The organism is Acinetobacter nectaris CIP 110549 (genome assembly GCF_000488215.1).
Taxonomy (GTDB): Bacteria; Pseudomonadota; Gammaproteobacteria; order Pseudomonadales; family Moraxellaceae; genus Acinetobacter; species Acinetobacter nectaris.
Genome location: NZ_KI530737.1, coordinates 1 through 57671 on the forward strand (window position 1 = coordinate 1; position 57671 = coordinate 57671).

Annotated in this window: 53 protein-coding genes and 1 tRNA gene (1 of these 54 running past the window's edge); 26 read left to right on the forward strand and 28 right to left on the reverse strand. The window is 37.0% G+C overall.

Annotation, left to right across the window (positions count from 1 at the left end; genetic code table 11):
* Nucleotides 1–224: 224 nt before the first annotated feature.
* Both P256_RS12165 and def read right to left on the reverse strand, forming a co-directional pair.
* Nucleotides 225–3275, reverse strand: a complete 3051-nt coding sequence (locus P256_RS12165) for an autotransporter domain-containing protein (RefSeq protein ID WP_023273994.1) — start codon at nt 3273–3275, stop codon at nt 225–227.
* 134 nt (nt 3276–3409) lie between these two features.
* A complete protein-coding gene (def, locus tag P256_RS12170) occupies nt 3410–3934 on the reverse strand; it encodes a peptide deformylase (RefSeq protein WP_023273995.1) in 525 nt (174 codons plus the stop codon).
* Between the two features lie 113 nt (nt 3935–4047).
* Between def and P256_RS12175 the strand changes: the two genes are divergently transcribed.
* Genes P256_RS12175 through P256_RS12185 form a run of 3 tightly spaced genes read left to right on the forward strand, consistent with a single transcriptional unit; the run spans nt 4048 to nt 6935 of the window.
* On the forward strand, nt 4048–5214 hold the full coding sequence (locus tag P256_RS12175; RefSeq protein WP_023273996.1) for a LysM peptidoglycan-binding domain-containing protein: 1167 nt from the start codon (nt 4048–4050) through the stop codon (nt 5212–5214).
* Nucleotides 5215–5226: 12 nt separating this feature from the next.
* A complete protein-coding gene (dprA, locus tag P256_RS12180; protein WP_023273997.1) occupies nt 5227–6342 on the forward strand; it encodes a DNA-processing protein DprA in 1116 nt (371 codons plus the stop codon).
* Nucleotides 6343–6365: 23 nt separating this feature from the next.
* On the forward strand, nt 6366–6935 hold the full coding sequence (locus tag P256_RS12185) for an L-threonylcarbamoyladenylate synthase type 1 TsaC (protein WP_023273998.1): 570 nt from the start codon (nt 6366–6368) through the stop codon (nt 6933–6935).
* Between the two features lie 313 nt (nt 6936–7248).
* Here P256_RS12185 and P256_RS12190 read toward each other — a convergent pair whose 3' ends face one another.
* A complete protein-coding gene (locus P256_RS12190; RefSeq protein ID WP_023273999.1) occupies nt 7249–8163 on the reverse strand; it encodes a DMT family transporter in 915 nt (304 codons plus the stop codon).
* A 120-nt stretch (nt 8164–8283) separates the two neighbouring features.
* On the opposite strand from P256_RS12190, the gene P256_RS12195 reads away from it, so the two are divergent.
* Together P256_RS12195 and P256_RS12200 are read left to right on the forward strand one after the other, a co-directional pair.
* Nucleotides 8284–9036, forward strand: coding sequence for an AraC family transcriptional regulator (locus tag P256_RS12195; protein ID WP_023274000.1), 753 nt, complete (start codon nt 8284–8286; stop codon nt 9034–9036).
* Between the two features lie 56 nt (nt 9037–9092).
* Entirely contained in the window at nt 9093–9638 is a 546-nt protein-coding gene (locus P256_RS12200) for a glutathione peroxidase (protein ID WP_023274001.1), read from the forward strand.
* A 34-nt stretch (nt 9639–9672) separates the two neighbouring features.
* On the opposite strand, the gene P256_RS12205 is transcribed toward P256_RS12200, so the two are convergent.
* The 11 genes from P256_RS12205 to P256_RS12255 form a co-directional block, all read right to left on the reverse strand.
* Nucleotides 9673–10524 (reverse strand): D-hexose-6-phosphate mutarotase, encoded by an 852-nt coding sequence (locus P256_RS12205; protein WP_023274002.1) that lies wholly within the window; start codon nt 10522–10524, stop codon nt 9673–9675.
* 89 nt (nt 10525–10613) lie between these two features.
* Nucleotides 10614–11033 carry a F0F1 ATP synthase subunit epsilon gene (locus tag P256_RS12210; RefSeq protein WP_023274003.1) on the reverse strand — a complete coding sequence of 140 codons (420 nt, stop codon included), beginning with the start codon at nt 11031–11033 and terminating at the stop codon, nt 10614–10616.
* Nucleotides 11034–11050: 17 nt separating this feature from the next.
* A complete protein-coding gene (atpD, locus tag P256_RS12215; RefSeq protein ID WP_023274004.1) occupies nt 11051–12445 on the reverse strand; it encodes a F0F1 ATP synthase subunit beta in 1395 nt (464 codons plus the stop codon).
* Nucleotides 12446–12476: 31 nt separating this feature from the next.
* Nucleotides 12477–13346, reverse strand: a complete 870-nt coding sequence (atpG, locus tag P256_RS12220) for a F0F1 ATP synthase subunit gamma (RefSeq protein ID WP_023274005.1) — start codon at nt 13344–13346, stop codon at nt 12477–12479.
* A gap of 87 nt (nt 13347–13433) precedes the next feature.
* Nucleotides 13434–14978 carry a F0F1 ATP synthase subunit alpha gene (atpA, locus tag P256_RS12225; RefSeq protein ID WP_023274006.1) on the reverse strand — a complete coding sequence of 515 codons (1545 nt, stop codon included), beginning with the start codon at nt 14976–14978 and terminating at the stop codon, nt 13434–13436.
* 42 nt (nt 14979–15020) lie between these two features.
* Nucleotides 15021–15557 carry a F0F1 ATP synthase subunit delta gene (locus tag P256_RS12230; RefSeq protein WP_023274007.1) on the reverse strand — a complete coding sequence of 179 codons (537 nt, stop codon included), beginning with the start codon at nt 15555–15557 and terminating at the stop codon, nt 15021–15023.
* Nucleotides 15558–15569: 12 nt separating this feature from the next.
* Nucleotides 15570–16040 (reverse strand): F0F1 ATP synthase subunit B, encoded by a 471-nt coding sequence (locus tag P256_RS12235; protein ID WP_023274008.1) that lies wholly within the window; start codon nt 16038–16040, stop codon nt 15570–15572.
* A gap of 38 nt (nt 16041–16078) precedes the next feature.
* Complete coding sequence (gene atpE / locus P256_RS12240; protein ID WP_023274009.1) at nt 16079–16333, reverse strand: F0F1 ATP synthase subunit C; 255 nt, start codon at nt 16331–16333, stop codon at nt 16079–16081.
* 81 nt (nt 16334–16414) lie between these two features.
* Nucleotides 16415–17290, reverse strand: a complete 876-nt coding sequence (gene atpB / locus P256_RS12245; RefSeq protein WP_023274010.1) for a F0F1 ATP synthase subunit A — start codon at nt 17288–17290, stop codon at nt 16415–16417.
* Between the two features lie 99 nt (nt 17291–17389).
* Nucleotides 17390–17791, reverse strand: coding sequence for an ATP synthase subunit I (locus P256_RS12250; RefSeq protein WP_023274011.1), 402 nt, complete (start codon nt 17789–17791; stop codon nt 17390–17392).
* A gap of 172 nt (nt 17792–17963) precedes the next feature.
* On the reverse strand, nt 17964–18803 hold the full coding sequence (locus P256_RS12255; RefSeq protein WP_040332332.1) for a metal ABC transporter solute-binding protein, Zn/Mn family: 840 nt from the start codon (nt 18801–18803) through the stop codon (nt 17964–17966).
* A gap of 135 nt (nt 18804–18938) precedes the next feature.
* Between P256_RS12255 and P256_RS12260 the strand changes: the two genes are divergently transcribed.
* The 3 genes from P256_RS12260 to znuB are packed head-to-tail and all read left to right on the forward strand — an operon-like array spanning nt 18939 to nt 21004.
* A complete protein-coding gene (locus tag P256_RS12260) occupies nt 18939–19430 on the forward strand; it encodes a transcriptional repressor (protein WP_023274013.1) in 492 nt (163 codons plus the stop codon).
* Complete coding sequence (gene znuC / locus P256_RS12265; RefSeq protein WP_040332325.1) at nt 19409–20197, forward strand: zinc ABC transporter ATP-binding protein ZnuC; 789 nt, start codon at nt 19409–19411, stop codon at nt 20195–20197. Before P256_RS12260 ends, znuC begins: the two co-directional genes overlap by 22 nt.
* Before the next feature lie 3 nt (nt 20198–20200).
* Nucleotides 20201–21004: a zinc ABC transporter permease subunit ZnuB gene (gene znuB / locus P256_RS12270; protein WP_023274015.1), complete on the forward strand. Its 804-nt coding sequence runs from the start codon at nt 20201–20203 to the stop codon at nt 21002–21004.
* Nucleotides 21005–21022: 18 nt separating this feature from the next.
* On the opposite strand, the gene P256_RS12275 is transcribed toward znuB, so the two are convergent.
* Nucleotides 21023–21265, reverse strand: coding sequence for a hypothetical protein (locus P256_RS12275; protein WP_023274016.1), 243 nt, complete (start codon nt 21263–21265; stop codon nt 21023–21025).
* A gap of 39 nt (nt 21266–21304) precedes the next feature.
* Nucleotides 21305–22354, reverse strand: a complete 1050-nt coding sequence (locus tag P256_RS12280) for a DNA/RNA non-specific endonuclease (RefSeq protein WP_023274017.1) — start codon at nt 22352–22354, stop codon at nt 21305–21307.
* 253 nt (nt 22355–22607) lie between these two features.
* On the opposite strand from P256_RS12280, the gene P256_RS12285 reads away from it, so the two are divergent.
* The gene (locus P256_RS12285) at nt 22608–22874 is read left to right on the forward strand and encodes a hypothetical protein (protein ID WP_023274018.1); all 267 of its coding nucleotides are present in this window, start codon (nt 22608–22610) and stop codon (nt 22872–22874) included.
* A 42-nt stretch (nt 22875–22916) separates the two neighbouring features.
* On the opposite strand, the gene P256_RS12290 is transcribed toward P256_RS12285, so the two are convergent.
* Nucleotides 22917–24797 carry a potassium transporter Kup gene (locus tag P256_RS12290; protein WP_023274019.1) on the reverse strand — a complete coding sequence of 627 codons (1881 nt, stop codon included), beginning with the start codon at nt 24795–24797 and terminating at the stop codon, nt 22917–22919.
* A gap of 120 nt (nt 24798–24917) precedes the next feature.
* Between P256_RS12290 and P256_RS12295 the strand changes: the two genes are divergently transcribed.
* Together P256_RS12295 and P256_RS12300 are read left to right on the forward strand one after the other, a co-directional pair.
* Nucleotides 24918–25007 (forward strand) — tRNA-Ser (locus P256_RS12295).
* A 240-nt stretch (nt 25008–25247) separates the two neighbouring features.
* A complete protein-coding gene (locus P256_RS12300) occupies nt 25248–26873 on the forward strand; it encodes an inorganic phosphate transporter (RefSeq protein ID WP_023274020.1) in 1626 nt (541 codons plus the stop codon).
* Nucleotides 26874–26922: 49 nt separating this feature from the next.
* Here P256_RS12300 and P256_RS12305 read toward each other — a convergent pair whose 3' ends face one another.
* The 4 genes from P256_RS12305 to P256_RS13455 are packed head-to-tail and all read right to left on the reverse strand — an operon-like array spanning nt 26923 to nt 30041.
* Nucleotides 26923–27747 carry an SDR family oxidoreductase gene (locus P256_RS12305; RefSeq protein ID WP_023274021.1) on the reverse strand — a complete coding sequence of 275 codons (825 nt, stop codon included), beginning with the start codon at nt 27745–27747 and terminating at the stop codon, nt 26923–26925.
* Between the two features lie 11 nt (nt 27748–27758).
* Nucleotides 27759–28814 (reverse strand): NAD(P)-dependent alcohol dehydrogenase, encoded by a 1056-nt coding sequence (locus tag P256_RS12310; RefSeq protein WP_023274022.1) that lies wholly within the window; start codon nt 28812–28814, stop codon nt 27759–27761.
* A gap of 19 nt (nt 28815–28833) precedes the next feature.
* Nucleotides 28834–29634, reverse strand: a complete 801-nt coding sequence (locus P256_RS12315) for an MFS transporter (protein ID WP_023274023.1) — start codon at nt 29632–29634, stop codon at nt 28834–28836.
* Entirely contained in the window at nt 29589–30041 is a 453-nt protein-coding gene (locus P256_RS13455) for an MFS transporter (RefSeq protein WP_023274024.1), read from the reverse strand. The genes P256_RS12315 and P256_RS13455 overlap by 46 nt, the downstream gene beginning before the upstream one ends.
* A gap of 106 nt (nt 30042–30147) precedes the next feature.
* Between P256_RS13455 and P256_RS12320 the strand changes: the two genes are divergently transcribed.
* Entirely contained in the window at nt 30148–31068 is a 921-nt protein-coding gene (locus P256_RS12320; RefSeq protein ID WP_023274025.1) for an AraC family transcriptional regulator, read from the forward strand.
* A 25-nt stretch (nt 31069–31093) separates the two neighbouring features.
* Here the strand turns inward: P256_RS12320 and ybaK are convergent, their stop codons facing one another.
* Entirely contained in the window at nt 31094–31561 is a 468-nt protein-coding gene (gene ybaK, locus P256_RS12325; protein WP_023274026.1) for a Cys-tRNA(Pro) deacylase, read from the reverse strand.
* Nucleotides 31562–31855: 294 nt separating this feature from the next.
* Between ybaK and ptsP the strand changes: the two genes are divergently transcribed.
* The 7 genes from ptsP (at nt 31856) to P256_RS12360 (ending at nt 42136) form a co-directional block, all read left to right on the forward strand.
* Nucleotides 31856–34699, forward strand: coding sequence for a phosphoenolpyruvate--protein phosphotransferase (gene ptsP, locus P256_RS12330; RefSeq protein ID WP_023274028.1), 2844 nt, complete (start codon nt 31856–31858; stop codon nt 34697–34699).
* 2 nt (nt 34700–34701) lie between these two features.
* Nucleotides 34702–35634: a 1-phosphofructokinase gene (pfkB, locus tag P256_RS12335; RefSeq protein WP_023274029.1), complete on the forward strand. Its 933-nt coding sequence runs from the start codon at nt 34702–34704 to the stop codon at nt 35632–35634.
* A 9-nt stretch (nt 35635–35643) separates the two neighbouring features.
* Nucleotides 35644–37374 carry a fructose-specific PTS transporter subunit EIIC gene (locus P256_RS12340; RefSeq protein WP_023274030.1) on the forward strand — a complete coding sequence of 577 codons (1731 nt, stop codon included), beginning with the start codon at nt 35644–35646 and terminating at the stop codon, nt 37372–37374.
* A 264-nt stretch (nt 37375–37638) separates the two neighbouring features.
* Nucleotides 37639–39267: a malate dehydrogenase (quinone) gene (gene mqo / locus P256_RS12345; protein WP_023274031.1), complete on the forward strand. Its 1629-nt coding sequence runs from the start codon at nt 37639–37641 to the stop codon at nt 39265–39267.
* Between the two features lie 79 nt (nt 39268–39346).
* Entirely contained in the window at nt 39347–39799 is a 453-nt protein-coding gene (locus tag P256_RS13035; protein ID WP_023274032.1) for a hypothetical protein, read from the forward strand.
* A gap of 129 nt (nt 39800–39928) precedes the next feature.
* Nucleotides 39929–40810, forward strand: a complete 882-nt coding sequence (locus P256_RS12355) for a homocysteine S-methyltransferase family protein (RefSeq protein WP_023274033.1) — start codon at nt 39929–39931, stop codon at nt 40808–40810.
* Entirely contained in the window at nt 40811–42136 is a 1326-nt protein-coding gene (locus P256_RS12360; protein WP_023274034.1) for a basic amino acid/polyamine antiporter, read from the forward strand. It abuts the gene before it with no gap.
* Nucleotides 42137–42187: 51 nt separating this feature from the next.
* Here P256_RS12360 and gltP read toward each other — a convergent pair whose 3' ends face one another.
* On the reverse strand, nt 42188–43474 hold the full coding sequence (gltP, locus tag P256_RS12365) for a glutamate/aspartate:proton symporter GltP (RefSeq protein ID WP_023274035.1): 1287 nt from the start codon (nt 43472–43474) through the stop codon (nt 42188–42190).
* Between the two features lie 486 nt (nt 43475–43960).
* Between gltP and P256_RS12370 the strand changes: the two genes are divergently transcribed.
* Nucleotides 43961–45331: a phosphohexomutase domain-containing protein gene (locus tag P256_RS12370; RefSeq protein ID WP_023274036.1), complete on the forward strand. Its 1371-nt coding sequence runs from the start codon at nt 43961–43963 to the stop codon at nt 45329–45331.
* Nucleotides 45332–45468: 137 nt separating this feature from the next.
* Entirely contained in the window at nt 45469–46311 is an 843-nt protein-coding gene (locus tag P256_RS12375; RefSeq protein ID WP_023274037.1) for a DnaJ domain-containing protein, read from the forward strand.
* Nucleotides 46312–46374: 63 nt separating this feature from the next.
* On the opposite strand, the gene galE is transcribed toward P256_RS12375, so the two are convergent.
* From galE to galU, 4 genes are read right to left on the reverse strand one after another with little or no spacing between them, the layout of a single operon-like run.
* On the reverse strand, nt 46375–47391 hold the full coding sequence (galE, locus tag P256_RS12380; protein WP_023274038.1) for a UDP-glucose 4-epimerase GalE: 1017 nt from the start codon (nt 47389–47391) through the stop codon (nt 46375–46377).
* The gene (gene pgi / locus P256_RS12385) at nt 47384–49021 is read right to left on the reverse strand and encodes a glucose-6-phosphate isomerase (RefSeq protein WP_228130244.1); all 1638 of its coding nucleotides are present in this window, start codon (nt 49019–49021) and stop codon (nt 47384–47386) included. The genes galE and pgi overlap by 8 nt, the downstream gene beginning before the upstream one ends.
* Before the next feature lie 35 nt (nt 49022–49056).
* Entirely contained in the window at nt 49057–50316 is a 1260-nt protein-coding gene (locus P256_RS12390; protein WP_023274040.1) for a nucleotide sugar dehydrogenase, read from the reverse strand.
* A gap of 13 nt (nt 50317–50329) precedes the next feature.
* Complete coding sequence (gene galU / locus P256_RS12395) at nt 50330–51205, reverse strand: UTP--glucose-1-phosphate uridylyltransferase GalU (protein WP_023274041.1); 876 nt, start codon at nt 51203–51205, stop codon at nt 50330–50332.
* A 415-nt stretch (nt 51206–51620) separates the two neighbouring features.
* On the opposite strand from galU, the gene P256_RS12400 reads away from it, so the two are divergent.
* From P256_RS12400 to P256_RS12420, 5 genes are all read left to right on the forward strand, one after another.
* Nucleotides 51621–52334 (forward strand): FKBP-type peptidyl-prolyl cis-trans isomerase, encoded by a 714-nt coding sequence (locus P256_RS12400; protein WP_023274042.1) that lies wholly within the window; start codon nt 51621–51623, stop codon nt 52332–52334.
* Between the two features lie 295 nt (nt 52335–52629).
* The gene (locus P256_RS13040; protein ID WP_023274043.1) at nt 52630–53355 is read left to right on the forward strand and encodes an FKBP-type peptidyl-prolyl cis-trans isomerase; all 726 of its coding nucleotides are present in this window, start codon (nt 52630–52632) and stop codon (nt 53353–53355) included.
* 107 nt (nt 53356–53462) lie between these two features.
* On the forward strand, nt 53463–54164 hold the full coding sequence (locus P256_RS12410; RefSeq protein WP_023274044.1) for an FKBP-type peptidyl-prolyl cis-trans isomerase: 702 nt from the start codon (nt 53463–53465) through the stop codon (nt 54162–54164).
* A gap of 198 nt (nt 54165–54362) precedes the next feature.
* Nucleotides 54363–55889, forward strand: coding sequence for a catalase (locus P256_RS12415; RefSeq protein WP_023274045.1), 1527 nt, complete (start codon nt 54363–54365; stop codon nt 55887–55889).
* A 75-nt stretch (nt 55890–55964) separates the two neighbouring features.
* Nucleotides 55965–56528: an ankyrin repeat domain-containing protein gene (locus P256_RS12420; protein WP_023274046.1), complete on the forward strand. Its 564-nt coding sequence runs from the start codon at nt 55965–55967 to the stop codon at nt 56526–56528.
* Here P256_RS12420 and P256_RS12425 read toward each other — a convergent pair.
* Nucleotides 56525–57671, reverse strand: partial view of a hypothetical protein gene (locus P256_RS12425; protein ID WP_023274047.1) — the 3' portion only. It continues 134 nt past the right edge of the window; only the last 1147 of its 1281 coding nucleotides appear in the window; the start codon falls outside the window, past its right edge; it ends in the stop codon at nt 56525–56527. The two genes, P256_RS12420 and P256_RS12425, sit on opposite strands and share 4 nt — an antisense overlap.

The following is a 57671-nucleotide window of genomic DNA, read 5'->3' on the forward strand; positions in this document are numbered from 1 at the left end:
TCTAAGAACTAAATCCTAAACCAATCAACTAAGTTACTGTTTACTAAGAAGTTTCTTTCAACATCACCGCCGATGGATACGCATTATAGACCAATACACTCCAAACACAACCCCCTAATCCAATTTATTTCTATTTTATTTGCCAATAGAATAAAAGATAGACGAAATATACTTAAAAAATAAAAAAACCACCAAATTTGGTGGTTTTTTATTTGGAATTTGAATTAAAACTTATATTTTAAACTCAAGGTACCAGAATTATCGTTCATATCTTTTGAAAATTGGCCATTATAGTTCACTCCCATTTCAAGACTTTGGGTTAAATTGGTTTTAATACCTAAATCAATAAGTCCTGTATCTTCAGCTAAAGAAGTTCCTACAACTTTATATGAACTTTGAGATCCATTTAAGCTTAGGTTTGCTTTAGAGTTTAGATCACCAAATGCATGTCTCCACCCTAAACCTGCTTGAATCGCTAAATTTTGTGACTCTAATGGTAATTTATATTCTGAACGCACTCCTAGTGTAGAGAATGTCGTATTAATTGTAGACTTGTTACCACTTAGACCTGCTATGCCTGCATTCTGCTCTTTAAAAGAATTTATCTGTGTCATTACATGAGATAAACGAATGTAAGGTGTTAAAGGAACTTGGGTATTTAAGTTTTTCCAATACTCTCCAAAGGCTTGAACACTTTGTGTATCTAAGTCTGCCGTTGCATGTTTTGTCATATTGGTAAAGTTAATATTACGATCTACAGAAACATCTCCCCAACGACCCACTAAGCCAATTGTTGAGCCTGAGTAGTCTCCAACATAACGCCCGTAAAAACCAACTTCAGTATTATTATCTTTTGCAGTGAAATCTCGTGCAGATACTTTGCTTGTACCACGACCTTGTCCTAAGGTTGCCCCAAAGTTGACTTTATCACTTAATGGAATTTCTACACCAGCCAAGGCACCATAGTTACTGTATTTAGAGTCAGCAACCACTTTACCACTATTTTGTATACTCTTCGCATAGCTATTCATCCATACCAATGGTTGCTTTTGGTACTCATGAGAAATAAGTGACTCGCCACTTGTAAGTAAGTCTTGTGTTGCATTAATACCAAGTGAAGCATAACCCTCGCCAGAAAGTGCTTGAAATGACTGACGTGCTTGGTCTGTTGTTTGCTTAGCAACAAGGTTGTAAAGCGCATTACCTAGACCTAAACGATCTAAGCTGCTTGCAACTTGGTATTGGTTATTATTTTCTGCAACGCTATTAAAACTTTGATCGTTTCTTAAAAGCTGCAATGTTACAGCATTGTTGTTGTAATTAATTTTTGGTGTAAGAAAAGCATAAGCACTCGATACTTTATCAAATTTCCCCGTTATGCCTTGCTGCACTGTAAGGATTGTATATTCAGATAGTAGGTTGTAATTACTATTTACACCAACTTGTAAAACATTTCCACCATTTAGCTTTGTTACTCCCTTAACATCAATACCACTCGCATTGCTACTGCCTGAATTTGCCATAACTTTAAGGGTTGAGCCTTGATTCATGACAAGATCGTTCATTACATTTAAACGGTTTGTATTTTGGCTTAAATCTACAGTACCACCTTGTAACACTTGTAGACTTTGGAGCTGACCATTACCTGATAATGTACCGTTATTTTCAACAACTGTTGTGCCATTTAAGTTACTTTGTACATTCAGCACACCATTTTGAATATGTGTTGTTCCTTTAAAGTTAGAACCATCGCCATTATAGGTTAGGTTTCCACTACCCTTTTTATAAAAATGACTATTCGTATCTGAAATGAGCGTATTCGTTAACGTGTCATTATTTGCTGTATTCATTTCAAGACTTGCATTTGTTAGTGTAACACCACCCTGACCAAATGATTGTCCATTACTACCCACCAATTTACCTGCAAGAACACTTGTACCTCCTGTCCAGCTATTATGACCTGCAAGTGTAAGCGTACCTGTACCTGATTTTTCTAAAGAGCCTGTACCATTAATATCGTTTAGCCAAATATCTGAAGCTGAGTAACCACCTTGTTGTGCATCCATATTAATTGTTGTTTTTTGATTAAATGCACCATAACCATTACCTGCTTTATATAAGTTAAGCGTGTCATAGCCCATACCATTGTCGAGCACACCGCCCGTTTTATTTGAAGTTGTGAGTAGAATTTCTCTTTGCTGATCTGCACTTAGGTAAGGATAACGTGTTTCTATAAGTAGTTCTGCATTTTTAGGCACAACTGGTGTTGCTGTCGTACTACCAATTGATGGAAAGTCATTTACAAAAGTATATTTATCATAAAGTGCTTTATTGACTTGGTATTGATTATAAAGTTGATTCAAGTCGATATTTTGATAGCACCCATCTACTGAACCACCACATTGGCTACTTAAGAAAGCCTGCGCTTGTGTATAAGCTGCTTTTCTTAAATCGGGGTTACTTGCAAGTCCATTAATAGCAATGTAAGTCGCATGCATTCTCCCACCAATGACATCCAGTGGAGAATGAATACCTGCAACGACACGGTTATAACCCATTTCCCCTGCTTTAAGTACTAAGTCGCTATATTGTTGTGGAATGACATATGCAAGTGTCAAACCTGTCCAGTAAGACTCATTGGTATGCCCACTCGGAAAACCACCCTCACTGCCTGCCGAAGCACGACCAACATCAACTAAAGGTTTTTCCAAAACCCAGCTTAAATCTTCTCCATTCAATTTTTGTATAAATGGACGTGGATATTTATATTTATTTTTTGGGGGGTTAGATGATGCATTCTTAGCAATTGCATTTCTTAAGTCTAATAATTTACCCAGTTGTCCAGAGGTATTATCTCCGATGCCGTTGCCATTATCTTTTGCTGTTGTTGCTGTTAAACCATCTAAGCTTGTTAGTTTTTCATAGTCTATGGTTGCTTGACTGTTTGCTTCAGCACGAACAATTGTTTTTAACGGGCCTAAAGCACCCGTTAACATATAACCAGCTTTTTGAAAGTCTACAGCAAATGCCTGAAACTCTTGTTGTTTGGTTCTATTTTTTGCAATATCTCTCACAATACTTAAGTTTTTATCGAGTATCGCTTGTCCCTCAGGCGTTGCTTTCCCTGTCGCTAAGCTATCTCCTGAAATCCACAGTTTATTAAATCCTGATAAGACATCAATGCCTGATTGAGGTTGTGGTGTATCAGCAAAGCTCATTGAAGAAAATAGGATACAGCTCATTGCAATGGTGAGTTTATGCAAAGGATATTGCATAATATTTAGCGGTATAGTGGATACTATCACTTAATATAATTACAATTTATTACGGTATATTTACTAAACAAATACTTTATTTTTTTATTTATTATTTCCAACACCAGATTTTTCTAGTGTTGGAAGGTAGATTTTTATCGTTTTACTGCAACTTTTTCACGTTGGCGAACAACCTTCTCAACTTTATCTCTTGCACGTTTACGCTTTAACGGTGAAAGGTAGTCTACAAAAAGTTTACCATTTAAGTGATCCATTTCATGTTGAATACACACAGCCAATAGGCCATCTGCTTCAACGTCAACTGTTTCACCCTTTAAATTTAAATACTCAATTCTCACACGAGATGGTCTTTCAACCTTATCATACACTTGTGGTACGGAAAGACAGCCTTCTTCATATTGCTGCGTTTCTTCGGTCAGTGGTGTAATCTTAGGGTTAATAAAAACCATCGGTTGATTTTTGTCTTCCGACAAATCCATTACAATAAGCTGAATATGTTGGTCAACTTGTGTTGCTGCTAGACCAATGCCTGGCGCATCATACATTGTTTCAAACATATCTTCTGCCAGTTGACGAATATCATCTGTCACTTTTTCAACTGGTTTTGCAATGGTACGCAACCGTGGATCTGGAAAGCTTAAAATTGGTAATAAGGCCATATGCCCTCCTAAAAATTCTATTGCGTCATAATGAAGACACTTCTTCATAGCAAACTAGTGTATATTTTAGCTATTATAGCGTAACTAACTCATACTGTTTTAGGCATTACATAATGAAAGATTTTTTAAAAGACACTTACTCTTTGAGTGTTATGGGGATACAACAAAAAATGACATCTATATCTGCAAAGACATTACTTGCAATTGGACTTTCCATTGGCACACTACATGCTGCCTCTGCCGAGCCTACACCAAGATTGAGTGCAAATGCGCCCAATACATATATAGTGAAATCAGGCGATACACTTTGGGATATTGCAGGAATGTTTTTAAAGTCACCTTCTGCATGGCCAAAAATTTGGGCAGACAATCGCAATATTAAAAATCCAAACCTCATTTACCCTGGTGATAAATTATTGCTTTGTAAATATAAAGGCAATACACCACTGGTAGGTAAAGACATGGGTGATGGTTGTAAAGGTGTTATTGCTAGATACACGAACTCAGCACAACCTAATGAAATCCGCTTAAAACCACAAGTACGTATTCAATCATATGATGATGCAATTCCTGTAATTCCTTTGAAAAGTATTCAAGTTTGGCTGGATCGTGCTGTCATTTTGCCATCTGAAGCACTCAAAGATATTCCATACGTTGTCGGGTCAGAAGATAATCATCTTATGGCTGGTGTTGGTCAAAAGATTTATGTTCGTGGCAATGGTATTCAAACTGGGCAATACTATGGTATTTACCAGCCAACATCGCCGTATATTCTTAAAGATAACAACGGTAAAGACTATAATGCTGGCAATGAGTTAACTCAAACTGCAAAAGCAGTTGCAACTCAAGTGAGCAATGATATTGCAACGCTAGAAATTGTACAAAGCTATAACCAAGAGGTTCGCTTAAACAATCTCGTTCTCCCTGAAAAAGAATCTAGATTACCAAATACATTTGTGCCAACTACTCAAAATATTACAGGTGGTTCTATTATTAGAGTATTAGGTTCAATAGGTGCAGCAACTAAAAACAGTGTAGTTACTGTCAATTTAGGTGAGCTAGATGGATTAAAATCAGGGCAAATATTTAATATTTCTCAGCCCGGGAAAAAAATTAAAGATTCAAAGTCTGATCAAACAATCACACTGCCTTCTGAAAAAGCAGGTTCTCTTTTAATTTTCAAAACATTCGATCATCTTAGTTATGCATATGTACTTGAAAGTTATATACCAATCAAAGTTGGTTCTAACATTACAACACCAAACAACTTAGAGGACTAAGTTGTAGTTATTATGCAACAACCCATTTCTGAAGACCAAGCTGCCATAATCACATTATGGTACTTGGTTCAACACTCTCTTTCGACATATTACAAGCTTACAGATTTTTTTGGTCATGCACGTAATGCAATTACGCCTGCAAACATTGCTAAATGGCCTCTACTTAAAATACATAGCAGCCATATCAAGCGTGCAAACAAACTGAATGATGCCGAAACAAAAAAAATCTTAAACCTTATTTTTCAAAGTATTAGTACACACTGTGATTTCATTTGTACCATTGATGATGACCTCTATCCAACAATGCTGCAGCCATATAATGACAAGCCTCCCATTTTATTTGGACAAGGCAATACAAAGCTATTAAACGACCCAAGTATTGCTATTATTGGCAGTCGAAAAGCCTCAAAGCTTGGAGAGAAAAATAGTTATGATTTTTCTTATTATTTTGCTGAAAAAGGCTATGTTGTTATTAGCGGTTTAGCTGAAGGAATTGATCAGGCTGCACACTATGGGGCTGTCTCACATCAAAAAACGCTTGCTGTTATGGCAACAGGTATAGATATTACCTACCCCAAACATCATGATAATTTACGTCGTCAAATTTTAAAAAACTCAGGTACAATTATCACTGAGTTTTTACCACAAACAAAACCTTTACAATTTAATTTCCCTCGCCGTAATAGGCTTGTAAGTGGTATGAGCATAAGTGTTGTTGTTATTGAGGCAAGTTTACATAGTGGCTCTTTAGGAACTGCAAAAATTGCTGCCGAGCAAGGTAAAGATGTTTTTGCAACACCAGGTTATATTCATAATCCACTTTATGAAGGCTGCCATGAATTAATTAGAGAAGGTGCAACACTCATTTTTCATCCAGAACAAGTCATTGAAGACAGTCACTTTGCATTCGTTATACCAAATCATCAAACAACACATATAGATGAAAAAGACTCAGCTATCCCAAGTCATCTAAAAAAACTTTATAACGATTTATCTTGGCATGCCCAAGGCATCGATGAACTTTCTGAAAAAGTAAACATACCAATTGCTCAACTTACTGCAGAACTGATGGAACTTGAGCTACTTGGATTATGCATACATCAATCAGGAAAGTATTTACGTGGCTAACCTCAACCAATAAGGAGAGATTCGTGCTCATTTTCTCTGCACAAGAAGCAGCTAATATATTACACCAAGGGCACACCCTCGCTTATCCAACTGAAGCCGTTTGGGGATTAGGCTGTGATCCAATGAATGAGATCGCATTCCACAACATTTTAAAGCTAAAGCAGCGACCTATTGAAAAAGGTGTCATTTTACTCGCAAGTTCTATAGAACAAATTGCCCCACTTTTAGAAAATGTTTCAAAAGAGATTCAAGCACAGATTGTATCTAGTTGGTCTAAAGATGTGAAAACAGATAGAGCAACAACTTGGTTACTTCCTGTAACCAGTTATATTCCTACATGGATTCGTGGTAATCATTCATCTGTTGCAGTACGTGTAACTCAACATAGGCTATGCCAAGAGATATGTGATGCTTTTGGAAACTTTGTTGTTTCGACAAGTGCAAACCCAGCAGGTGTAACACCTGCAAAAAGTTTATATGATGCTCAACAATATTTTCATGATGATACATATTATTTAGATGGTTCTCTTGGAGAAAACTCAGAACCTAGTCAAATTATTGATGCAGTTACAGGAAAATTTATCCGCAGATAAAAAAAAGCTCAGTCAAAAGAGGTGACTGAGCGTTCAAAAACGATGTGAAATACACATCAGAGGGTTAACTTCAAAACTTTGATCTAGTGAACTAGATTGATTTAAATTATGTATAAAAACCCAACAAACATAAAATACTTTAAAACGATTACTTAAATTATATTAAATTTATATATATTTTTTATTAAAATAAAAAATTAAATATATATCATTGATTTGAATTAATTCATTTAAAATATCAATGAGTTTTTAACAGTATCCTTGTTTTTTTATATGATTAAATTTTAATCATATAAATATATATTTTATATGGTTAAGCCAATTTTTTATTGATTGTATATCTTACTTTTTGCTTCTGTGCCAACAGTATTCCAACCAATATGCATATACCTCCAACTGTATGGTAGACCGTCCACTTTTCATCTAGCCAAATCACTGCAATAATTGCTGTAAATATTGGCATAAGATTCATAAAAATACTTGTTCTACTTGGCCCTATTTGCTGTACTGCCATCATCCATAAAAATGGAGAAATAATTGATGGAAAAATTCCTGCATATAAAATACTACTAATATTTTGATGGTTTAAATGGTCTAAACCAAAATATGTAATCAGAGGTAAATGGTAAATTACAGCAAAAATAATTTGTATATATAAACTAACTAATAAAGGAAGTTTAATTTGCCACTTCTTAAGAAACACACCATAAAAAGCATAAAAGAACACAGCACATAACATTAATGCATCGCCTAAATGTCCCCCCGACTCCCATAAGGTTGATAAGTTTCCTCTAGAAACAACATAAATTAGTCCACATAAAGAAATTACACTTCCTAAAATAGCAAAAATACTTGGACGATCTTTTAAAATAAAAAAAGAAACAACTATAGTAAATACAGGAATAAAAGCATTAATAATTCCCATATTTGTAGCTGTTGTATAATGAGCTGCTGTATATGCAATGCCTTGATACATCACCATACCAAAAGCACTCAAAACAGCTAATTTTTTTAGATTTGGTTTTATTTCTTTTCTTTGCTTTAACACTTTAAGAAGCATAAAAGGCGTTAGGATAATAAAAGCAAAAAACCAGCGATAAAAGCTAATACTTACTGGTGAAATATAGTCAGATATATAACGAGTTACTACAATATTTAATGACCAAATTAATATTGCTCCGAGTGGAAGCATAAAAGCCCATAATGGTATTAATTTTTCTCTTTGCATTACTATATCCATCTTTTATGATAGATGTATTTTGAACAATGTCTGAAATAGTTTAAATAATGAATATCAGACATTTGTATTGCAATTTAGCCAATACAATAATTTTTAAGGAAAATTCAAGTGATTGATTTAAGCCAACTCATAGAAATCAATGAATTTTTCTTTCATCCTGAAGATAGTATTTCTTGGCACTCTTCTTTATGGGGAGATTTAAACTTTAGTTTAGATGGTATTTTAGAGATACAAGTCAATCAACATAAGTTTGTTACACCACCAAATTTTGGTTTATGGATTCCTCCAAAAATAGAACACTGCTGTATTTCTGTATACGATCAGATTACACATTTTATTTGTATTCGTATTCATCCCTCTATAGGGCATAAAGTTTCAGCATCTGTAAAAACATTAAGTCTTCAACCATTTTTTCATGCTTTAGCAAAAGAAGCGATACGACTTAAAAAAGAAAAAAACTTACAGCAACAATACTGTCATTTACTACAGGTTATTTTTGATCAAATTTGCATGGCAGAAATTTATGATGAATATTTGCCACAAACAAATCATCCAATTTTACAGCCGATCTTTGCAGAGTTAGGCAAAGTAAAACGATTGCATGAACCAACTTCACGCATACTGGCAGAATATACAACCAGTGAACGACATATATTGCGTATGACTCATCAGGAAATGAATATTTCAATTCAGGAGTGGCGTAATCGCGCTAAGATTTTATATGCAGTTTCACAACTTAAACAAAATATTTCTGTTAAAGAAATCAGCTATAAACTTGGCTATAGGCACTGTTCAAGTTTTATAGAATTTTTTAAACGTTATACAGGCAAGACACCACGCAATATTTCTAGTATAAGTTAAATGTAGGAATCAAATTTCACTTTAGTACTCACTTGAAATCAATCTAGGAATGAACCATGACACAATCAATCTATAATATTCCGTTAAAAACAATTAAAGGCTCTGAGACTAATCTTGAAAAATATAAAGGAAAGGTTTTAATTATTGTTAATACTGCTTCTAAATGTGGGCTTACGCCACAATATGAAGGCTTAGAAAAGTTATATGAACAAAATAAAGAAAAAGATTTTGAGATTTTGGGCTTTCCTGCAAATAATTTCATGGAGCAAGAGCCTGCTTCTGATGAGGAAATTGAACAATTTTGTTCGATTAACTATCAAGTAAGTTTTCCATTATTCTCAAAAATTTCTGTAGCAGGTGAGAATAAACACCCACTATATAATTATCTTATTGAAGCTGAGCCACAACGTATAGGCGGTAAAGAGTTTGAGGAAAAATTACATAGCTTTAATATTACAACAAACCCTGTACCAGAAGTTTTATGGAACTTTGAGAAATTTATTATAGGTAAAGATGGTAAGGTTGCAGCACGCTTTTCACCAGATACCACTGCAGATAATCCAGAACTACTAAAAGTACTAGAAACCGAACTTGCTAAGTAGTTATAAATAAACTACGTGTGGTGGATCTATGCCACTACACGTAAATTGTTAAGTTAAATTTATCTTTCTGATTTGGAGCTAGAGAGTTGATTGGTAAAACATTACCTGTCTCCACACATATAAACTCTTTCCATGCATCATCACGCATATCAGCTAAACGTCTAGATTTTTCTATCCATGGATTCCATACCACTGCACTATTTGTATTTGTTTGTACATAAGTGAACTCACTCAACTCTGAACGAATGACGAAATTCCCTTGTGTTTTTGGATAGATACGATCAATTTCACCATCTACAATAATATCTTCTACTTGTTGTATTTCACATTTATTCTGATTTAACTGATCAATATATTCTGCATCTTGCAAGCCTTCTACCTTCGTTGAAAAAATATCCTCTACAGCAAAATAACTATGCCATGCAAATGCATAATCAAATGATTTATCACTTCTATTTTCTAATTCGAACTCTACACTTAAACTTTGACCACAGTGAATGGTTTGTATAAGTGAAAATTCGAATGGCCAAATCTCTATCGTTTCTTCATTATCTACGAGCTCAAAGCTAAGATCATGACCATCTTCACTTTCAATAACTTCTTTAAATTCCCATAAAATATTTCTAGCAAAACCATGAGATGGATGACTATCGCTAATATGACTTTTACCAAACCATGGAAAGCATAAAGGAATTCCTCCACGAATTGCTTTATTTGACTGATACTTGTTTAAATCAGATAACCATAACTTTTCAGATAAACCATTTTTTGTTTTTAACTTGTAAGAAAGTACCTGTGCCCCTTGAAAAGAAATAACGGCCTCACAAAAATGATTCTCTATTTTTAGAGTATCTAATGAACCAATTTTTTGACTTTTTATATTCATACGGCTTCAATAATTAGTTAAGTATATTTATCCATTATATGCTAAATAAAAAAAGCCACTCAAGTGAGTGGCTTTTTATAAATCATCAATTACATTGCACGATTTTTAATTTTACGAATCGTTTCAAGCTGCCCTGCAATCTCTGAAAGAGATGCTAACGCTGCTGCAGCATCTAGATCACTCTTCTGATTTGCAAGCAATTGTTCAGCATTTTTACGTGCTTCTAAAATCGCTGCTTCATCTAAGTTCTCTGCACGAGTTGCAGTATCTGCAAGTACAGTAACAACATGTGGTTGCACTTCTAAAACACCGCCAGATACATAGACGATTTCTTCTTGACCATTTTCCAAAATAACTCGGATTGGACCAGGTTGAAGTAAAGTAACAAGTGGCATATGGTTTGGCATAATACCCAACTCACCACCTGCACCTTTAGCAATCAGCATTGTTACTGCGCCAGAGTAAATTGACTCTTTTACACTTACAATATCACATTGCATAGTCGCCATGAGATTATCTCCTTAAATTAGAGTTTCTCAGCCTTAGCAATCACTTCGTCAATGCCACCAACCATATAGAACGCTTGTTCTGGAATATGATCGTATTCACCAGCGATAAGACCTTTAAAGCCACGAATCGTTTCTTTAAGCGATACCAACTTACCAGGAGCGCCTGTAAATACTTCTGCAACGTGGAATGGTTGAGAGAAGAAACGTTGGATTTTACGCGCACGGTAAACAACCAACTTATCTTCTTCAGCCAATTCATCCATACCCAAGATTGCGATAATGTCTTTTAGCTCTTTATAACGTTGCAAGATGTTTTGTACTTCACGTGCAATGTTATAGTGCTCTTGACCAACAACCAATGGATCTAACTGACGCGAAGTTGAGTCAAGTGGATCAATTGCTGGGTAGATACCTTGTGATGCAATATCACGGCTCAGTACAACTGTTGCATCTAAGTGAGCAAATGTTGTTGCTGGCGATGGATCTGTTAAGTCATCGGCAGGAACATATACAGCTTGAACAGATGTAATCGAACCTGATTTAGTCGATGTAATACGCTCTTGTAATACACCCATTTCTTCTGCAAGTGTCGGTTGGTAACCTACAGCAGATGGCATACGACCAAGTAACGCAGATACTTCAGTTCCCGCTAGTGTATAACGGTAGATGTTATCTACGAATAAAAGAACGTCACGACCTTTGCCGTTTTCGTCTTTTTCGTCACGGAAGTATTCAGCCATTGTTAAGCCAGTTAAAGCAACACGTAAACGGTTACCTGGTGGCTCATTCATCTGACCGTAAACCATCGCTACTTTGTCAAGAACGTTAGAGTCTTTCATCTCGTGATAGAAGTCATTCCCTTCACGCGTACGCTCACCAACACCAGCAAACACAGATAAACCACTGTGAGCTTTAGCGATGTTGTTGATTAACTCCATCATGTTTACAGTTTTACCAACACCGGCACCACCGAATAAACCAACTTTACCACCTTTTGCAAATGGGCAAAGTAAGTCAATGATTTTAATACCAGTTTCTAGCAAATCATTTGATGCTGCTTGTTCTGCATATGATGGTGGCTGACGGTGAATCGGTAAGTGAGACGATGCCTCAACTGGACCTGCTTCATCGATAGGACGGCCTAAAACGTCCATAATACGACCTAAAGTTCCGTCACCTACTGGTACAGAAATTGGGCCATTCGTATTCGTTACCGTAAGACCACGTTTAAGGCCTTCAGTAGAACCCATTGCAATTGTACGTACTACGCCATCACCAAGCTGTTGCTGAACTTCTAAAGTAGTTTCAGTACCATCAACATGGAGAGCGTCATAGATCTTAGGAACACTGTTTCGTTCAAACTCGACGTCGATAACCGCGCCGATGATCTGAATGATATGACCGCTACTCATTGCTGTCTCCTCAATTCAAATTTCAATATTGTTAAACGGCAGCGGCACCACCAACGATCTCAGAGATTTCCTGAGTAATCGCGGCTTGACGCAGCTTGTTATAAACGAGTTGTAGGTCTTTGATTAGCTGACCTGCATTGTCTGTTGCTGCTTTCATTGCAACCATACGTGCAGACTGCTCACACGCAATGTTTTCAATTACGCCTTGATAAACCTTTGACTCGATATAGCGAACCAATAAACCATTTAACAGTACTTCTGCATCTGGTTCATAGAGGTAGTCCCAACCATATTCACGGTCGAGATCTTCGCCTTCTTCTGCTTGAGCTAAAGGAACAAGTTGTTCAACTTTTGGCTTCTGTGTCATTGCGTTTACAAAACCGTTAGATACAAGATAAACGCGATCTAGTTCGCCTTTATCGAATGCATCTAGCATGACTTGTACTGAGCCAGAAAGTTGCTCAAGTTCTGGTGCATCGCCAAGTTGTGTCGTTGCCCCAACCACTTTACCGCCGTAGTTTTTAAAAAACGAAACCGCTTTTTGACCAATTAAAGCAAATTGAACTTCAATTGATTGCTCTTGCTGTTGTTGCACATGCTGAACAACTTTTTTGAACAAGTTAATGTTCAAACCACCTGCTAGACCACGATCTGAAGAAACAACGATGTAACCAACGCGTTTTACAGGACGATCTACCATATAACGGTGTTTGTATTCAGGATTTGCTTGTACTAAGTGAGCAATAACACGGTGCATATTTTCGGCATACGGACGGCCTACAGCCATACGCTCTTGCGCACGACGCATTTTAGAAGCAGCCACCATTTGCATTGCACGCGTAATTTTTTGCGTGTTTTTAATGCTGGCTACTTTGGCGCGAATTTCTTTTAAATTTGCCATACGCTTAACCTAGTCGTCGAAAGCTCAATGAAGAGCCTTCGAAGGGTGATCCGTGAACCAAACTTAAATTTAAGCTCATGCTAAAAATTAGTAAGTTTGAGTCGCTTTGAAGTTCTCTACACCTGCTTTAATTGCAGCTTCGATGTCTTTGTCATATTTACCAGTTTCATCGATTTGCTTCATTAAATCAGCATGTTCTGAACGGAAATATGCAATTAATGCGATATCAAAGTCTACAATCTTGCTTACTTCTACGTCAGTCATATAACCTTCGTTTGAAGCATAGATAGAGATTGCTTGGTCTGCGATAGAATATGGAGCATATTGTTTTTGCTTCATTAATTCAGTTACACGCTGACCATGCTCAAGCTGTTTACGCGTTGCTTCGTCAAGATCTGAAGCGAACTGAGCAAATGCTGCAAGTTCACGATATTGAGCAAGTGCTGTACGAATACCACCAGAAAGTTTCTTAATGATTTTCGTTTGCGCAGAACCACCAACACGAGATACTGAAATACCAGCGTTTACAGCAGGACGAATACCCGCGTTAAACAATGATGTTTCTAAGAAGATCTGACCATCAGTAATCGAAATTACGTTTGTTGGTACGAATGCAGATACGTCACCCGCTTGAGTTTCAATAATTGGTAAAGCAGTTAATGAACCAGTTTGGCCTTTAACTTCACCTTTAGTGAATTGCTCAACATAGTCTGCAGATACGCGAGAAGCGCGCTCAAGAAGACGTGAGTGAAGATAGAATACATCACCTGGGTATGCTTCACGACCTGGTGGACGACGAAGTAATAATGAAATCTGACGGTAAGCAACTGCTTGCTTAGACAAATCATCATAAACAATCAGTGCATCTTCACCACGGTCACGGAAGTATTCGCCCATTGTACAACCACCGTAAGGTGCGAGGTACTGCATTGCTGCTGGGTCTGCTGCTGCTGCTGCAACAACAGTTGTATATTCCATTGCACCAGTTTCTTCTAGCTTACGTACAACGTTTGCAATTGTTGATTGTTTTTGACCAACAGCAACATAGATACATTTAATACCAGAATTTTTCTGAGCGATGATCGCATCGATCGCCATTGCTGTTTTACCAGTTTGACGGTCACCAATAATCAATTCACGTTGACCACGACCAACAGGGATCATGGTATCAACTGATTTATAACCAGTTTGAACAGGTTGATCTACGCTTTGACGCCAAATAACGCCTGGTGCTACTTTTTCAACAGCATCAGTTAATTTCGCGTTAAGAGGGCCTTTACCATCAATTGGATTACCCAAAGCATCTACAACACGACCTAGAAGTTCAGGACCAACTGGAACTTCTAATACACGGCCTGTGCAACGTGCTTTTTGTCCTTCTTGAAGACCTAAGTAGTTACCTAAGACAACGGCACCCACTGAATCCTGTTCTAGGTTCAGTGCCATACCAAATAAGCCGCCGTCAAATTCGATCATTTCACCGTACATTGCATCAGCAAGACCGTGAATACGCACGATACCGTCGGACACCATAACAATGGTGCCTTCGTTTTTAGCGGTTGCGCTGGTGTCCAGATCGCTGATACGCTGTTTAATGAGCGCACTGATCTCGGATGGATTCAGTTGTTGCATTGCGCTATTCCTCAATCTTTTATTAGTTCAGTCTTATTGCGGTTAAGCAAGAAGACGAGTCCGCATTTTTTCAAGCTTGCTAAGCGCAGAATCATCTATCACTTGATCGCCTGCATGAATCACAATACCTGCAATTAACGCAGGGTTAACTTCAACTGATACTTGAACAGTTGCATTAAAACGCTTTACTAAAGCTTGCGTAATTAACTGCTCTTGTACCGCTGTCAGTGGAAATGCCGATTCGATTACGACATTTACTGTATTGTTATTTTGTGATTTTAGCTCTTCATATTCAGCCGCAACTTCAGGCAATAATGACAAACGGTCATTTTCAGCCAGAAGTACGATAAAGTTCGATAGTGCTTCTGACTGTTGCTCACCTAATACTTGCGTAAAAAGCTTCACCTTCTCTTTTGGAGAAAGTTCAGGGCGATTTAAATAAGCGGAAAATGCTTCATCTTGCACCGCAGCACTGAGCAGTTGTAATGCATTAGACCAAGTGTCAGTTGCACCTTGCTCAGAAGCATAAGCAAATGCTGCTTTAGCGTACGGGCGTGCCAACGTCAAGAGTTCAGCCATATTTCGCCTCTCTTATAGTTTCGCAGCCAGCTGAGTCAGCATGGCATTGTGGGCTTCTGCATCAACTTCTTGGCTAAGAATTTTTTCTGCACCATCTACCGCTAACGCAGCAACTTGTTGACGTAATACTTCACGAGCAGAGTTGATTTCTTGATCAACAGACTCTTGAGCTTGTTGACGCATGCGCTCACCTTCTGCCGCTGCTTGAGCACGTGCTTCCTCAATCATTTGCGCTGAACGACGATTTGCCTGTTCAATCAATTGAGCCGCTTGTGCTTTTGCTGCATCTAGCTCATTTTTTACTTGCGTCTGAGCATCTGCAAGATCTGCTTTTGCTTTTTCAGCTGCATTTAAGCCATCAGCGATACGACGCTGACGCTCACTAATCGCATTGATTAGTGGTGGCCAAACGAATTTCATGCAAAATGCGACAAATACCGCAAATGCAATCGCTTGACCAATCAATGTGAGGTTGATATTCATTGCAATTCCTCAAACAAATAATTTCGGAATATAGCGAATTAACCTACTAAACCTACAAACGGGTTAGCAAAAAGAATAAATAGACCAATACCAACACTGATCATTGGAATCGCATCAAGAAGACCTGCAACGATGAACATACGTGTTTGAAGTTGTGGAGCTAATTCAGGTTGACGAGCAACAGCTTCTAAGAAACGGCCACCAAGTAATGCAAAGCCAATACCAGTACCTAAAGCAGCAAATGCGATTAAAATAGCTACTGCAATCGCAGATAATCCAACTACTAAATCCATGAAAAAATCCTCAGAGGTTAGGTTATACCAAATTAAAATATAAATTACGCCTAACCCTATTAATACAGTTAGGCAATACCATTAATGTTTTTCGCTTGCCATACTCAAGTAAACGATTGTAAGCATCATAAATACAAAAGCTTGCAGCGTAATTACGAGAATGTGGAAGATTGCCCAAGGCACAGACAACGCCCATTGTGCCCAAAATGGTAATAGTGCAATCAGGATGAAGATAAGCTCACCTGCATACATGTTACCAAATAGTCGTAGAGCCAATGAAACTGGTCGTGCTAGGAAAGTTGCTAATTCTAAAACTAAGTTTACTGGAATTAATAAAACTTTAAAAAACGGATTACTTGGGTTAAATGGGTTAAGTGCGAGCTCACCTACAAAACCACCCACACCTTTTTCACGAATACTATAGAATAAGATTAAGCCAAATACAGACAGAGACATACCTAATGTCACATTAATATCTGTTGATGGAACAATCTTAAAGTAAACGTGATGTGGATCCATGCCAAATACATTTGCACCGATCACTTGCGCTAAATAAGGGACAAAATCAACAGGGATTAAATCCATTAAGTTCATGAGGAAAATCCACACGAAAATCGTTAGTGCAAGAGGCGCAATTAAGCGAGATTTACCATGAAAAGTATCGCGAACACTTGAGTCAACAAACTCGATAACCATTTCTATAGCAGCTTGAAATTTTGTAGGTACGCCAGAGTTAGCAACTTTAGCAACAGACCAAAAAATTAAGCAAAAAATGATACCAAGACCAATTGACCAACCCATTGAGTCCAAGTGAATAGCAGAAAACCCCATCTGATGAGCTTCATTTGCATTCTCAGCCAATTTCCATGTACCGTCAGGCATTTTGCCGTAGGTTAAATTGGTCAAGTGATGCTTGATATACTCTGTCGAAGTAAGGGCATGTTCTTCAGCAGCCATAAATCACACCTGGTCAATGTCAATCATAAAAAGAGAAATGAATACCGCGTGCTGCTTGGCATCTCACGTCTCTATAATAATATTCAATTTTTGATTATTCTACACTCGTTTTTTGTGTTGTCTGGAAACCAAGATTGGTGCGACCCATGACATCGATTGAACAAGTATAAAACCACAGAACAATGCGACCGGCGACAGCGGTTTAACATTGCTTAATATCAAAAAAAATCCAACAATCATAATTGCAAACTTACCCATCATGCCTTTATACATGTTAGATAAAACTTGTCGAGAAGCGCGTGCGCCTGCGACACGAAAGGATTGCCAAGAGAAATAACAGCTCGTTAACAAACAAACAAATGCACCAAGTGCAATGCTTTTTGCTGCTGTTAGGTCTTTAACAACCCATGCAATTAGAGCTAAAAGGGGCACCATTATTGCCTGTAGAGTAATCAAACCTTTTGCGAATCGACGATCTATCAGACGATTTACAGTAGCCATGAATACTCATTCACCATATTAATGCTTGACACGTTTAACTCACGATCATTTTTAATCGAAGGCATTATAGATGCCCCCCCCTAAACATGCAATCGTTTCCGAGCTTTCAGGGCACCTTTTTAGTAAAAACTGAAGTTTTTTTAATTTACCATTAAGTTAAACGCGCTCTAGATTAGTTGCGCGAACTTTGTACACAATCTTGTACTTTGGTCGCAAGGTCACGCCAAGCAGGAATAAACTGAGTTTCACCCGCTAAACTTTCTTCTACAGGTTGAAATTGAATTGGTTGTAGCTTTTGATATTGATTACTACTTGCCTCACCTTCAGCAAGTAAACACATACGGTGGTATGGACGATGGTCATTTAAATATTTAATTTGAGAAACAGTTGGCGGCACATGAGGATCAGGTGTAAGTACACCCGCAATTTCTAAATTTAATGAACGCTCTAAATAATGATAGGCATCATGATATGTCCAATACTGCGCAGGGACTTTATAGCGACCAAACTTATGTGTTTCTGCATAGAGGCGTTTTGAAAAATCACGTGCATTTGCCCAATATTGATCTTTATGCTCAGGATGTTGTTTCGATCTTAACGCTGCAATGAAAAATGCAATGCGTACAGCATTATTCGGCTCTAGCCACACATGTGTATCTACAGCATTAGGTATAGGTTGCCCTTTTAAGTCACGTAGAGGTAATACCTGAAGCACACCTGAGTTTAATAACGATACAGCATTTGGGTTATTAGACAGTAGTTTATCTAAAGGTGCTTCATGTGCCTTACCCAACCAAATGACAAGCTCTGCATCTTGAATCGCTTTACGGTTTTCTGGTGTAAGTTGAATATCATGCCCAGACTGATTACCTAAAAGCAGTTCAGGTTGCTCTACTCCTTTGGTAACTTCTTCAGCAATTAAATACAATGGATGTATAGACACTACAAGTCCTTTTGCCCATAGCATACTGCTACACAAACAGAGTGCTGTAATCGCTATTAAACGTTTCATCATTTGAATTTTCTCTGTAATTAATAAAAGTGTTATAATATAACAACAACCGTTATACTATAACATTAAGAAGAAACATGCTAAAATATTTGATTGCATTCTTGCAGCTAAATTTTTATTTTAGGTGGTATATTTATGGCTTCATGCACACATTCACATGATAATTCAGTTCATGGCGTTCATGATCATGGAGACTTAACTACACGCTTAGAAGATGCAGAAAACTTATGTGCCGCACAAAATGCACGTCTTACACCTTTACGTAAAGAAGTACTTCACCTAATTTTAAAAGCGACTGGACCTATTGGTGCTTACGATATACTGGCACAAATAAAAAACACGTCAGATAAACCTGCTGCGCCACCAACGGTATACCGTAGCTTAGATTTTTTACTCGATATGGGTTTAATTCATCGACTAAGTTCAATTAATGCATTTATTCCTTGCTGCCATCCAAGAGAGGGACATCAAGCTGCTTTCTTAATTTGCTCGAGCTGTAAATCTGTCAAAGAAGCCTCTGCAGACAATGTTTTAAATCAGCTTTCAACACTCGCTGCATCAGATGATTTCAATATTCATCATACAACGATCGAAATCTCTGGGAAGTGTCAGCAGTGCAGTCAGTAACTACTCCCCTACTCCTTTCATTAAAGCAAATTAATGTCAAAATTGACGATCGCGATATTCTAAAGCAGATCGATTTTGATTTACATAAAAATGAAATTGTAACTTTAATTGGGCCTAATGGCGCAGGAAAGTCGACACTTATTAAAGTATTACTCGGTATACTTAAACCCAATAGTGGAAAAATTTCTCAGACAACAAAATTAAAGTTTTCTTATGTTCCACAAAAGTTTAATCCTTCTCACAGTTTACCTTTACGCGTTAAAGATTTACTTGCCTTAGAACTTTGTGATGCTGAAACTAAAAAACAGATTATTGAAGAAACAGGAATTCTAAGACTTCAAGAATCAAAAGTACAACAGCTCTCTGGCGGGGAACGTCAACGTGTTTTACTTGCACGTGCATTACTTAGAAAACCTGACGTACTTGTTCTAGATGAACCCATGCAAGGTTTAGACATTCAGTCTGAAGCCGAACTCTATGAGTATGTACGTAATGTACCTGAACGATATCAATGCGCCGTACTCATGGTTTCTCATGATTTACAATGGGTTATGCAAGGTACAAACCGTGTTGTTTGTCTAAATAAGCATATTTGTTGTAGTGGGTTACCTGAAAATGTACAACAACACCCTGAATATCAAGCTATTTTCGGTACTCAACGAGCACTTTACCATCATCATCATGACCACTGCGCCCATGGTGATATACCAACGACAACCTGTGAACATGAAGATCATCCCCATATTCACCCAGAGCCGGAAGTCTAACGCATGATGGAATGGTTACAGCTTTTACTCCCTGCATGGGCGATGGGCTTTTTACTTATATTTCTAACCGCACCACTTGGCTGTCTTATGCTTTGGCGACGCATGTCGTTTTTTGCAGATACAATGGCACATGGCACACTACTTGGTGTAGCCGTCGCAGGTATTTTTCAGCTTCCACTTTGGATTGGTGTTTCCTTACTTGCTTTTTTACTTGTTGCCTTACTTTGGGTATTGCACGACAAGCGATTACCTAATGATGCACTGCTTGCTTTATGTTCAGCAACACTACTTTGTAGCGGCCTACTACTTATTCAGCAACTACCTGCTCTGCGACCAGAGCTGTTAAGTTACCTATTTGGTGATTTACTTACAATTAGTTGGTCTGAACTCCCGCTATTTGGTCTGATTATTTTAATTGCCATTACTATCTTACGCTTTTTCTGGACAGCGCAAATTCAAATTGCAATTGATCCTGACATTGCAATGAGTGAAGGAATTAATGCAAATAAACAACGCCTTGTCTTTATGGTGCTTCTTGCAATATTTACCGTACTTGCTCTACGTGCTGTTGGCTCACTGCTTATGGGTGCATTACTTGTCATTCCACCACTTACCGCCCGTTTAATTGCTCACTCTCCCAAACAAATGGTGATTCTTGCATTTATTTTAGGACAAATTGCTCTTGCGATTGGCTTATGGTCGAGTGCATTACTCAATATCGCAACAGGATTAAGCATTGTACTTACCATGTCTCTGTTGTTTTGCTTTGTATTTGGCTTTCAGAAAATGAAACACCTCTTTGCTTAGCGCTTAACAGAAAACCCCTTATAAAAAGGGGTTTTCTATTTCTTTAGCATCTTCAATTTTTATTTTTTCGGGTAAATCTTTTTCTTTCTCAAGTGTTGCAACTAGCTCATTTAATAAACTCTGCAATACTTTTGCAGCTTTCAGCCCATCTTGATCTTTTGTAAGCTGTAAGTTGCCATAAATATTTACACGATCTGAGCCATTTTCTAATGTTAGATCATAAATTGATGATGACTCATCACTTTCAAACGGTTTAAACATTTTATTATCCTCTATTATTTTATGACTTATCATAGTCTATTAAGTTTTCAACATTTTTAAAATAAATTCTAATATCGTCGGTAACAGTTGCTTTATAAACTGTAAAATTCGGTCTTTGATATTACCTACAACACTCCCACTATTTCCTGTTCGACCTTCGGCATGAAATTGTTTTTGCGCAGCTTGTATATCTGCTTCAGAAACACGATCTGCACATTCACTTTTTGCATCCCAACTTAAATAACTTGCTTTCTGAGCTGGCTTAACCTCACTTCCCATTAAAGGTAAGTTATATACTTTTCTTTTGGTACTTTCATTTAAAGTTGGAAATAAATTGATTCCCGTTAAGTCTTCAATTTCACAGACACTCACTACATGAACATCTAAAGAATTATTATTTGGTGCATAGTATGCGCCAATCACACCCGTCTGTGGATAATAAACTGCTTTGAATACCGCAGAAGGAACAAATACACCATTCCCAATGGTTGAAAGCTTTCGACCTGAGAAAATAGGGCCAGTAATGACATAAGCATCATGTTTTTGCTTTGTTACTGTAGAACGTGTCGCTTCCTCTAATTTTCGCCAAATATCCTGATTGTTTTTTGGTGCTTGCGGAACCATATTTGCTAAAGAAAAACTATCAGCTTGTGACAGCATATCAGGCATATCACCATTTGGTGACATATGACCTCGGTCAAAGCCCGTACCTTTATAGTCTCTTAATGTTGCACGAAACTCAGGGCTAATTCTTTCCTCTTCATGAAAGCTATCCTGACGTTTAATTTTATGACTTAAACGCTCAACCGTTAGATGTTCTGCACTCCATAAAGGCGTCTTCGACATGCCAGAGTACATCACATTAAAGCCATGAAAACATAAGGCTGTCGTATTTTTTTTCAGACTATCTCGAACTAAATAAGGTGGTGTATCTTTATAAAACTCATTAAGACAAGAAGAGTTGCTCCAAAAGCTTGTTGCCGCATGTGCAGTCTGATACGGAGAAAGTGTTGCTACACCCAATATCACACCACAGCTTAAACTAGAAAGTGCTAAAGAAGCTTTCTTATAACTAATTAAATCTTTCATATTTTATTCAAAAAAATACCCTGCGACGAGATTAGCAAGCTCATTGTAGAAAGTATATTCAAGATCATCTAATTGACTACGCATTAAACAAATTTTAAAACCACCAAAATGTGAACTATATTTGATGATTTTTATACAATACTACTATGTAAAACTTATCAATATTACCAATACTAAATTGATTCTAAATGAAATATATGCGAATGTAGCCTTGTTATAATTTATACAACTTTTTTTGAATTGGAGTTTTATGATGCGCAATATCATAACGACAATTGGGTTAGTGATGGGAATTTTTACAACAGCGACTGCATTTGCAGAGCCTGCTGTTGAACCGGGCCAAACGCTAGAAAGTCTCTCTCAAACACAAGTTTCTACAACTGTAAATGGGCAACCGGGTTCACTCAAGAACCTTCTTCAAAGTGGTCAATATACATTGGTTTCACCTGATAACAATGTACAGCAAGCACCAAATGAAAATAGTGAACAGACTCCTCCGCCTGCTCAAAATGGCATGTAGTCACTAAATAAAAAACCGAGCAACTGCTCGGTTTTTTATATTTTAGATTTCGATCTGGCTTCCCATTTCGACAACCCTATTTGTAGGAATAAGATAAAAGTCACTCACAGGACTAGTATTTCGATACATTGAAATAAAGAGCTTTTCTCTCCAAGGTGCCATCCCATCTCCAACAGTATGAATTAATCGGTCTCTTGATATAAAGAAACTCATATGCATCATATCAAACTCAAAACCAAGCTCTTTATATGCTTGACCTAAAGCAAATGGAATATCAGGCTGATCTTTAAAACCGTAGTACATAAAAATGCGGTAGAAATGGTCATTCATTTTCTCCACATGTAAACGGTCTTTATCTTGAACGTATGGAACATCCTGCGTAATCACCGTTACCATAATATTGCGCTCATGAAGCACTTTATTATGTTTAATATTATGCAGCATTGCATGTGGGACAATATTTGGCGTCCCTGTTAAAAATACAGCCTCACCCGGCACATATTTTGTATCATTGCTCACACTGACACTTTTAATAAATAGCTCTAATGGAAGCGCATCTTTTTCTAGTCTTTGAATTACAATCTCTCGACCATTTTTCCATGTCATTAATATTGTGAATACAACAAATCCAATGACAATTGGAACCCAACCACCAGCCAAAATTTTCACTGAGGTTGAAGAAACAAAAATAATGTCTATAAATAAGAATGGAATCGTGAAGCCTGCAATTTTCCACCAAGGCCACTGCCAACCACTATGAGCATATGCTGTTACTAATATAGTACTACACAGCATAGTCATTGTTACGGCAATACCATATGCTGCCGCTAAATTTGCACTGTTATGGAAGAGTAAAATTAGAATTAATACCGAAACGTATAAAATCCAATTAATGAACGGCAGATAAATTTGCCCTTGCTCTACATCAGACGTATGATGCACTGTCAAACGTGGTAAATAGCGTAACTGTATTGCTTGATTCGCCATTGAAAATACGCCTGTAATTACTGCTTGAGAAGCAATAACTGCTGCCGCAGTTGCAAGTATAATCATTGGGAACAAGCCCCACTGAGGCACTAGCAAATAAAATGGGTTAGATATAGCACTACCATCTCTTAAAAGTAATGCACCTTGACCTGCATAATTCAACAGTAAACATGGGCAAACAATAATGAACCATGCCAAGCGAATAGGTTGGCGACCAAAATGCCCCATATCGGCATAAAGTGCCTCACCACCTGTAAGGGTAAGCACAACTGCGCCCATAGTTAGGAAAGCAACTTTAGGCTCATTTGCAACAAAGTGAATGGCCCAATATGGATTCACTAAAGTCAGTACATACGGCGTTTGGATAATACTCCAAATACCTAATGCTCCAATTGAGATAAACCAAATTAAAGTAATTGGGCCAAACAGCTTGCCCATTGTGCCTGTACCATGACGCTGAATCATGAATAGCGCAGTTAAGATACCAAGTGCAATTGGCATAAGCCATTGGTTAAAGCTCGGTGTTACAATACTTAGCCCTTCAACGGCAGAAAGTACTGAAACAGCAGGGGTAATAATACCATCACCAAAAAATAGAGAAGCACCAATAAACCCTAAGGTAATTAAGAAAATTTTCTTATTTTTGTCTATTTTTTTAGAGCGTAGATTTAAGGCAAGTAATGACATTATGCCACCCTCACCATTATTATCTGCTCTCATAATAAAGGTCACATACTTAACACTAATTGTCAGCATCATTGACCAAAATACCAGTGATAAAACCCCCATCACAGTAGATTGACTTATAGAAATATGAGCAGCTATAAAGCACTCTCGAATTGCATATAATGGACTGGTTCCAATATCACCAAACACGACGCCTAAAGCAGCCAGTGTCAGCGCATGCATAGATGGTTTTACCGTTGAATTTTGCATAAAAAAACTACATGTTCTTCGCATATATGGCGAATATTAGCACTAAGTTAAGCCTTTTGCTTTAAATCTTATATTTCAGCTTGGCAGGTTGTATTTTTTTCGCTATTATCCTCGCCGATTGGTGAGGTGTCCGAGTGGCTGAAGGAGCACGCCTGGAAAGCGTGTATACGTTTGCGCGTATCGAGGGTTCGAATCCCTCTCTCACCGCCATCTTCATAATAACTATTGAATCACAACATACTTCTAGAGTCTATTTCTGACAGCTTTATTTTCCCTTAAATGCAAACTTCTTTGCATTATTCTTCATGTTATTCGTTACTTTACTATTTTAAATATTGTTAAATTCCATCACTTCTAAAGCCCTTATTCAATATAAAAATCACACTGCCATAATAATGTCATGATCAAATTTCAAACTGATTCGATCTACAATAAATATTGGTATGTCACATGCAAAATACCGCGTCTATTCCAAATAGTAAAAATGCTTCTCCTCCTAAAAATAGCAATGTTAACCAACCCTCTCCACAGTGGTTTAAATATTCTTTTCTAATTGTTGTTATTGTTTCTTGTGCTTATATTGGACTGCAATTAGTTAGTGATTTATCTACAGTTCCCCCATTAAGTACTTTTTCATTTTTTATGCTTGGTCTTGCCTTACTCATTGCCTTAGGCTTTGAGTTTGTAAATGGTTTCCATGACACAGCCAATGCTGTAGCAACTGTCATTTATACCAATGCAATGCCTGCACCTATTGCAGTAATGTGGTCAGGTTTCTTTAACTTTTTAGGCGTCTTAAGTGCAAGTGGTGCCGTTGCCTATGGCATTATTGCATTGCTACCTGTCGAACTCATTTTGCATGTCAATAGTAGTGCGGGTTTCGCAATGGTTTTTGCACTTCTTATTGCCGCAATTATTTGGAACTTGAGTACATGGCTTTTAGGCTTACCCGCGTCAAGCTCTCATACTATGATTGGTTCAATACTAGGTGTTGGACTCATGAATCAAATATTACATTCAGGGTTCAGTAGTGGACTCAGTGGTATTGATGTCGAACAAGTGATTAAAGTCATTAAAGCACTCTTAGTTTCACCTCTTGTCGGTTTTGGTTTAGCAGCCGTTGCTTTTCTACTCTTGAAACTGACATTAAAAAATAAAAAGACTGAACTCTTTGATGCGCCGAAAAGTGATAAGCCACCTTCATTTGTCACACGTTTATTACTTATTTGCACATGTACTGGCGTCAGTTTTGCGCATGGCTCAAATGATGGACAAAAAGGAATGGGCTTAATTATGCTTATTCTTATTGGTATTGTTCCACTTGCCTACTCACTCAATAAAACTATGGATAGTAGTGAAGTACAGGCATTTGCAGCACTCTCAGAGAAATCTGCTCATATTTTAGTTTCCAATCCAGATCAAATGGATGCTGCTACAGCACGTAATACTCTCACTCAATACATTCAAACCAAACACATTACACCTGAAACAACGACTGCTGTTGCCGCATTATCAAATCATTTAGGTAAGCTTGTTGCAGATTATAAAACGATGGGAGATATTCCTGAAAATACAACCATAAACTTACGCAACGATATGTATTTAAGCAGCACGACATTAAAAGCAATGCAAAAAAACAACCAACTTACACAGTTGAATGCTGCCGATACTGCAACCATTACGCAATACCGTAAAGATTTAGATCAAGCCACTCAATACATTCCAACTTGGGTAAAAGTTGCTGTTGCACTTGCATTAGGACTTGGAACAATGGTGGGTTGGAAACGTATTGTTGTGACAGTAGGAGAGCGAATTGGTAAAACCCATCTCACCTATAGTCAGGGAATGTCAGCAGAATTTGTAGCAATGGGAACAATTATTGCTGCAGATAAATTTGGACTTCCAGTAAGTACCACTCATGTATTGAATAGTGCAGTCGCAGGAACAATGACAGCCAATAAGTCAGGTCTTCAGTGGAGTACCATTAAAAGTATTATTCTTGCATGGGTACTTACCCTTCCTTGTGCAATGATTTTATCTGCAACCCTCTACTGGCTATTTTCTAAATTCATTTAAAGACAATAAAAAAGCCACTATTTAAAGTGGCTTTTTTTAATACGTATAATTATGAATTTCCATACTTATAGTTTGCAGTGGCTCCACCATCTACCAAGAAATCACTACCTGTAATATATGTTCCATTTGGCCCAGATATAAATTCGGCTAAAGCACCAATTTCATCAGGCGTTCCACCTCGACCAACAGGAGATTTAGATAGCATATTACGGTAAAACTCACCACGCTCAGGGCTATTTAACTCATCATATGCAAGCGGTGTAAAAATAATACCTGCACTAATACAGTTGACTCTAGCCCCTCGCTTGCCCCATCTCACAGCTTCTGCTGAAACACGTAATGCATTCCCTTTTTTAGAAATTTGATATGCATATAAACTATCTGTAATCTCATGAATAAAAGGCAGTTGTAACAACTCTTCAGGTGGAAGTTTAGCCAAGGCATCAGATTGGACTTGAGATAATGCATCTATTTCCAACCGATAACTAGATTGTGACCCAATTACAATGGCCACACCATTTTTTGCAATGACATGACCAAATTCTTCAAGTACAACGGCTGTACCGTACAAATCAACTTTCAATATATCTTGAGCTACTGCCTGAGAAGGAGATAAACCTGCTGTATGTATTACGCTTGTAATATCTCCAAGTTCAGCAGCTCTTTTTGCTAACTCTTGTACCGATGTTCTATCACCCACATCAACGACTTGTGTCTGAACATTAAATCCGGCTTTTGAGAAGATTTCTACAACTGAAAGCATATTGTCTGCTTTTATATCAGCCAATAATATGGTCTTACCAGTACCAATACGACGAGCTATTGCTTGAGCTATAGACCCACTACCAATCACAACGACAACATCATTTTTCATCGTAAAATTCCTCAAATATTATTTTGTAGATCAACTACAAAACGGTACTTAATATCGCCTTTTTCTAAACGACTAAATGCATTATTAATTTGTTCTACATCAATAAGCTCTATATCTGCTGTAATATCATGCTTAAAGCAGAAATCTAACATTTCTTGTGTTTCTGCTATACCACCGATATTTGATCCTGAAAAACTTCTTCTACCATACACAACATTAAAAGCACCTACCTCAAGTGACTCAGGTGGTAAACCAACCAACACAAGACTACCTTCCCATGTAAGTAAATTTAAGTATTGATTTACATCATGCTTTGCAGAAATAGTATCTAAAATAAAATCAAATTTTTTATTATATTCCTGCAACTGTACTGTATCTGTAGAAAGTACCGCATAGTCTGCACCTAGTCTTTTGGCATCTGCTATTTTATTGTCTGAAGTCGTAAATACCGTCACCTCTGCACCCAAAGCTTTTGCTATTTTTATAGCAATATGCCCAAGGCCACCAACTCCTAAAATACCAACCTTACTACCTTCTTTAATATTCCAATGTTTCAATGGTGAATACACTGTAATACCTGCACATAACAAAGGTGCTGCGGCGGCTAAGTCCTTAAATTCTGGCATCTGTAAAACATATCTTTCATCACATACATATAAGTCAGAAAACCCGCCATAAGTCTGCTCACCACCCATATACTTATCAGGTGAGTTAAAAGAAAATGTTGTACCCTCTTCACAAAATTGCTCAGTATCATGTTCACAAAATTGGCAAGTTTTACAACTATCAACAATACAACCTATCGCAGCGAGTTGACCTACTTTAAACTTGGAAACATGCTCTCCCACAGCTTTCACTCGACCAACAATTTCATGTCCAGGTACAACAGGCCACATTGTATGACCAAAATCATTATGTATTTGATGCAAATCTGAATGACATATACCGCAATATAAAACTTCCAATTCAACATCCGTCTTACCTATTGAACGGCGCGTAATAGCCATTTGTTTTAGAGGCTCATTTGCTGCATATGTACCATATGCTTTTACTTTTTGGATATTCATAGATGTATTCCTTCTAATTTTAGAGAGATGCTTTCTTCATTTCACGATGTGGTAATAAAGCAATCATTGCACTCACAGCAGCAAAGCTTGTCATAATGACAATCATTGCCTCTGGTGAATCTGTTTTTGCAAATGTGAGTAATAGTGATGAAATAATTCCACTGCCATACTGCATAGAACCAATAAGTGCAGAAGCAGAGCCTGCTGTTTTAGGCACAATATCTAGCGCTGCTGCTGTAGACGTGGTAGCAATTACTCCATTCATGGCAAAGAATAAAAATAAGAATAAGATGAGGCTAAATAGAGTCATTTGTTGAGAAAAATATAGATAAGTAAGCAGAAGCATTGCCACCATAGAAATACTTGTTGCCCATTTAAGTAATTGATGTAATGAGATATGTTGAACCAGTTTTTTATTCGCCACACTCATCACCATGACACCAATAAGATTAATACCAAACAAGAAACCATAATGTTGTGCATCAATATGATAGTAAGAGATATAGACAAGTGGTGAACCGATGATGAATGTATATGCAGCAACATAAAATGCTGTTAATGACCATACATACCGCATAAACTGCCAATTTTTTAATAACTGCTTATAATTTGAAAAAGTTTGTTTTACTTGTATTCTTTTAGGATTTACTTGGACTTGATGTGTTTCAGGCAATATAAAAATACAGAAAAACATGATGATACCAATAACAGATAACAACCAAAAAATGGCATGCCAAGATGTTACCTTTAGTATTTGACCACCAAGAAGCGGACCTAAAATAGGTGCAACTGCCATAATAAGGGTGAGTGTTGATAGCATTTGAGCTGCTTCAACACAACACGCGAATATAAATCTCTAACCATTGCCCGTGCTAACATTGGCCCCGTACATGCACCTAGTGCCTGAAAAATACGCCAAAATACAATTTGATCAATCGTTTGTGACAAAGCACAACCAACAGAGCCAATTACAAAAAGAACCATCCCTATAAAAAGTGGCTTTTTTCTTCCAATTTGATCACTAATAGGTCCCCAAATAAGTTGAGCAACCGCAAAACCTATAAGAAATCCTGTTACTGTTAATTCAACATTTCCTTGCAAATCGACTTGCATTACAGGCATAGCAGGTAAATAAATATCTGTCGAAAGTGAAGTAAATGCCATTAGTGCACTCAAAACTACGAGCAATGACACTTTTGCCTGCATCGCATTTTGTATTGGTTTCATATTTTTGATCTTTGATGATTGCTTTAAGCTTTATTGTTAATTATCTTAAACCCTATGATTTATTATTTTAATCATCAAAATTCCACTTTACTTTATCGAGATTCCAATGGACCCATTATCAGATATCATGAATCTTATTTCTGCGCGTAGCTATGTCACAGTAGGGCTTGCTGCAGGAGATAAATGGTCTGCTCAATTTTCTCCATTCGATGGATTAAAAGTTATATGTATTCGTAAAGGTATTTTTTGGTTAAAAAGTGGCGAAAATGAAACTTGGCACGAGCTAAAAAGTGGTGATGGAATTATTCTCACAGACGGCGAAACATTTTCAATGTGTACTAAAAATGGTGATAAAAAAACGCTTATAAACTCAAAAGAACTCACTCATACAAAAGATTTAGGAATCATCAATTATGGAGATGATACTAATGTTTTACTTGCAGGTAGAATGTCTGTAAATCAACTTGGTAATCAGCTTTTTAAAAAAGAACTTCCCGCTGTTATGCCATTTTCAACAGGTTCATCTACATCTAGTACACTTAATTGGTTACTTAAGCAGTTATTACAAGAAAGTACAACGCAAGGCTTAGGTACAATCGTTGCAAGTAATCATTTAATGCATCTTATTATTTTAGAAATTTTACGCATATGGATCATTACAAATGAAGATACTCAATCTGGATGGTTTAATGCAATTAAAGATGATCGAATTGCAAAAACAATCAGTGTGATTCATCAAAACCCAAGTAAGGATTGGAGCTTAAGCGAACTTGCTGAAATATCTAACCTTTCAAAGTCTGGTATATCTCAAAAGTTTAACCAGCTTTTAGGCTTATCACCTCTTAAGTACGTGACTTATTGGCGAATGCAAATTGCAATAAAAGCCCTATATCAAGGCAATACTTCCATAAAAGATATCGCTTTTAGCTTAGGATATAATGCAGAAAGTACATTTAGTACTGCATTTAAACGAGTACATCATATTTCTCCAAGCGCTTATAGAGAAAATATAGAACATACATCCTAATAACAAACTATTAATATATTATTTTTCAATCAATAATATCTACAAAAGTCGCTGTTAGCATTAATGCCAAATCATATGGAGATAATCCTAGATCTAATCCCCTCCGACCACCACTAATATATATTTTTAATAATTGTTCCGCACTTTTGTCTATAAATACTTTTAGTCGCTTTTTTTGTCCAAGTGGGCTAATTCCACCCACCAAATAACCTGTTATTCTCTGTGCATCCTGAATATCAGCCATAGTCACTTTTTTACAGCCTATTGCATGTGCTGCTTTTTTTAAATTCAACTGATGACTGACTGGCAAAATCATTACATAATAATGCTTTGCATCTGTAACTAATAATGTTTTAAATACTTCATATGCATTTAAATTCAGCTTTTCAACAGCTTCTAAACCATAGCTATTGGTCGAATTTGCGTCATGAATATATTCATGTATGGTATAGCTGATTTTCTTTGCTTTTAATAACTTACATGCAGGTGTCATAGGAAGAGATTTCTACTCTAGGAAAATAAATAGGATAATATGTATGGGTATTTTAAAGATGAATCAGCACCTTATTTTATATACAACTGATTTAAATGTATTTTTAAAATACAACCAAAATTATCACCCTATTTAAAGTGAATTCAAGTAAACTTTACGGGGTTTAATCTACAATTATGTCCAATAATCAAAAAGAACTGATTTTCAGGGCGAAGCATAGTAGAATTTGCCTTTTAATTTTTCCCGGAAAGGCAGCGCCTCAACTCGATTTATGATGTTTTTCAAGGATTTTTTATGTTAGCGCTAGATGTACAACATGTTAGAATGGATCAACATGCTGTTGATAAAGCTCAGGCGTTAGAGTGTCTAGTCAACATTTTAGTTGAAGATAAACTGGTTACTCCTGAATATTTAGAAGGCTTAAAAGCACGGGAGCAACAAAGTGCGACCTACCTTGGTCAAGGTATTGCTATCCCTCATGGTACGCCTCAATCAAGACAATATATTTTAGAAACAGGTGTCCGACTCGCCCATTTTCCACAAGGCGTGATATGGGATGGCGAAAATAAAATTTATCTCGCTGTTGTCATCGCTGCCAAATCAGATGAACACTTACAAGTATTACAGATACTCACAAGAGCACTGATTGACGATGTCTCAGATCGTGTAAAAAATGCCACTTCAGCAGAACAAATTATAGAATTACTCCACGCTCAACCCCCTTCTCTTGCACTTCATGAAAACCTAATTGCGACACAAGTCCCTTCAAATGACACAGACGACTTGCTTTGGCATGCAACACAACTACTCAAGCAACAAAAATTAGTAGAGCCAGGTTTCATTTGTGCACTCGATCCTAAGCAGATGATTCATCTCGGTGGAGGAACGTGGTCAATTACAGCAAGTGAATACGTGATTAGTCCTGCTGTAAGTATTATAAAGCCTGAGTATCCAATAGAACATCAAGGCGAAACCATTAGCACATTGCTTTGTATTGCAAGTAATGACCAGCTTGATATGCCTCAGTTCAACCGTCTCATGGATATTCTTTTTGATCCAAGTCAGCTTGAAAAACTAACACAAGAAAATGACAGCCATCAAATTGCGCAAATCATTGGGGCTGAAATTATTCCTGACTGGCCTTCACGTCAAGTAACCCTTGCAAATGCACATGGTTTACATGCACGTCCTGCAACACAATTGGTCAATATTAGTAAAACTTTCAAAGGCGATATTCAAGTTTCTGCCGATGAAGGTCAACTTGTTTCAGCAAAAAGCTTAACAAAGTTACTTTCTCTTGGCTGTAAGCGCGGACAAGTGCTGACCTTTATTGCAGAGCCAGATACAGATGCTGTAGCAGGTTTGGATGCTATTATTGCGGCAGTAAAAAATGGCTTAGGCGAAGAAGTTGAACCTATTGATGAACAAGAAACTGTAAAAGAAGCAGAAAAAGTCGAAGTTCTGACCTTTGAAGAAGAGGAATCAACTTCGGGAATTCCTGCATCTTCAGGACTTGCATTTGGTCCTGCACACGTGATTAAACCGCGTGAGTTCCATTACGAACGTAATAGTAAAAATGTGAAAGCGGAAACTGAAAAACTTGAACAAGCCATTGCGCAAGTGAAAGAAAATATTCGCCAGTTTATTGCCGAAAGTAAAGTTGAAGCAATTAAGCAAATTTTTACTGCACATTTAGAAATGCTAGATGACCCTGATCTTATTCAAGGGGTACATAAACTTCTCAAACAAAACCTTTCTGCACCTGCTGCTTGGCATGAACATATTGAAGCCGCAGCAAAAGCACAAGAACAACTCAAAGATCATTTACTCGCAGAACGTGCCGCAGATTTACGTGATATTGGCGAACGTGTTTTAGCTGTTCTTTGTGGTGTACCAGATGTTGTAGAACCACAAGAGCCATACATTCTTATTATGCATGATGTTGGGCCAAGTGATGTTGCGCGTCTAGACAAAGATCGTGTTGCAGGTATTTTAACGGCTGTTGGCGGTGCAAGTGCACATAGTGCAATTGTTGCAAGAGCGCTTGGTATTCCTGCTGTTGTTGGTGCAGGCAGCGGTGTTCTTAAAATTGAAAGTAATACAACTGTACTTATTAATGGTGACAACGGCGATTTCATTATTAGTCCTGCTCAATCACTGATTGAACATGCAATTGCTGAAAGAGAGCGCCAACGCCAAATTCGTATTGAAGCTGAAAAACACTGCCTAGAGCCTGCGATTACACTTGATCAACATCAGGTAGAAATTGCTGCAAATATTGGGAAAGTCAATGCTGCTGGAAAAGCAGTTAAAGATGGTGCTGAAGCAATTGGTCTTTTACGTACAGAACTTGTATTCATGGCACATAAGAGCGCGCCAGATGAAAAAACACAAGAAGCAGACTATCGTGTTGTTCTAGATGACTTACAAGGTCGCCCTCTTGTTGTACGTACACTTGATGTTGGTGGTGACAAGCCACTGCCATATTTACCAATTGCAGAAGAAGAAAACCCGTTCTTAGGTATCCGTGGTATTCGTCTTACGCTTCGTAAACCTGAGCTTTTACGCCAACAATTGGTTGCACTACTTAAAGCTGCCGATAACCGCCCATTACGTATCATGTTCCCAATGATTGGTCGTGTTGAAGAATGGCGTGCTGCAAAGGCAATCTTAGATGAAGTTAGCGAAGGCTACCCTCGTGAAAACCTAGAAGTAGGTATTATGATTGAGGTTCCATCTGCTGCATTACTATCGCCAATCCTTGCTCAAGAAGTTGACTTCTTCAGTATTGGGACAAATGACTTAACCCAATACACTATGGCAATTGACCGTGGTCACCCACTACTTTCTGCCGAAGCAGATGGTTTACATCCAAGTGTTTTATTACTGATTGACCAAACTGTACGCGCTGCACATAAGTATGGAAAATGGGTAGGTATTTGTGGTGAGCTTGCGGCAGACCCTAAAGCTGTTCCTGTACTTATGGGCTTAGGTGTAGATGAACTGAGTATGTCGAGCACGAGCATTCCTCTAGTAAAAGCACAAATTCGTACTTTAAACTTTACTGAATGTCAGAAAATTGCACAACAAGCACTACAATGTGACAGTGCAAACGCAGTAAGAGCATTAGGGGAATAAGCATGGCAAAGGTTTTAACAATTACACTGAATCCTGCAATAGATATTACGCTTCAGCTTGAGACCTTAAAGCTTGGTGAGGTAAACCGTCAGCAAGCTGCGCAAAGCCTTGCGGCAGGTAAAGGGCTGAATGTCGCTCAAGTTCTTAAAGACTTAGGGCACTCTCCTATTGTGACTGGTTTCTTAGGACAAAGTAATCGTCAACTATTTGACCAACACTTTGAGAAAGAAGGCTTAGAAAACCACTTTGTCTATATTGAAGGCGAAACACGCCATAATATTAAAGTGGCTGAACAATCTGGCCGTATGACTGACATCAATGGCAAAGGCTTTTTTGTCGATGAAGCTGCGAAAAAGAATCTTCGTGAAAAAATTAGTCAGTTAATTGACCAAGTAGAAATTATTGCGATCTCTGGTAGTTTGCCTCAGGGTTTTTCACCTGAAGAGCTCATCGAGCTCATCGAATGGTTAAAAACAAAAGGGAAAAAAGTTGCTGTAGATACAAGCGGTAAAGCATTAAGTGCTGCTATCTCAGCAAACCCATGGCTCATCAAGCCCAATACAGATGAACTTGCCGAAGCATATCATGCTTCAGTCAATACTTTTGCAGAACAACATGCCTTATTCTCTCAGTTAAATTCAACCATTGAGAATATTATTGTGTCTATGGGAGAGCAAGGTGTGAATTGGTTACACCCAACTCACCCTTTACATGCAAAAGCGCCTAAAGTCACTGTAAAAAGTACCGTTGGTGCAGGCGACTCTTTAGTGGCAGGTATGATCCATGGTTTCTTGAACCAAACATCACCTGAAGAAACCCTAAAAACAGCAACCGCTATAGGTAGTAACGCCGTTACACAAATTGGTTTTGCTATTGAGGATTTATCAGCGATTGATAAGCTGAAGCAACAAATCTCAATTGATTCATTGAGCTAGGTAAATAATATGCAAAATACTAAACATATTTTATTTGTTCCACATAGTCCTGAACAACCTATCAATGCATTGATTTTGGCACGTAAGCTTGCCAGTGTTGCTTCATCACTCGGATATACAAATTCAGTTGCACAGTCTATGGAAACCATGGATGCTCAAGCAGCTGATCACGTTATTTTTATTGGTCGTCGCCCTAGCCTCACGGAAGCCCTAAAAGATAAACAAGTTTCTATTGTGAGCTTAGATGTATTACAAAACAATGCTGAAGATATTCTAAAAAATGCATTAAATACATCGACTACAACAGAAGAACTTGCCTCTACAAGCATAGCTTCTTCAAGCACTGTAAGTAAGTTTGTTGCCATTACAGCATGTCCGACAGGCGTTGCACATACTTTTATGGCTGCAGAAGCATTACAGCGAGGCGCAGCAAAGCTTGGCTATGATATTAACATTGAAACGCAAGGTTCTGTGGGTGCAAAAAACATCCTTTCACCTGAAAGTATTGCTGAAGCAGACATTGTAATTTTAGCAACAGATATTGAAGTTAATACTGAACGTTTCGCAGGTAAACGTGTTTACCGTTGTAGTACAGGTTTTGCGCTAAAACAAACAGATAAAGCTTTTGCAAATGCAATTAAAGAAGCTACAGTACTAGAGTCTGGCAAACAGCAAAGTCAAGATGAAGTAAATAGCGATAAAAAAGAAAAAGTTAGCATCTATAAGCATCTACTAACAGGCATTTCTTATATGTTGCCTATGGTAGTTGCAGGTGGGCTTATTCTTGCAATTTCACTCTTCTTTGGTTTAAACCCTGCCGAAGGTACGCTAGCTGCCAATTTAGAAATGATTGGTAAAACAGCTTTAACGCTTATGGTACCTATGCTGTCAGGCTACATTGCTTATTCCATTGCCGACCGTCCCGGTTTAACCCCCGGCTTAATTGGTGGTTTTCTAGCGGCAGGCCCTCTTGGAGCAGGTTTCTTAGGCGGTATTGCTTCAGGCTATATTGCAGGTTATATCGCTCTTTTCCTTGCGAAAAAAGTTAAGCTGCCACAAAGTGTCGAATCATTAAAACCTATCCTTATTATTCCATTATTTGCGAGCTTAATTACGGGCCTCATCATGGTTTATGTGGTGGGTCATCCTGTTGCTTATATTTTTGATGCGATGAAACACTTCCTCAATAATATGGGGACAGGCAATGCCGTACTTATGGGCATGATTTTAGCAGGTATGATGTGTATTGACTTAGGTGGGCCAATCAATAAAGCTGCATATGCATTTACTGTTGGATTACTAACAACCAATACATATATGCCAATGGCTGCGACAATGGCCGGTGGTATGGTTCCACCGCTTGGTATGGCAATCGCAACTTTTATTGCAAAAGCAAAGTTTGACCAAACAGAACGTGATGCTGGTAAAGCAGCATTTGTACTTGGTTTATGCTTTATTTCAGAAGGTGCAATTTCATTTGCAGCAAGAGATGCTGTTAAAGTAATCCCGAGTTGTATTATTGGTGGTGCACTCACAGGTGCATTGGTTGCATTTTTTGACTGCAAGCTTATGGCACCACATGGCGGTATTTTTGTACTACTCATTCCAAATGCGATCAATCATGCATTTTTATATCTTGCATCGATTCTAGCTGGTAGCGTTGTTACAGGTGTCATCTACGCTGTAATTCGACAAAAACAACCAGCAGCACAGCAAGTTGCTGAAGTTAAAGTAAACTAAAACTTTAACACACCATAAAAAACCGAGCTGAACAGCTCGGTTTTTTATGCTTTTGTATTTTATTTTTTACTTTAATAGTTTTTTAATCTAATTATGTTTTTACCTTTAATAAAAAATTATCATTGATATAATACTAAAGTATTAACTGAGTGCTCTAACTCATTATGTGGGTAAATGGATTCTTACCGCATTCATCATTAACACGCCTACCTTTTTGAGTATTTCCACTCACCTATGGACAGTCATTTATTTTAGGGAACTTACATGAAGAAATTCATGAAATATCTACTTATACTATTGATAGTATTGGGTATTGTATTTATTCTATTTTTATTCCGCCCAGTCAGTTCGAAACAAATTGACGTTGACTCAAACGAACCAACTGTTGATGTTGCGCTCATTGGCGGAGGCATTATGAGTGCAACTTTAGGTACATACTTAAATGAGCTACAGCCGAATTGGAAAATTCGCATGTTTGAGCGTTTAGACCAAGTTGCTCAAGAAAGCTCGAATGGCTTTAATAATGCAGGCACTGGGCATTCAGGCTTCATGGAAATGAACTATACCGAAGAAAAAGACGGTAAAATGGACATTTCAAAAGCGGTGAATGTCGCAAATCAATTTGAAATTTCAAAACAATTCTGGGCATATCAAGTAAATAATCAAGTTCTTGGTCAACCCAATACTTTTATTAACCCTGTACCACACCATGCTTTTGTATGGGGTGATAACGTCGACTTCCTAGAAAAACGTTATGCAGCAATGATCAAGAACCCATTATTTAAAGGTATGGAGTTTACAGAAGACCCTGAGCTTATTAAAAAATGGGCACCTTTAGCCATGGAGGGACGCGACCCTAAACAAAAGGTTGCTGCAACACGCATGGAAATTGGTTCTGATGTGAACTATGGTTCTATCACCAAACAGCTTGTTGCCCATTTAGAAAAATCACCAAACTTTAAGTTAGCACTTTCGACTGAAGTCACGAATATTAGTCAAAATGCTGACAAGACTTGGTCTATCGAGTCTAAAAACTTAAAGACAGGTCAAATTAGTCGGATTAAAGCAAAATTTGTATTTATTGGTGCAGGTGGTGCTGCGATTAAAATGCTTCAAAAGACAGGATTACCCGAAGCCGAGCAATATGCAGGTTTCCCTGTAGGTGGTGAGTTCTTAATTACAGATAATCCAAAAGTTGCATCTGAACATACAGCTAAACTCTATGGTCGTGCAGATATTGGTGCACCTCCAATGTCTGTTCCACATATCGATACACGCTATATTGATGGTAAAAAGTATGTGTTATTTGGCCCATTTGCAACATATTCAAATAAGTTCCTAAAAAATGGTTCTCAATTTGACCTACTTGCTTCGACCAACCGTCATAATGTATTACCAATGACAAATATTGGCTTAGAAAACCTTGATTTAGTTCGATATCTTATTAGCCAAGTACTCATGTCTGATGAAGATCGCTTTAATGAGCTGAAGAAATACTACCCAAATGCAGACCCTAAAGATTGGCATTTGAGTCAAGGTGGTCAGCGTGTTCAAATTATTAAGAAAGAACCAGGTAAGCCTGCAAAACTTCAATTTGGTACAGAAATTTTTGCATCACAAGATAAATCTGTAACTGCATTATTAGGTGCCTCTCCGGGTGCTTCAACATCTCCATATATTATGTTGAGCTTGCTTGAAAAAGCCTTCCCAGAACAAACCAAAGGCGAGTGGAATCCAAAACTTCATGAAATTATTCGTTCTTATGGACAAAAATTGCCTGAAGACCCACAGTTACTTGACCAAACTCGTCACTATACGAGCCAAACACTTGGTCTGAACTATATAACGCCTACAGATTTATTCTCTACAAAAGCACCAGAACAAAGTAAATAGTTTTTGTTCTCGCATAAAAGGGATGAAATCTTTTTCATCCCTTTTTATAATTATATACCCTCACAATACTAACAACAGCATGACACAATCTACACAACCCGCACTATTTCAATGGCTATCTAAAATTAGCTATGTTTTACTTTTTTTACTGCTGATACATGCAGCATACATTGCAATCATTGGCGGTGCTGTTAAGTTTATTCTTTTTAGTTTCATCACTTTACTCATTTTAATTACTTCAAAGTTTCAACATATTTTTTATAAAGTTATTTTGGGTATCCTTTCTCTCGGATCAGCATTCTATTTACTGATGTATAAACATGATTCAGTGCTTCCTCTCGGTTTAGTCATTGCTTATATCGTCGGCTTCTTTTTTATAAATAGCAGCTATAGAATAAAACTTAGAACAATGGCTTTTTTAGGGCTATTCATTATTATCGGCTTTTATCAGTTTTCATATTTTCAAAACCTCAAATCACATTATGCACAGTATAAAACGACCGAAACTTGGCAAAAATATGGAGCACTATGAATCAATTTCACCTTTAAGATGAATAGGTTTCATTTTCTATTTTTTTGAATAAGATTATCAAAAACTTCATTAACTTCGTATAAAACTTTTCAGTATACTGCCTCTATTCGTACAAAATAGATGTGTATTATGAAAATTTTAGATGGCGGTGTTGGCCGAGAACTTGCACGGCGTGGGGCACCGTTTAAACAACCAGAATGGTCTGCATTGGCACTATGGGAAGCTCCAAGTACTGTCAAAGATGTACATCTAGATTTTATTCACTCAGGCTCTCAAGTCATTACAGTGAATAACTATGCCGTCGTTCCTTTTCACATTGGTGAAACACGCTTTCATAATGAAGGGCGCCAACTTATCCAAGTTGCAATCGACCAAGCAAAACAAGCTGTTTTAGAAAGTAAAAAAGATGTTCAAATTGCAGGCTGTCTCCCGCCTCTATTCGGTTCATACCGTGCAGACTTATTTCAAGCAGATCATGTCACTGAAATTGCTGTACCCATTATTGAAACACTCTCACCGCATGTGGACTTTTGGCTTGCAGAAACGCAATCTTGTCTAAAAGAGGTTGAGCTAGTACATGCGCTCTTGCCTAAAGACAACAAACCTTATTGGGTTTCATTTACGCTACAAGATGATGTTTCACTCGAAACAGCACACTTACGCTCAGGTGAAACCTTAGAACAAGCCGCAGAAGTGCTCAAGCGCATTGGTGCTCAAGCTGTCTTATTTAACTGTTGCCAACCAGAAGTCATTCTAAAAGCGATTGAAGAAATAAAAACACGCCTACCTGAAATACAAATTGGTGCGTATGCCAATGCATTCCCGCCACAATATGAAAATGCAACAGCAAATGATGGGCTCGATGAAATCCGTGAAGATTTAAGTCCTGAAGCCTACTTACACTTCGCACAGCAATGGAAAGACGCAGGAGCAACCCTCATAGGTGGTTGTTGTGGAATTACCCCTCAACATATACAGCATCTATCACAGTACTTTAAAGGGTCTGTATAAATGTCTTCTCAGAAAATTGGACTACTTTCTCTCACGGCGCTCGTATTCAGCTCAATGGTTGGCTCTGGCGTATTTAGTCTGCCACAGAATATGGCTGCCGTTTCCAATGGTGCAGCTTTAATCATTGCTTGGCTCATCACAGGCATTGGTATTTTATTTTTGGCCTTCGCGCTTTTGTTCTTATCTCGCCAATATCCAGAACTTGATGGTGGCATTTATAACTATGCACGTGCAGGCTTTGGCGAGCTCATCGGCTTCTGTTCCGCTTGGGGCTATTGGCTATGTACGACCATTGGTATCGTCGGTTATGTCGTAATCGTCTTTGCCTCTTTAGGCATGTTTGTAGACACTAAAGAGCATGTGATTTTTGGTGATGGCAATACGCTCTATGCAATCATTGGCTCATCTATATTTGTTTGGCTCGTACATTGGCTTGTAAGCCGTGGTATTAAAGAAGCCGCGATTGTAAATCTTATTGCAACTATTGGTAAAACTGTTCCAATGGTTGTCTTTATTTTATGTACTTTCTTTGCATTCAAGCTCGATCTATTCAAGTTTAATTTCCATGATGTTTCTTTACAGGTGCCTCTTTGGCAGCAAGTAAAAGATCTCATGCTCATTACTTTATGGGTATTTACAGGCATTGAAGGCGCAGTTGTATTATCTTCTCGTGCAAAAAATAGAAATGATATTGGTAAAGCCACGGTTTTCGGTGTTCTCACTGCGCTTACCTTTTATATTATGGTCACTGTACTGTCTTATGGTCTGTCTACACGTGCAGAAATTGCAGGTATGCAGAACCCATCAATGGCAACCATTTTATCTCATTATATTGGTTTTTCGGGTACCGTTATTATTACTGTTGGGCTTATTATTTCTGTTGCTTCTTCTTACTTAAGCTGGACCCTCTTTGCAACTGAGATTCCTTTTCTTGCTGCAAAAAATGGGGCTTTTCCTAAGAAGTTTTTAGAAACCAATGAGAATAATGTACCTAAAGCATCATTGTGGCTAACATCTATTGTGGTTCAGCTCTGTCTTGTTGCTGTCTATTTCTTTAATAAGAATTACACACAGCTTCTACTTATTTCTTCTGTGATGATCCTCTTACCGTATTTCTTGGTATCTGCATTTTATTTAAAAGAATCTATTAGACATAAACGCCATAAGCATATTTGTATTGCATCAGTTGCAACCATCTATGCACTATGGTTGTTATATGCTGCTGGTGTTTCGTTACTGCTTCTTTCCGTTGCATTATATGCTGTTGGACTCATCATCTTCTTTTATAGTTATTTACAACATAAAAGACAGCTCAAAGCAGAATAAACGGCATAAAAAAACGGTTCATCATGAACCGTTTTTATTTGAAGCATTCAATTATTTAAGAGAAAGCTCATATTCTTTTGCTTTTTCTGCATCAAATTGCTTTTCCCACTTACTAATTACAAGTACTGCCAAAGCATTACCAATAACGTTCAATGCAGTACGTGCCATATCTAAGATACGGTCAACACCAGCAATAAATGCAAGACCTTCTAAAGGAATACCTACAGAACCAAGCGTTGCAAGTAGTACAACGAATGAAACTCCAGGAACACCAGCAATACCTTTTGAAGTTACCATTAACGTTAATACAAGCATAATTTCTTGTGTTAATGACAAATCAATGCCGTATAACTGCGCAATAAAGATTGCAGCAATACTTTGGTAAAGCGTAGAACCATCTAGGTTAAATGAATAACCTGTTGGTACAACGAAGCTTGAAATTGCTTTAGGCGCACCGTATGCTTCCATTTTTTGCATGATACGCGGTAAAACTGTCTCAGAACTTGCAGTTGAGAATGCAAGAATAAGTTCATCTTTTAGAATTTTAATAATTGTAAAAATGTTTAGATTACAAATTTTTGCAACAATACCTAATACACCTAAACCAAAAATTAAAATGGCAGCGTAAACTAAACCAACAAGTTTTGCTAATGGTACCAATGAAGAGAAGCCAAAGCTTGCAACAGTTACGGCGATTAATGCAAATACACCTACTGGCGCATACATCATCACAATATGAGTTACACGGAACATTGCTTCTGAAACAGATTTCATTACATCAAGTAATGGCTGTTTTGTTTCATTTGGAAGTGCAGCTAAACCTGTACCAAAAATAACCGAGAAGAATATGATTGGCAGCATTTGTGCTGTTGCCATTGCATTAAAAATATTCGATGGAATTAGAGACAATAATGTCTGCATAAAACTATGCGAACCTGACTGAACTTGCTCAGTTGTATGTTCATACTGAGAAATATCAACTTTATGCAAAAGAGACATATCCACACCAGCACCAGGGTGGAATGTATTTGCTAAGAATATCCCTAAAATAATTGCAACGGTCGTAATAACTTCAAAATAAATAATTGTTTTTAAACCAAGTGTTCCTAATTTCTTAGAATCTCCTACCCCAGCAATCCCTAGGATTAATGTAGAAATTACAATAGGCACAACAATCATTTTAATCAGACTAATAAAGATCTGACCAGCAGGTTTCAAGAAATTAGTAACTGCATAATCTCTAATTTCAGGCTGATTATGTAGAATCGCCCCGACAACAACCCCTAAAACTAAGGCGATTAAGATTTGCCACGCAAGACTAATCTTCACTTTTTTCATAGGCCAAAAACCCTACTCAATCCCATTTTTTGTAATAAATTTATGCATCACAATGTTGGGAAATGGAAAGATAAAAGCATGAAACTCATGAGCTGAGTACTGATAATGCTTTGCTAAAAACTGAACTAATGTACTAATGGGCTATTCAAGCGTCAACATAAAATTACATGTGATACTAGTTAAAAAATGTATCATTTTTTATTTTCTTTAATTATCATATGGTTATATGTTTATATTTTTCTCTCACTCATTTCCTCTTATTTGTAGTTTTTACTTTTTTCAAATAAAATCAATTATACCAAAGTCTTGTTTTTACTAAAAACTTATAATTTTATTCTATGAATAATATAACAAAAAGATATCACTGAATTACTCTTCTCTATACTATATTTTTATATTGTACCTACAAGTTGCCTTTTGTACTTACAATTACATAAATGCTCGTTATAATAAATTTTCTCATAAACACCAAAAATACTGAGACCTATGACAACCTTAACTTGCTTTAAAGCCTACGATATTCGTGGCAAATTAGAAACTGAACTCAATGAAGATATTTCATATAAAGTTGGACGTGCTTATGGACAAATTTATAAACCAAAAACAATTGTCGTAGGCTGTGATGTACGTTTAAGTAGTCAAAGTTTAAAAGAAGCTCTTATTCAAGGTCTAAATGATGCAGGTGTCAATGTACTCGACCTTGGAATGACAGGTACAGAAGAAGTTTACTTTGGTGCATTCCATCTCGATGTGCAAGGTGGAATCGAAGTTACAGCAAGCCATAACCCAATGGACTATAACGGCATTAAGTTAGTACGTGAAAATGCACGTCCTATCAGTGCCGATACTGGTCTTAAAGATATTCAGAAACTGGCTGAAGAAAACAACTTTGAAGAAGTTGCACAAAAAGGTACAACTGAATCTTACAATATTCTTCCAGAATTTGTTGAGCATCTACTGACTTACATTCAACCTGAAAAAATTCGCCCATTAAAACTCGTTGTTAATGCAGGTAATGGTGCAGCAGGTCATGTTATTGATGCCTTAGAAGAAAAATTTAAAGCACTGAATATTCCTGTCGAATTTATTAAAATTCATCATGAAGCAGATGGTACATTCCCAAATGGGATTCCTAACCCAATTCTTGTAGAAAATCGTGCAAGTACATCTGAAGCTGTAATCAAACATGGTGCAGATATGGGTATTGCATGGGATGGCGACTTTGACCGCTGCTTCCTTTTCGATGAAAAAGGTCAGTTTATCGAAGGCTATTATATTGTTGGTTTACTTGCACAAGCTTTTCTCATTCAAAAATCAGGTGAAAAAATTGTTCATGACCCACGTTTGGTATGGAACACACTAGATATTGTTGAAAAATACAATGGTATTGCTGTTCAATCCAAATCAGGACATGCTTTTATCAAACAAGTAATGCGTGAAGAAAATGCAGTCTATGGCGGTGAAATGAGTGCACACCATTACTTCCGTGACTTCTCTTACTGTGACAGTGGTATGATTCCATGGTTACTTGTTTCTTCACTACTCTCAGAAACACAGCAGACACTTTCATCACTTGTTGAAAATATGATTGCTAAATTCCCATGTAGTGGCGAAATTAATTTCAAAGTAAGCAATACAGGTACTGTCATCCAACGTATTTTTGATCACTACGCTGTACAAAACCCAACGATTGATAAAACTGATGGCGTAAGTTTAGATTTTGGTGCATGGAGACTCAATATTCGTGCATCAAATACAGAACCTTTACTACGTTTAAATATCGAATTAAATGCAAGTGCGGCAGGCCGATCTTTACAATCTTATGTAGATGAAGTTTCAGCACTGATTCAAGCATAAAAATAACCGTAGCTAAGCTATAATAATATAGCTTAGCTACTTATTAAGTTCCACGTGAAACATAAGTTTGAATAAAATTATATAGCTAGATATTATATCTACCCCTTACCTCTCACATATTGGTCCCAACAATAATTATGCTTTGGATTATCATTCTTGTATTAGGGATATGCTTTTTTGGTCTTATTCTACAGTTTTGGCTTGTTATTTTATCTACAGTATTAGGTGCTTTTTTTTGGGGTACAACAGGAGGGATTGTTGGCTTTATCGTAGGTTGCTTTCTACAAACGAACAGCCAGAAAAAGCGAATTAATCTATACCAATCTCAACAATACTATCAGCAATCACAAGCATCCCATGATATTACACGCCTAAAGCCTATTATTGAGCTTGTAAGTTATTACACCACTTTTCCCGACCAAAACTGGTCATCAGATAAAGTAAATTATGTAAAAAATACATTTCGCTCTGAGTGTAGAGATGAAAATGATCTCACTCTTTTAAAAGATCTTCTGAAAGAAAGACGTTTAGATCTTGCCCAAATTTTGAGAGAAGTATTAACCCTTTCAGATTATGAGACACGAATTACTATTTTTAAAATGTGTTGCCAAGGCTTAAATTATAATAATTACAATGATGCTAATATGGAGAGAATCCTCGTCAATCTAGCAACAAATTTACAGCTCCATATATTTCATTACCAAACCATTATCGATATGTTCAAAAGCCATAGTCATCAACAAGGTGGTTATAGCTATACAAATGAAAACTATACAACCAGTTTAGCTGATGCATATCAGACTCTTGGCATTGCCGAGACAACTGACCAAGCGGCAGTCATTAAAGCATACCGTAAAAAAATGATGCAATATCACCCTGACAAAAATCCAAATGCCTCTGAAGCTGAAAAAGAAAAGCTCAACGAAAAGGTCAGTGAAATACAAACCGCTAAAGAAAGAATTATTAAATCTTTAGGTTAAAAAAAATGGTGAATACATTCATATTCACCATTTTAGTCTAATATCTATTTTACTTGAGATATATCAATTAAAGCCTGTTGGGTTTTGGCGTTGCCAATTCCAACTATCTTTGAGCATATCTTCTAAAGTAAATTTCGGTTGCCATTTCAGCTCTGCAACAGCCCTTTGGTTATCTGCAAAGTAAGCTGCTAAATCACCCTCTCGACGAGGTGCATACTCAAAAGGCACTTTTAAGCCATTTACTTTTTCGAAGGTTTCTTTAATTTGTAGTACTGAACAGCCTTGGCCTGTTCCAATATTCCAAGCACGACAACCCGTATTATCTAAACGATTATCTAAAGCACGTAGATGTGCATCAGCTAAATCTACAACATGGATATAATCACGAATACATGTCCCATCAGGTGTATTGTAGTCATTACCAAAAATTGAGAGTTTTTCTCGTTTTCCAACAGCAACCTGTGTCACATAAGGCATCAGATTATTTGGAATACCTTGTGGGTCTTCCCCAATCTGACCACTTTGATGTGCACCAACAGGATTAAAATAACGCAGTAAAGCTACAGACCAACGATCATCAGCAATTGCTAGCTTTTCTAACATTTGCTCAATAATAAGCTTAGTATAGCCATAGTTATTATTTGGCATCCCTGTTGGCATTGTTTCTTGATATGGAGATGGATTGTTTTCCCCATAAACGGTTGCCGATGAGCTAAAGACAATGTTAAAAACATTTGCCTTTTCCATGGCTTTGAACAAGCTTACGCTGCCTGCAATATTATGTTCAAAATAAGAAAGTGGAAACTTTTGGCTTTCTCCAACAGCTTTTAAACCTGCGAAGTGAATCACTGCATCAATCTTATGAGAATGAAATACCTCTGCGAGTCTACTTTCATCACGAATATCAGCTTCGACAAACTCAAGGCTTTTGCCTGCAAGTTTTTCTACACGTTTAAGTGACTCAACTGAGCTATTTGATAGATTATCAATTACTACAACATCATGCCCTGCCTCTAAAAGTGCAAGACATGTATGTGAGCCAATAAAACCTGCTCCACCAGCTACTAAAATATTAGCCATTATTTTTTCCTAACAAAATTTCAATGAGTCCTTGTGTCGATGCATCAAAAGATGACAAATCTTCTTGTTCACCATTAAGTACAGGTAGTAACTGATTTGCAATTTCTTTACCCTTTTCAACACCCCATTGGTCAAAAGGATTAATATTCCAAATAACAGATTGAACAAAAACTTTATGTTCATAAAGTGCAACAAGCATTCCAAGTGTATAAGGACTCAGTTCTTGAATAAGCATCGTTGTACTTGGTTGATTGCCTTCATATTGTTTATATTCAGGTAGATGATCTAGCTCATCTTTTGCAAGTGCTTCATTTCCAAATGCAAGCAATCTTGACTGCGCTAAACAATTCGATAAGGCTAAATTATGCTGTATTGCCAATGCTTCTGCATTTTCAACATAAGTAAAATGTTTTGCATTATAACGCTCTACAGGCGCAATAAAATCACAACTGACGGAGTGTGTACCCTGATGAAGTAACTGATAAAAAGCATGTTGTGCATTGGGTCCAACTTCACCCCATACAATTGGACATGTTCTCAACTCAACTTTTTTATTATTTCGTTGAATTGACTTACCATTTGATTCCATTTCTAGCTGTTGTAGATAAGAAGCAAAGTATTTTAAACGTCCATCATAAGGTAAAACTGCATGCGTTTGCATGTCTAAGAAGTTTGTATTCCAAACTCCCAACAACCCCATTAAAACTGGAATATTTTCTGCAAATGGCGCTTTTTGAAAGTGTTGATCTACAGCATAAGCCCCTGCTAAAAACTCTTTAAACCCATCAACACCAACAGTTAATGCTATCGGCAAACCAATACAAGACCATAGTGAATAACGACCACCAACCCAGTCCCACAACAAAAATTGCTTCTCAGGATCAATTCCCCAAGCAGTCATTTTTTCAGGCTTTGTGGAAACACCGATAAAGTGATTTTTTATCACAGTATCATTTTCACCTAATGCTTTTTCAAGCCATAGACGCACAGTCTTTGCATTTGACAATGTGTCAATTGTGCCAAATGATTTCGATGAAATAATAAATAATGTCGTTTCTGGACGTAGCTGATGTAGTAGATCAGAAAGTTGGCTACCATCCATTGTAGAAACAAAGTGTGTTTTTAGGGGACTGGCTGTTTGTACTTTAAAATCTGAGAGTGCATGACTGACCATTAGTGGACCAAGGTCAGATCCACCAACACCAATATTGACAACATCTTGAATGACTTCGCCTGTTGCACCACGATATTGACCTTGGTGAATTTTCTCCACCAATGCATACATTCTTTCCAGCTGCTCATTTACCTGATTTGCAAGCAGTTGATGTTCACTTCCTTGCTTTGGTAATCTGAGTGCCCAATGCATTACAGCACGTTTTTCTGTGTAGTTAATTGTGTCTGTTGAAAAAAGCTTTTTAATCCAATCATCAAGCTTTTGCTGCTTTGCAAACCCAACAAGCTCATCTAACACTGGCTGTGTAATACGCTGCTTACTATAATCAAAAACTAACTGCTCAAATGATTGAGAAAAGTCTTTAAATCTTGATTTATGCTGGTCGAAAAGCTCATTTAAATGAATATTTTCCAAGCTAATAGCAAGTTTTTTCAAATGATTATATGGGGTATTCATTGCATCTTTCGGAAATGTAGTTATATTTTGGTCGCTCATATACGCCCAACTCCTTCATATGCAAAACCTTGTGATTTCACATAATTTGCATCATAAACATTACGGCCATCAAATATCAGTGGATGATTCATTAATTGATGCAGACGCGTGTAATCTAAACTTAGATACTCTTTCCATGCAGTCAATAAGCACAGTACATCTGCTTTTTCTACAGCCTCGTAACGATGTTCACATAAAATAAGATCGTCACGCGACCCATATTTTTTTGCAATAAATGGTAGTGCTTGCGGGTCATGCAATTGAACAATCGCACCTTGTGCCCATAGTGCCGTCAGCATTTTATGTATAGGTGAAAAGTTTGTTCTTGGTGTATTTTCTTTAAATGATGCACCCCAAATTGCAACTACCTTACCTTTGAGATCGCATTGGTAATAGTTCCACAACTTGCGAAACAGTACTTCTTTTTGCTGTTCGTTAATGTCCCAAACTTGTTCGAGCAATTCGCTTTTAATACCAGTTTGAGCAATTGTTTTTGTCAGTGTTAGAATATCTTGTGAAAAGTTTTCCCCACCAAAACCAACACCTGGTGCTAGATATGATGAACCTATTCTAGAGTCGGCACCTAGCCCTAATCGCACGTTGGCAATATCAACATTCATCTTTTCAGCAACTTGAGCCAAATCATTCATATAACTGATACGTGTCGCTAACATGCCCGAAATACTTAATTTAGTAAATTCAGCATCTCGAATAGGCATAAATAAGTAATGATGATTTGCACTATAAAAAGGTCTTAAAAGCTCTCGAATTTTTTGCTTTGCCATGGTTGATTCAACACCAACAACTATATGCTGTACTTTGGTAATACTGCTTAAGGCATTACCCTCTTGAACCATATCTGGCAAATAACACCAATCATCTTTAACTGCAATTTCTTGTAATCTTTTCGTCCCTTCTAGACCAAAACTTGAACCATTTACCATCAATTTAGGATGAATAATCGGTTGCATCTGAAGCTTTTTAAGAACATCTGCCGCAAGTGAATACTCATGAGAGTTAAATGCAAAAAAATAAGCATCAACATCAGCCGGAATATCTGAACATGAAGAAATAATAAGATTTTTTTGAATAATTTGTTTTTGTATTAAATCATTAACGGTTTTATCTTGGTATTCAATTGAACAGCAATTTTCGTCTACAGGGTATTGGCACCAGTAACTTTGGTGCCCATACTCTGCAAATAAACCCGCCATGACTCCTGCATTTAATGTCGTTCCATAAATTGCAATTTTCATGACTTTCCTTTATTTAGATCTTTAATTCTTTAATGAGCTGTTTAAAATCATTACCTAGTTTTGGATGCTCAATACCGTAATGTAATACAGCTTTTAAATAACCAAGTTTACTGCCGCAATCGAATGTTTCACCTTGCATACGGAATGCTTCAACTGTATCCATTGTTTGCAATGCTGCAATTGCATCCGTCAGTTGGATTTCATTACCAGCACCTTTAGGTGTTGTTTCCAAAATATTCATAATTTTTGCAGGTAAAACATAACGACCTATCACAGATAGGTTGCTCGGTGCTTGATCAATGGCTGGCTTTTCAACAATGCCCTTCATCACAATGCTTTGTCCAACTTCAGGCGCCTGTTCAACATCCACGATACCATATTGATCAACTAGATTTTCAGGTACAGCTTCTACCATAATTTGTGCAGCATTTGTTTCATCAAAACGTTTGACCATTTGAGCAAGATCATTCGTTGCACTATTTGCTTTTACAAGGACATCAGGAAGAAGTACAGCAAAATCATCATCACCTACAATATCTTTTGCGCATAGTACAGCATGACCAAGTCCAAGTGGCTGAGGCTGTCTTACACTAACAATAGAGACATCAGCAGGTACAATTTTTGTAATTTCATTCAATAAATCAATTTTCTTTTTATTTTCTAAAGTTGTTTCCAACTCGAAGTTACGGTCAAAATAATTTTCAATTGATGCTTTTGAACTATGAGTCACTAAAATAATTTGCTTTATACCAGCAGCTACTGCTTCTTTAACGACATATTCTATTGCAGGACGATCAACAACAGTTACCATTTCTTTAGGAATTGATTTACTGGCTGGTAAAAAACGAGTACCCAAACCTGCAACAGGAAGAATAGCTTTTTTAATCATAACAACTCTACTTTGTAATTAAAAATATATTTATAGCTCGATAATATCTTATCTAAAATAAACCCAATACACTTGTTATACACATATTGTGTTTATTTTTTTATATCATCGATAAAATAAAAATATAGTATAATAAATTTACCGTAATATGATAGGTGTTCATATAATTTTGTCTTTTTATAAAAAATAAATATTTTTATGAAATCCACAACTTTTTAACAGTAGATCATCAATAATTCACTATAATTCTAAATTTACATAAAGTATCAAGATGTTTTTTTACATCTTTTCACCTTGGTGCTATTTTTAATATTTAAGATACAACACTATTAAGTTTAATTGATTAAAACTATCCTATAAATGATAAGGATATACTTGATCATATTTAATAGTTAAATTAATTTTTGGATTTTATATGCGTAAACTCTCACTTCTTTCTACAGCTGTTATTATTAGTAGTTTGACTATTTTGCCATTAACTGGGTGTTCTAAAAATGAATCTGCAGATAAGGCAGATAAAAACCAAGCATCTGGCGTAAAAACAGATAAAAGCACAAACCCTCTTGAAATTTTAAGCTATGCCCAAGGATATCAATTAGGTTCTCAACTTCCTGCAGAAATTAATACAAAACAACTTTCTACAGGTATTGATGATGGTAAAGCACATAAAGACCCTCTTTATACACAAGATGAAATTAAAGCAGCCTTTGAAAACTACCAAAAAACTTTAGCTCAGAAAGCTCAAGAAGGATCTCAGAAAAATGATCAATTCTTAGCAGAAAATGCAAAAAAACCTGATATCAAGACAACAGCATCAGGACTACAGTATCAAATCTTAAAAGAAGGTACAGGTAAAAAAGCAACTGCAAGCTCGACAGTGAAAGTAAACTATGAAGGTAAACTGATCGATGGTACTGTTTTTGACAGTACATTTAGTCGAAATGAGCCAGTAGAACTTTCATTAGGTTCAACCATCCCAGGTTGGATTGAGGGCTTACCTATGATTAAAGAAGGCGGTAGCATTATGCTATACGTACCTGCAAAACTAGGTTACGGTGATCATGCTGTAGGTAGCATTCCTGCAAATAGCGTTTTAATCTTTAAAGTTGAATTGCTACAAGTTAAATAGCCAAAGAAGAGATAGAACATAAATATTTGTTCTATCTCCTTTTTAAGCAAGACCATCACTAAGTGAATTATCTATTAATTTTTCACTGTAAAAATAATAATAAAATTCACATCTATGAAATGCCTTCATAAACCGTTAGTATAAAAATATACTACTTATTTTTCATACTTTGTAGTTTTCTAATTTTTGTTATAGAGGCTTTATCTCTATATAAATATATCTATTCACTGTTCATTCAATTGTTCTAAATGGACGTACTAGGTATGACTTCATTTTTTATTTTGGGAATATCAACATGAATAAGACGCTAATTGGTCTATTGTCTGTGACTTTAGCCACAGCAACATTTGCAGCAAATAATACTTCGACTAACACACTCAATGAGCAAGAAGCATACAAATTAGGTGCAGAGCTCGCAAAAACAAATAAAGATGCTTCTAATGCACTTAAACAAGATATGGAAGATGCTCAGAAGAAAGAGAATCGCAGTCAAAACGATAATAATAGACAATCTTCTAGAAGTAATAATGCTCAAGAAGATGGTCGCATAACATCAAAAAATGAAAGAAATGCTGAGCCAAAACAAAATAATAATATATCAAATGATCGCCAATCTGATAATAGCTATACTGCAAGACAACGTACTGTTGTTGAAAATAAAGATCGAGCATTTTTCACAGAAAATAGCCGCCGCTTAGGGGTCGTTACCACTGATTCAGGACTTCAGTATCAAGTATTAAAAGCAGGCTTAGGGCGTATTCCACGCAATCAACATAATGTTCGTATTTCTTACGAAGTAAAAGACTTAAATGAGCGTTCTATTTTACGTCAAACAGATCAATCAGTACGATTAAGCCGTTTAATGCCTGCACTTTCTGAAGGTATACAAACAATGCGAGAGAAAGGTAAAACTCGATTCTTCATTCCGACAGGTCTTACTTCAGGCATCAAAGATTTAAGTGCATCTATCCCTGAAAATACATCATTAATCATAGATGTTGAGCTACAAAGCATCGAATAGTAGATCTATAATAATGTGAAATCAGACATTTATTTTTCGAAAATCCACTATACAAAGGTATCTTGATTAAGATACCTTTGTTCTATTATTCATCAAAGGATAAAATAATGAGAAAAAGTCTAACTTTCACTATTTTTTCTATTTTATGTTTTACCCATCAATATGCTTTATCAGCACCTGCAATAACTTCAAAAAGCCCTTTAAGTGATCAAGCTGGATATAGTCTTGGATATTTACTGGGTAAAAACAATACTGAAGCACTCCAAGGGATTAATCTTGATGCTTTTATTCAAGGACTTATGGTTGCATCAACCAATCAAGATCCTAGCTTAAGTGAAGATCAGATGGGTCAGGTTTTAAATACATATAAGAAAAAAACGGAAGCAAAAGAGTTCTTAGAACTCAAGCAACAAGCAGATAATAATTTAGTTAGTGGCAATGCGTTTTTAGCACAAAATGCAAAAAAACAAGGCGTTGTAACAACACCAACAGGTCTACAGTACCTCACGATTCAAGAAGGCTCTGGGAATACACCTAAAGCAACTAGCACCGTACAAATTAACTATGAAGGACGGCTGATTGATGGCACAGTGTTTGATAGTTCAATTGCACGACAACAGCCTGTGACTTTAAAAATAAGTGATGTGGTAACAGGGCTTGCACAAGGATTGCTTACAATGAAAGAAGGTGGAAAATCTCGTTTCTTTATTCCTGCAAAGCTAGGTTACGGTACAATTGGATCTGGCGATGCAATTCAACCCAATAGTGCTCTAATTTTTGATGTAGAACTATTAAAAGTCGAAAACTAACTCCATGAATAGGGGGAATTCCAATTACCCCTATATTGAACTTCTAAGCAATCCTTTTTAGTAATACTGATTAGATCAATAACAAATATAACGATCGGTTATTGCAATGATAATAATAAAATTAATCTAATTTAAAAATAACAAGATACTGATTAAAATTACATCTCAAGCATGGTACTTCAGTTTCTAGGCAAATATATGAATTTAAAACATCCTTTAGCAATCGCGATATTGATTGCGCCAACTTTTGCTTCACAAATGACTATTGCAGCAGACCCACTAACACGTGATAACGGTGCTCTTGTTGGAGACAACCAAAACTCACAAACAGCAGGTGCGAATGGTCCAGCCCTTCTTCAAGATGTTCAACTTATTCAAAAATTACAACGTTTCGACCGTGAACGTATTCCTGAGCGTGTTGTACATGCAAGAGGTACAGGCGTACATGGTGTATTTACACCATCGGCAGACATTTCTGACCTAACAATGGCTAAAGTATTTACACCAGGAACACAAACTCCTGTATTTGTACGTTTTTCTGCTGTAGTACATGGTAATCACTCTCCTGAAACACTACGTGATCCACGTGGTTTTGCAACAAAGTTTTATACCCAAGATGGTAACTGGGACTTAGTCGGAAATAATTTCCCAACATTTTTTATTCGCGATGCGATTAAATTCCCAGATATGGTTCATGCATTCAAACCAAATCCACAAAATAACTTAGATGATATGGGACGTACGTTTGACTTTTTCCAACATGTGCCTGAAGCAACACGTACTTTAACTGAGCTGTTCTCTGATCGTGGTACACCTGCAGGCTACCGTTTCATGGACGGTAATAGTGTTCACGCTTACAAGTTTGTAAATGCTAAAGGTGAAGTTCACTATGTGAAGTTCCACTGGAAGAGCTTACAAGGTGAGAAAAACTTAACACCAAAAGAAGTGCCTATGGTACAAGGTCAAGACTATAGTCATATGACACATGATCTTGTAAACAGCATTCAACGTGGTGAATACCCGAAATGGGACCTATACATTCAAGTACTTAAGCCAGAAGACTTAGCAAAGTTTGACTTTAATCCACTTGATGCAACAAAAGTTTGGCCAAATGTTCCTGAACATAAAATTGGTCAAATGGTCTTAAATAAAAATGTAGATAACTACTTCCAAGAAACTGAGCAAGTTGCAATGGCACCTGCAAACATTGTTCCTGGTATAGAACCATCAGAAGATAAGTTACTACAAGGTCGTGTTTTTGCATACGCTGATACGCAATTACACCGTATTGGCACCAATGGTATGAGCTTACCAATTAACCGCCCTGTAGTTGCTGTAAATAATGGCAATCAGGATGGTGCAATGAACTTCGGTCATACGACAACATCTGTAAACTATGAACCAAGCTCACGTAACCCAAGACCACAAGTTGCATCTGCTCGCTATAGCGAATTGCCACTCATGGGTACAACACAGCAAACAAAGATTCAAAAAGAGCAGAACTTTAAGCAAGCTGGTGAGCTTTATCGTTCATTTACCACAATGGAACGTCGTGACCTAATAGACAACTTTGGTGGTGCGCTTTCTGGTGCAGATGAACCTGCTAAATACAAGATTGCATCATTCTTATATAAAGCAGATCCTGAATATGGTACAGGCGTTGCAAAAATTGCAAAAGTTGATGTAAACCGCGTGAAAGCAATGGCTGCACAATTACAAGACTAATTCTTCACAATTGTCATATCACGGCATCATGTATGTATTCGTACGTACATGATGTTTTAACTTTGGGAGACTGTAATGAAACACCTATTTTTAACAATAGCAGTAATACTCTTATCTTACTCATCATTGACTTTTGCAGACACAAACATTTCCACTCAACCTTCAAAAAATATTTCTGCTGAAGAAGCCAAGACACAACTCACTCAGTATTATTTTGATGCTGCACGTGATGGTAATACAAAGATGCTGAGTGAATTTATTCAAGCAGGATATAACTTAAATACCCAAGATGAAAAAGGCTATACGGCGTTGATTCTCGCTGCATACCATGGTCATACAGAAGCAGTGAATCAACTTCTCAAAGCAGGAGCAAATGCATGTGTTCAAGATAAGTCAGGCAATACGGCTTTAATGGGTGCCATTTTTAAAGGTGAATTACGTATTGCAAGAACACTAATGAAAGCTGGTTGCTCACCTGATCAGGCCAATGGCTCAGGACAAACTGCAAGTATGTACGCTGCTCTTTTTCAACGCAAAGAAATACTTGATGCACTCGTAAAACAAGGTGCAAATACTCAACTGACTGATAAGCGTGGCAATACTGTCAACAATCTAAGTCAAGGTAACTTTAATAATTAAAGTGATTGATAATGCTCTTCAAGCACTTGGCTAAATATACTTTCGATCATCCAAACACGATATAAACTATTAAATGTATATGTTCTTTGATTTACTTTTAGCACCAATACAGGGAAGTTTGGCTGATTTTTCTCAATACACTGAACATCATTGTTCTGTAAGTAACCTTTTACATCTTCTTTATTAAGTAAAGTATCTATTGGCAGATTTTTACGTATTTTTTGAATATGTGCTGGGTACGATAAATCCTGACCATGAACCCATACAGACTCTAAAATCCGATACATTGTTTCAATACGCTCATCATCATTCACACTATAAAACAACGTTGCAATATCTAATACTGTTTCTTCTGTCGGTCGACAAAACGGCGTAAAAGCAACTTCTGTACGATTAGATAAACGCATTGCGAGTGCCCAATCAAACTGATCTCGTCCATGATAAGTTAAAGGATGTATACGTAATTGAATATTATAATAATTCGCTAACTCTTCTTTAATATATGCCAATAACAGCCAACTAATAGGATCTTCTAAAGCAATATATAAATCTAACTCTGGTTGCATTGCTTGAATGTCTGCAAGTTCCTCTGCATCATTAATTAGATGCTCTCGCCATTCAATATGGTTAATTAAAAATATTGGATTATCTGTCAGTAGTTTTTGTTGTTTTAATCGTCGAGTGAGGCGAAGTAAGTCATCAAAGGCATTATATTTTTTACCGCCAAACTCAAAATAGCTTGCCAGAACAGCATCATCATTAAAAACTCGTTCTTTAAAATACTGTTCTTTATGCTGTTTACTTGCCATGACATATAAAATACGCAACTTCCCATATTGTTGCTGCCATAACATATGAAAGACGTCTTCAAGTAGATAAAGAAACTTCTCTTCCCTTAACGGCGTATTTCTTAAAATAATTTCTGCTTGATCTAATGCAGCTTTAGATGGAAGCTCAGGATGGTCATCATAACCAAAACCGTGCTGCTTCGCTAAATTCTTAGCATCATTTAAAGCATATGCTTGCCATTCTTCAGCAGTCATTCCATTTGGTGCTGCTGCCGCATTTTTAGAAATAATGACTTTAAGTGGCTTTAATTCATCCACTAAAATTTCATTCAGCTTTGCCAATTGCTGAACAATT

Coding starts and splice junctions, on each gene's coding strand:
- znuB (WP_023274015.1), top strand. CDS start 20,201: ATGATGGAATGGTTACAGCTTTTACTCCCTGCATGGGCGATGGGCTTT.
- P256_RS12360 (WP_023274034.1), top strand. CDS start 40,811: ATGTCTTCTCAGAAAATTGGACTACTTTCTCTCACGGCGCTCGTATTC.
- P256_RS12320 (WP_023274025.1), top strand. CDS start 30,148: ATGGACCCATTATCAGATATCATGAATCTTATTTCTGCGCGTAGCTAT.
- P256_RS12250 (WP_023274011.1), bottom strand. CDS start 17,791: ATGGCTACTGTAAATCGTCTGATAGATCGTCGATTCGCAAAAGGTTTG.
- atpA (WP_023274006.1), bottom strand. CDS start 14,978: ATGCAACAACTGAATCCATCCGAGATCAGTGCGCTCATTAAACAGCGT.
- galE (WP_023274038.1), bottom strand. CDS start 47,391: ATGGCTAATATTTTAGTAGCTGGTGGAGCAGGTTTTATTGGCTCACAT.
- ptsP (WP_023274028.1), top strand. CDS start 31,856: ATGTTAGCGCTAGATGTACAACATGTTAGAATGGATCAACATGCTGTT.
- atpG (WP_023274005.1), bottom strand. CDS start 13,346: ATGGCAAATTTAAAAGAAATTCGCGCCAAAGTAGCCAGCATTAAAAAC.
- P256_RS12375 (WP_023274037.1), top strand. CDS start 45,469: ATGCTTTGGATTATCATTCTTGTATTAGGGATATGCTTTTTTGGTCTT.
- pgi (WP_228130244.1), bottom strand. CDS start 49,021: ATGAATACCCCATATAATCATTTGAAAAAACTTGCTATTAGCTTGGAA.
- P256_RS12310 (WP_023274022.1), bottom strand. CDS start 28,814: ATGAATATCCAAAAAGTAAAAGCATATGGTACATATGCAGCAAATGAG.
- P256_RS12415 (WP_023274045.1), top strand. CDS start 54,363: ATGAATTTAAAACATCCTTTAGCAATCGCGATATTGATTGCGCCAACT.
- P256_RS12190 (WP_023273999.1), bottom strand. CDS start 8,163: ATGCAAAGAGAAAAATTAATACCATTATGGGCTTTTATGCTTCCACTC.
- dprA (WP_023273997.1), top strand. CDS start 5,227: ATGCAACAACCCATTTCTGAAGACCAAGCTGCCATAATCACATTATGG.
- P256_RS12255 (WP_040332332.1), bottom strand. CDS start 18,803: ATGAAACGTTTAATAGCGATTACAGCACTCTGTTTGTGTAGCAGTATG.
- mqo (WP_023274031.1), top strand. CDS start 37,639: ATGAAGAAATTCATGAAATATCTACTTATACTATTGATAGTATTGGGT.
- ybaK (WP_023274026.1), bottom strand. CDS start 31,561: ATGACACCTGCATGTAAGTTATTAAAAGCAAAGAAAATCAGCTATACC.
- P256_RS12390 (WP_023274040.1), bottom strand. CDS start 50,316: ATGAAAATTGCAATTTATGGAACGACATTAAATGCAGGAGTCATGGCG.
- atpB (WP_023274010.1), bottom strand. CDS start 17,290: ATGGCTGCTGAAGAACATGCCCTTACTTCGACAGAGTATATCAAGCAT.
- gltP (WP_023274035.1), bottom strand. CDS start 43,474: ATGAAAAAAGTGAAGATTAGTCTTGCGTGGCAAATCTTAATCGCCTTA.
- P256_RS12260 (WP_023274013.1), top strand. CDS start 18,939: ATGGCTTCATGCACACATTCACATGATAATTCAGTTCATGGCGTTCAT.
- P256_RS12410 (WP_023274044.1), top strand. CDS start 53,463: ATGAGAAAAAGTCTAACTTTCACTATTTTTTCTATTTTATGTTTTACC.
- P256_RS12290 (WP_023274019.1), bottom strand. CDS start 24,797: ATGCAAAATTCAACGGTAAAACCATCTATGCATGCGCTGACACTGGCT.
- P256_RS12200 (WP_023274001.1), top strand. CDS start 9,093: ATGACACAATCAATCTATAATATTCCGTTAAAAACAATTAAAGGCTCT.
- P256_RS12370 (WP_023274036.1), top strand. CDS start 43,961: ATGACAACCTTAACTTGCTTTAAAGCCTACGATATTCGTGGCAAATTA.
- P256_RS12315 (WP_023274023.1), bottom strand. CDS start 29,634: ATGCTATCAACACTCACCCTTATTATGGCAGTTGCACCTATTTTAGGT.
- P256_RS12230 (WP_023274007.1), bottom strand. CDS start 15,557: ATGGCTGAACTCTTGACGTTGGCACGCCCGTACGCTAAAGCAGCATTT.
- P256_RS12305 (WP_023274021.1), bottom strand. CDS start 27,747: ATGAAAAATGATGTTGTCGTTGTGATTGGTAGTGGGTCTATAGCTCAA.
- galU (WP_023274041.1), bottom strand. CDS start 51,205: ATGATTAAAAAAGCTATTCTTCCTGTTGCAGGTTTGGGTACTCGTTTT.
- P256_RS12420 (WP_023274046.1), top strand. CDS start 55,965: ATGAAACACCTATTTTTAACAATAGCAGTAATACTCTTATCTTACTCA.
- P256_RS13035 (WP_023274032.1), top strand. CDS start 39,347: ATGACACAATCTACACAACCCGCACTATTTCAATGGCTATCTAAAATT.
- atpE (WP_023274009.1), bottom strand. CDS start 16,333: ATGGATTTAGTAGTTGGATTATCTGCGATTGCAGTAGCTATTTTAATC.
- P256_RS12285 (WP_023274018.1), top strand. CDS start 22,608: ATGCGCAATATCATAACGACAATTGGGTTAGTGATGGGAATTTTTACA.
- P256_RS12340 (WP_023274030.1), top strand. CDS start 35,644: ATGCAAAATACTAAACATATTTTATTTGTTCCACATAGTCCTGAACAA.
- P256_RS13455 (WP_023274024.1), bottom strand. CDS start 30,041: ATGAAACCAATACAAAATGCGATGCAGGCAAAAGTGTCATTGCTCGTA.
- P256_RS12300 (WP_023274020.1), top strand. CDS start 25,248: ATGCAAAATACCGCGTCTATTCCAAATAGTAAAAATGCTTCTCCTCCT.
- P256_RS12235 (WP_023274008.1), bottom strand. CDS start 16,040: ATGAATATCAACCTCACATTGATTGGTCAAGCGATTGCATTTGCGGTA.
- def (WP_023273995.1), bottom strand. CDS start 3,934: ATGGCCTTATTACCAATTTTAAGCTTTCCAGATCCACGGTTGCGTACC.
- P256_RS12175 (WP_023273996.1), top strand. CDS start 4,048: ATGAAAGATTTTTTAAAAGACACTTACTCTTTGAGTGTTATGGGGATA.
- P256_RS12355 (WP_023274033.1), top strand. CDS start 39,929: ATGAAAATTTTAGATGGCGGTGTTGGCCGAGAACTTGCACGGCGTGGG.
- P256_RS13040 (WP_023274043.1), top strand. CDS start 52,630: ATGAATAAGACGCTAATTGGTCTATTGTCTGTGACTTTAGCCACAGCA.
- atpD (WP_023274004.1), bottom strand. CDS start 12,445: ATGAGTAGCGGTCATATCATTCAGATCATCGGCGCGGTTATCGACGTC.
- pfkB (WP_023274029.1), top strand. CDS start 34,702: ATGGCAAAGGTTTTAACAATTACACTGAATCCTGCAATAGATATTACG.
- P256_RS12400 (WP_023274042.1), top strand. CDS start 51,621: ATGCGTAAACTCTCACTTCTTTCTACAGCTGTTATTATTAGTAGTTTG.
- P256_RS12165 (WP_023273994.1), bottom strand. CDS start 3,275: ATGCAATATCCTTTGCATAAACTCACCATTGCAATGAGCTGTATCCTA.
- P256_RS12280 (WP_023274017.1), bottom strand. CDS start 22,354: ATGAAAGATTTAATTAGTTATAAGAAAGCTTCTTTAGCACTTTCTAGT.
- P256_RS12210 (WP_023274003.1), bottom strand. CDS start 11,033: ATGGCGACTATGCAATGTGATATTGTAAGTGTAAAAGAGTCAATTTAC.
- P256_RS12205 (WP_023274002.1), bottom strand. CDS start 10,524: ATGAATATAAAAAGTCAAAAAATTGGTTCATTAGATACTCTAAAAATA.
- P256_RS12275 (WP_023274016.1), bottom strand. CDS start 21,265: ATGTTTAAACCGTTTGAAAGTGATGAGTCATCATCAATTTATGATCTA.